Source organism: Paenibacillus cellulosilyticus (assembly GCF_003182255.1).
GTDB lineage: Bacteria > Bacillota > Bacilli > Paenibacillales > Paenibacillaceae > Paenibacillus_T > Paenibacillus_T cellulosilyticus.
Map to the genome: position 1 here is coordinate 180,538 of NZ_QGTQ01000004.1, position 57,671 is coordinate 238,208.

Genomic DNA, 57,671 nt, shown 5'->3' on the forward strand with positions numbered 1-57,671 from the left:
CGTTCGTTCAAACGTTCGTTCGAACGTTCATTCAAGCTTTCGGTCGAGTTTCTCTGCCCCTTGTTCCTCACTCTAACGGACCACAGAAACGTTAATTACCGTTGAATAGCCCGTTTTGAGCTGTAACGGACCCCACTAGCGTTATTTTGTTGGATATGAGCTTCGCACCAGATAATCCAGCATAATAAGCGCAGCTGAGTCTGTTAGAATTCTGAAGTGTTTGATTGCGTGCAAATAGCGTCATTTCGGTCCTTTAGAGCTGGCGCGGGTACCTTCCCTCCCGGAGTCACCTAGCCCCCGGAGGGGGCGATGACGGGACAGTGGCGCTAATGAGTTGGCTGCGTGCTGGGGGTCGCGTACCCCTGTGGGCAGAGCTTTTGCTCCGAGCGTTCGTTCGAACATTCATTCAAGCTTTCGGTCGAGTTTCTCTGCCAGTTCACTTCCTCACTCTAAGACTCTAACGGACCACAGAAACGTTAATTACCGTTGAATAGCTGGTTTTGAGCTGTAACGGACTTCACAGGCGTTATTTAGTTGGATAGGAGCTTCGCACCAAATAATCCAGCATAATAAGCGCAGCTGAATCCGTTAGAATTCTGAAGTGTTTGATTACGTGCAAATAGCGTCATTTCGGTCCGTTAGAGCTGGCGCTGGTACCTTCCCTTCCGGAGTCACCTGGACCCCGGAAGGGGGCGATGGCGGGACAGTGGCGATTGTGAGTTGCTGCGTGCTGGGGGTCGCGTGCCCCTGTGGGCAGAGCTTTTGCTCCGAGCGTTCGTTCAAACGTTCGTTCGAACGTTCATTCAAGCTTTCGGTCGAGTTTCTCTGCCCCTTGTTCCTCACTCTAACGGACCACAGAAACGTTAATTACCGTTGAATAGCTGGTTTTGAGCTGTAATGGACTCCACTGGCATTATTTAGTTGGATAGGAGCTTCGCACCAGATAATCCAGCATAATAAGCGCAGCTGAGTCCGTTAGAATACTGAAGTGTTTGTTTGTGTGCAAATAGCGTCATTTCGGTCCGTTAGAGCTGGCCGCGGGTACCTCCCCTTCCAGAGTCACCTGGTCCCCGGAGGGGGGCGATGACGGGACAGTGGCGCTAATGAGTTGGCTGCGTGCTTGGGGGCGCGTGCCCCTGTGGGACAGGGCTTCCGTTCGAGCGCGATATGAGCATTATTGTCAACGGATATTGAAACAGTTAATGCAAAAAAACCGCATTCTCGGTCAGTATGGAACTGATAAGAATGCAGCTTTTATAAGGCGTATAGTTTGTTGAATTAGCTTAATCTCGTTATGCCATCCGCTGTTACGATTGACAGCAGAAGTGGTCTGGATTGTGGTGGTTCGGTTGAAATGGTGAAGGCGGTAGCGGCTTCTTGCTTGATGGCTTCTAGGCCGTCTTGATCGTTGATATGCAAATCTGCAAGGACATCGCCTGCGGTGACGGCTTCGCCGACCTTTTTGCGCAGGGTGATGCCGACGCTGTAGTCGATGATATCGTCCTTCTTCGCGCGTCCAGCGCCTAGCTTCATGGCTGCAAGCCCAAGCATCTCAGCTTGAATCGATGCGATCCAGCCATCTTGCTCCGCGACAATCGACACCGTCTCTGGTGCTTGTGGCAGCAGTTCTGGTTGATCTGCGATACGAGCATCTCCGCCTTGCGCCTCGACGAAAGCCCGGAACTTCGCCAATGCCGCACCCGAATGCAGCGCGTCACGCAGCAGTGACTCCGCTTCCTCAATCGAATCAGTCCGGCCTGTCAGCACTGCCATATGAGCAGCAAGCGTGATGCACAACTGTTCTAGATCGGCTGGTCCTTGTCCTCGTAACGTAGCGATGGCCTCGGTAACCTCCAGCGCGTTGCCTATAGCGAAGCCAAGCGGCTGGTCCATGTCACTGATGACCGCTGCCGTTTTCCGTCCAACCTCGGTCCCGATGTCGACCATCGCCAACGCAAGCTCCTCGGCCTCTTCGACAGTTTTCATGAATGCGCCACTGCCCGTCTTCACATCTAGTACGATCGCATCAGCTCCAGCAGCAATCTTCTTCGACATAACCGAGCTTGCGATAAGCGGGATCGATTCAACGGTTGCGGTCACATCCCGAAGCGCGTACAGCTTCTTGTCGGCAGGCGTCAAATTACCGCTCTGTCCTACGATCGCGATGCCGATCTCATTCACTTGCTCAAAAAACGCCTCGCGAGGGAGCTCTGTACGCAGACCAGGAATGGACTCAAGCTTGTCGATCGTGCCGCCCGTGTGGCCTAGACCTTTACCAGACATTTTCGCCACCGGAATACCAATGGCTGCGACAAGCGGCGCGACAATTAGCGTTGTTTTATCGCCTACGCCGCCTGTACTATGCTTGTCCGCCTTTAAGCCATGAATCGGACTCAGATCGACGGTATCCCCTGAATGCGCCATCGCCATTGTGAGGTCGGCCGTCTCTTTTTTCGACATGCCTTGAAAAAAAATAGCCATAGCCCAGGCAGACATTTGATAGTCTGGTATAGTGCCTTGGCAATAGCCTTTAATTAAGAAAGCGATTTCGTTAAATGTAAGCGACTGTCCGTTACGCTTTTTCTGTATTAAATCTACAGCCCGCATATGACGTTAGTCCTCCTCGGATGTCGGTTTACTGTGGCACCGCGAACGATGCTGCTCCGTCAAGGCTTGGACGATTAGCGTATCCAGCTGCTGACTTAAATACAGCACGTCGCGGTCCTGCAAGGTGTTCCTTAACAGGGCGGTATCCACCATTCTGCCACGTAGTTCTTCTAGACTCACGTACAGGGAATTATTCATCTCTCGCTCCACTCCACATCTATAATCACGAACATTGTACTGTGATTCGCGTACAATGTATGTCATATTGAGTCGGCGAGACAAATTTTTTAAACGACAAATTACGACGGCTACAGCTTCGTTACGACGTCAGATACGAGCTGAAGGAATCGATTCTTCACTCGTTCCGTCGTCTCAATGACCTCTTCATGTGACAAAGGCTGATCCAATATACCCGAAGCCATATTGCTAATGCACGAAATTCCGAGTACCTCGATCCGACAATGTCGGGCTGCGACGACTTCTGCAATCGTCGACATCCCAACAGCGTCCGCACCAAGTATACGCATCATTCGGATTTCAGCAGGTGTTTCATAGGATGGACCAAGAACACCTACATACACACCCTCTCTTAGCGTGAAGCCTGCAGCCTGTGCTGTCTCTTGAGCAAGCGCACGAAGACGACGGCTGTACGCTTCGGACATGTCAGGGAATCGAACGCCGAATCGATTCTCATTCGGACCAATCAGCGGATTGCGGCCCGTCAGATTAATATGGTCAGAGATAAGCATCAGATCGCCAGGCTCATAACCCGTGTTAATACCGCCTGCCGCATTGGTTACGACGAGTTTCGTGACGCCCAGCTCTTTCATGACGCGGACCGGGAAGCTCGTCAACTCTGGTGCATAACCCTCATACATATGGAAACGACCCTTCATAAGTACGACAGGTCTACCGTTCAGAAGGCCGATTAACAGCTCTCCTGCATGACCTTCAACGGTCGAAACCGGAAAATGAGGAATGTCCTCATAAGCAATGGTTGCTGCATCCGTTATGTAATCAGCCAAGACACCAAGTCCGGAACCAAGAATGAGTCCTACCTCTGGCTGCAGGCTTGTCTGCTGTCGAATATAGTTCGCGGCTTCTTCATAGGCTTGACCTGTCAATCTGCCAGTGTTGTTCTCGCTTGCCATCGTATATCTCTCCTTCTCCCCAATTAACTAAGACGATCTAATAAACTCTCACCGTTTGGCGGCATCGCAACGCCGAAATTATCTGCAATCGTTGCAGCAATATCCGCAAAGGTTGGACGTACACCAATCGAGCCTGGCGTGACGAATGCCGGGCTATAGAGCAGAATCGGTACATATTCACGCGTGTGGTCCGTTCCGGGATGGGTCGGATCGTTGCCATGGTCTGCTGTCACAATTAGCAGATCGCGTGGACCAAGCCTTTTCTCCAACTCAGGAACCGCCCGGTCGAATACTTCGAGCGCCTTCGCATAGCCCCCCGGATCACGCCGATGGCCGTACAAGGAGTCGAAATCGACGAGGTTCGTGAATAGCAGCCCTTCGAAGCTCGTCTCTAATCGATCGAGCGTCTTGCGAATACCGTCCTCATTGCTCTTCGTCGGCAATGACTCGGTTACGCCTTCGCCGTCGAATATATCGTTAATTTTGCCTACTGCAACGACGTCATACCCGCTGTCCTTTAATGAATTAAGAACAGTCGGAGCAGGCGGCTTCAGTGCATAGTCATGTCGATTTGGCGTTCGGACGAACGCACCAGGTGTCCCTGCATAAGGTCTAGCGATGACACGTCCAACCGTATACTTAGGATCCATCGTCAGCTCGCGAGCTATTTCACACGCACGATACAGCTCTTCTAGCGGTATAACCTCTTCATGGGCAGCGATCTGAAAGACGCTGTCAGCCGATGTGTATACGATCCATGCGCCTGTTCGCATCTGCTCTTCGCCAAGCTCCACTAGAATCTCCGTACCACTAGCAGGCTTATTGCCGATAACACGTCGGCCTGTTCGCTCCTCGAAGGTGCGAATCAACTCTTCAGGGAATCCTTCTGGGAACGTCTGAAACGGAATCGTCACCTTCAGACCCGCGATCTCCCAGTGACCCGTCATCGTATCTTTGCCAACCGAAGCTTCTGACATTTTGCCATAAAAGGCGGCAGGCTGTTCCTTGCATGGCGTCCAGCCCGGCAGCTCAGCTATCCGGTCCAGCCCCCAACGGCGCAGTCTGGACATTTGTAAATCTGGTACTTCGCGTAAAATGTGTCCCAGCGTGTGCGAGCCCGTATCTCCGAACCGCGCAGCATCCGGCATCTCTCCGATGCCTACGCTATCAAGCACAATTAACGCAATGCGTTGAAACCTCATACGACTGTCCCTCCTGACATCACGATCTTTGAGTTGAGCTCAAAGTCACTTATCTTCGATAGGCACGAACGTTATCTCGCTCGTGGATGCGAGCGTTCATACACTTCTTTCATTCGTGACTTTGTCAGTTGAACATATTTCTGTGTTGCGGCAAGTCCGGCGTGACCGAGCATCTCTTGAACGGCCCGTATATCGGCTCCGTTCTCAAGCAAATGCGCAGCGAACGAATGCCGCAGCGAATGCGGTGTCAGCTCAGCCTCGATTCCAGCCGCGAGCGCATATTTTTTCACAATTTTCCATAAACCTTGTCTCGTTAACCGCTCACCTCTGCGATTGAGAAACAATGCCTGTTCTTCAGAATCGCTGCGAGCAAGTGTCGCACGAACGGAAGTGAGATAGGTCTCAATTGCAGATTGCGCAGATCGGCCAATAGGTACAATACGTTCTTTGCCGCCTGCTGCGCATCGAATAAACCCGAGGCTGATGTGAACATCTGAGACCTCGAGCGCGATTAATTCAGACACACGAATGCCTGTCGCATACAACGTCTCGAGAATCGCGGTATCGCGAATACCGATCGATTCAGCGCGGTCGGGGGCAGCAAGCAGCTGCTCCACCTGCTCAGCAGTTATAATGAGCGGCGGTGGGCTGTCTGGCTTAGGTGCATCCATATCGGACGTCGGATCGGCATCTACGAGTCGCTTGTCCATCAAATAACGAAAAAACGCGCGAAGCGATACCCGATAACGGGACAAAGACGCATTCTTACGTCCCTCCTGCCTCAGCACAAGCCAATAACGCGCCATATGATGCTTCTTCACATCACGAGCCGTATAAATGCCCGACTCCGCTGCATAGCGGATAAAATGCCTCACGTCTCGTTCATAAGATGCAAGCGTATTGTCAGACAGCGACCGTTCGTAAGACGCATCCTGAATAAACGATTGCAGCTCCGTCTCCATGATTCAGCTATCCTTTCTGCAGTCGAATGACGTGCAATTAAACATTCCACAGCAAGCCTCCAAATTCCTGCATGCGATGGCGATTGACGTCAGATGATCACTTAATTGCACGAAATGGACAGCCCGAAACAGGCTGCAGCGCGATACAGCCTGATCTCTCATTCACGGCACAGGCGGCCTATGATTGGCTACTCGCCATACCAATAAAACCAGCGCAGACGATCACTCATCGTCCCTTCATCCGGCGTCTCTAGCGTGCCGGAAACCTTCACTGCGCGTCCTTGCGGCGCTCGATAAGGATCGACAGGCGCAACCACATCAATCAGCCACCTGTACCCTCCGAAAGCGATAAGGGTCAGCAAGGTGAATAACAAAACGAAAATGAGCCTTCCTAGCCATTGGCGAATGGATACGACCAATTGCAATCGCCTCCTGCATGATCTTATTGTTTCACCATATGCAGGGAAACGCATGTTCATTCGGCCAAGCCTATCAACAATGTTTAGAAAGGCGTGTACGGCAAGCCAACCGCTTGTGCCACTGCTTCATTGGTCACCGCACCATTATGCGTATTTACGCCTTTGCGCAGCGCAGGATCTTTCATCGCAGCTGCCATTCCTTTATCGGCAAGAGCTCGCGCATATGGCAGCGTCGCATTCGTCAGTGCAAGCGTAGAAGTACGTGGAACTGCACCAGGGATATTGGCAACCGCGTAATGAATGACATCATGCTTCACATAAATGGGGTGCTCATGCGTTGTTGGACGGTCAACGGTTGCGATGGAGCCGCCTTGGTCAACGGCGACATCGACGATAACGGATCCTTTCTTCATCGTCTTGACCATCTCTTCCGTCACAAGATGTGGCGCTCGCGCTCCAGGAATAAGAACAGCCCCGATTAACAGATCCGCTTTGCGGACTGCCGATGCAATGTTAGGTGGGTTCGACGCAAGCGTTCGAAGACGTCCGCCAAAAATATCATCCAAGTAACGCATACGCTCCGCACTTTTCTCCAGCACAACGACGCTCGCCCCCATGCCAAGTGCGATTTTGGCCGCGTTCGTTCCCACGATGCCGCCGCCGATAATGACAACATCCGCAGGCGGTACGCCTGGCACGCCACCTAAGAGGACCCCACGGCCGCCGTAGAACGATTCCAGATACTGCGCACCTAGCTGAACTGCCATCCGTCCCGCAACCTCGCTCATCGGCGTTAGAAGCGGCAGGCCACCGTTTGCAAGCTGAATCGTCTCATAAGCAACGGCACTGACCCCTTTGTCTGCAAGTGCTTTAGCCAGCTCCTTAGCAGCAGCAAGATGCAAGTATGTGAACAACAGCAGGCCTTTGCGAAAATAGACGTATTCGTCCGGAAGCGGCTCCTTCACCTTCATAATCATATCGGAATTTCGCCATACCTCTCCTGCCTGTTCGGCAAGCTCAGCACCCGCTTCGGCATATTCATCATCGGTAAAACCGCTGCCCGTGCCCGCTCCTCGCTGCACGAGTACCCGATGACCGCCCGCTCTTAGCTGCATCGCACCAGCCGGCGTCAAAGCGACACGATATTCATTGTTCTTAATTTCTTTTGGCACGCCAATACGCATGCTCTCGTCCCCCTCTGTCACGCTCACAACAGCGGACCTATTGCCCTATACATAAATTGTATTATGACAGCTGTGCCTCTGACAGTCCTACAACATACGATTCTCCTGCTGCTGCAAAAATATGTGTCGTCACGGCCATACGCCGTGACTGAGCGCGTAGGTCTCCATACTATGACTGTAGCCGCAATCGAATGGAGTCCCATCCTGCACGGATTGAAGGAGAGACGATAACTTGGCCCAACTACATCTGGAAAAGCTATTCGGGCAATGTGTCCGAACATCCGCCGCAAAATATACGTCGAGGCACCTGATCGGCTTTCGAGGCAAAAGCTCTTTTAACCAGCTGATTCAATACTTAGAGCGCAAAGGGATCAAACCGATCAAAACACTCCGGTCAAGCCGTGTCATTTGCTGTTATATGAATACACGAAGCTTGAATAACAAAGCACGTATTACTTCACTTCCCTCGGGAATCAAATTCATCGAGAAAGACGCACGCGTCCGCACACATGCATTGCGCGGCAGCCAGCGCAGCAGCGTCAAAAGACGCGATAATAACGCAGCCGGCAACTGTCCTGACCACGCAACGTGGAATATTTGCCGCGTGCAGGCGCCTGATGCATGGGCGAAAACCGAAGGGGATGAGGTGCGTGTCGCCGTCATTGATACAGGTATTGCTAAACACGCTAACATCGACATTGCCGGAGGCGTCAACACGACGAATAGCAAATCGTCCTATTACGACGATAATGGACACGGTACACACGTAGCCGGCATTATAGCCGCAGCCGGTAAAAACGGCCTGCAGCCAGGTGTCGCTCCAAAGGTAAGCTTATATGCGATCAAAGCACTTGACCATGAGGGTCTTGGGTACATTTCTGACATTATAGAAGGTATCAATTGGTGCATCCGCAACAAGATTCAAGTCATAAATATGAGCTTCGGATTACTGCCTGGCGAACAAAGCGCAGCCCTGCAAGAAGCAATCCAGAAAGCTTATAACAACGGAATTGTTTGCGTTGCCTCAGCAGGCAACAGCGGTACGAGTAATGGACGAATAGATGAGCCGGCAAGCTTCTCGGAGACCATCTCTGTTGCAGCCTCCAATCGGAACGATCAGATTGCATCCTACAGCAGCAGAGGCGATGGTATTGACATCACTGCACCGGGCACCAATATTCGTTCGCTCATGCCGGGCAGCGGATACGTTGAGATGAGCGGGACCTCCATGTCCTGTCCCCACGTAGCAGGCGGCGCCGCTCTTCTACTCGCGACTGACAACTCACTTACACCTGATCAAGTTTCCGAGAAGCTCAAATCATGGGCGAAGAGTCTGAGCGGCTACAATGTGCAGGCACAAGGTTCCGGCTTGATGCAGCTTGCATCACTTGCAGCAGAATCAGCAGTTCAACCCTCTGAACCACTCGTCAATCGGCGCAAGAAACGAATCTACAACCCTCGTCATAACACTCGGAAGCCAAGAAGCAAAACAGCTCCTCTTGTGAAAACTTCACGCGTCACACATACACCACGATCTCGGGCATCGCAGTCGAGAAAAACATCTATTAATAAGACGCTATTGAAAAAAGCGTGATCGTCCATGAAACGAAAAACTTCCGCACATCTCTGTGCGGAAGTCGTTGTTCATCGTCGATTGTTTAGTTATATCAAGCAGCCTTACAGCGTACGCGTCGTCGGCACTGCCTCGATACCCGCCGCTTCGTTCTTCTCTTGGCATCGACGACATACCCCTTGAAAGTCGAGGCGATGGTCGACAACGAAAAATCCGAACTCCTGCTCCAGCCGCTCTTCCAGCGGACCAAGCCAGTCGTCCATAATTTCATCCATCGTTCCGCACTGAACGCAGATCAGATGATGATGGTGATGTTGATTACTATCCGTACGCAGATCATATCGTGCCACGCCGTCTCCGAAATTCATTTTCTCAACGACGTGCATTTCACTCAGCAGTTCAAGCGTCCGATAGACCGTAGCTAGGCCGATCTCCGGCGCTTTCTCTTTGACGAGCATGAATACATCTTCCGCACTTAAGTGATCTTCTTCGTTCTCCAGCAGCACGCGAACGGTCGCCTCGCGCTGCGGGGTTAACTTGTAGCCCTGCGACTGCAGCTGCTGTTTAATTTTCTCGATCCGGGCTTCCATGGTTTTCCCCCTCGCACACGTATTGCGCCCATTTCCGGAACATTTGCTTTCATTATATGAGCTTTGCGCGAATAAAGTCAAACGATTTAAACACCGAATCGACAAGACTAGCCTAGCATCGGGGCTGCCCACCGCATAAGAGCGGGTGAAACATATGCTTCAACAAGCGCCGCTGCCGTTACGGCAAGCAGCATGAAGCCAAGCATCGTACATAATGAAACAAATGCCGGGAGCAGTCTCCCCTTGCTCTGAAGCAGCCGATAACGAATGACATGAAGGGCAAACGATATGGCTGCCGCACTAGCAATTACGATAGCAGGCACTACGATCATATTCGGCGGTACAACCGAGGCAAGCGAGAACACGATCCCCTTCCAGCCATGCTCGCTGACGACCGTCCCGATCGCGAAGCCTACGAGCGATCCTTTCAAGAAATCGAGCGCCAAGACGAGAGGCAAGCCAACGACTGTCATGCCGAGAACCCCAATTAGCCCTATCCATTTGCCATAGAAAAAAAATCGATCCCAGAACGTTTCCGCCTCGTCGGGAAACATTCCCGCTTCCATCATACGAATAAATCGATCCAGATCGCCCGACAAATTTTGCTGCTGCTCCAGCGTCAATGCATGTACAGCCAATGCCCCAAACACGACACCGACGGCGAACAACACCCCGATGAAGACATATAGCGTCAGTGAGTCAGCTGCACGGCGCTTGAATATGGTCGAATTCACGTGGGCCACCCCTTGTCCAAATGCGTTTCATAGCTACTCTATGATTGGACAAGCAAGGTTATGACCCTACTTGAATAGAGGGAGAAACGAATGCAGCTGTTACACTTCCCCTGTCAGCTTGTATAGACGCCATGCGTAGACGGCCAGAATCGTCTTCGCATCACTAATACGTCCTTCTTCCATATAGGTAAGCGCCTGCTCCAGCGTAATCGCGTCTACGCGCAAGTATTCGTCCTCATCTGGATTCATAGCGCCCCGCTCCAGCCCTTCAGCAAGATAGAGGTACAATTTCTCATCTGCAAAGCCTGGTGACGTATAGAAAGCACTGATCGGCTTAAGCGTCGTTGCACGGAAGCCAGTCTCCTCTTCTAACTCGCGACCCGCGCACACCATTGGATCTTCGCCCGGATCCAGCTTGCCTGCCGGAATTTCAATTTGGAACTTCTCCATCGGTTTGCGATATTGCTCAACGACGAGCATGCGATCCTCATGTAAGGCCAGGACAGCCGCAGCACCTGGATGGCGAACGATTTCGCGTGTTGCCGTTTTGCCGTCAGGCAGTTCGATCGTGTCCACCTGCAGCGATATTATTTTTCCTTGGAAAATAGGCTCCGTGTGCAGCGTCTTTTCCTGCCAATTGTCCAGCTTCTCATTCGTCATCGATTGTTTCTCCCTTCATGATGAGGGCTTGTCATACGACTCGCCCGTTCTGCATATGCTTCATTATACCAAATCGGCCCAGCCGAAAGCAGAGTGACTTTGAACTCCGTTCAAAGATCCTGATGTAAGGAGCGGTATTTATGAAAGCATATTATGCACAGGAAACACTCAGATTGGTCGGCAAGGGTTGGGAGATTCGCCGTCAACTGAAGGAAATGTCCGTACGCAGCCGTGAATCCGCAAATGCGCCTTCGATGCTGGTCGATTATTTGCATCGCCGCAGTCCGAAACGATAATGTTTCGAATCATAAAAAGGGCAGCAGGAACGGAATTATCCGTCCTTGCTGCCCTTCGTTTGTATGAAGCGATAAGTTTATGCGCGAGCATTAGACTGACGGATGATCTCTACGACCAGCTCTGCTACCTTCGCCAGATCGTCTGCTTTGATCTGTTCCTTCGTCGTATGGATATGCTCGTAGCCGACTGCCAGGTTAACCGTTGGAACACCCAGTCCGTTGAAAATATTCGCGTCACTGCCACCGCCGGAATGGAACGTGCGCGGCGTCAAGCCAAGCGATTGAATGGCCGCTTTCGCAAGCTCAACCACTTCATCGCCGTCGCCATACATAAACGCCGGATAAATGATGTCGCTCTCGAACTCCGCTCGAGCACCAAAATCTGCTGCTGCCGATTCTACTGCTTCGCGCATCGCCGCAACCTGCTTATCCAGCTTGTGCTGTACAATACTGCGCGCTTCCGCATCAAGCTTTACGTAGTCGCACACAATGTTGGTTGCACCGCCGCCTTCGAAACGTCCGATGTTCGCTGTCGTTTCCTCGTCGATGCGGCCGAGCGGCATGCGAGCAACGGCCTTAGATGCCACTTGAATCGCGCTGATGCCGTCCTCCGGATTAACGCCTGCATGCGCCGACTTGCCATGCAGCTTGATCGTTACTTTCGCCTGCGTTGGTGCAGCGACTGCAATGTCACCAATCTCGCCGTTGGAATCAAGCGCGAAGCCGAGCTTCGCACGCAGCTTAGAACCGTCCATCGCACGGGCGCCAAGCAAGCCGGACTCCTCTCCGACCGTAATGACGAATTGGATTTCGCCATGAGGGATCTGCTGTTCCTTGAGTACGCGAATGGCTTCGAACATCGCCGCAAGCCCTGCTTTATCGTCAGCGCCAAGAATCGTCGTGCCATCGGAGCGAATATAGCCGTCATCATCAAGGCGCGGCTTAATGCCGTTGCCAGGCGTTACCGTATCCATATGGGAGGTGAACAGTATTACAGGCGCATTCGAATCGCCAGATGCAGCCAATGTTGCGAACAAATTGTTCGCGCCATGACCGGTCTTCGCTGCCGCATCATCCTCTTCGAGCGATAGACCAAGCGCCGAGAACTTCTCTTTCAATACGATACTAATTTGCCCTTCGTTTCTCGTCTCGCTGTCCACTTGGACAAGCTCCATAAACTCCTGAATGATCCGCTCGCGTTCAATCATCCCAATCCCTCCGCTTCTTCTGAATCCATATTTGTTGATGAATCGTACATTCTCTTGCTGTGAAGGCGTGAATTTGTCCTACTATCTATGATAGGATATAGAGACAAGAGGTTCAACCTTGAGCCATGTCATGGGAAGGAGAGTGCCCGGATGTTCAGCAGCCGCGTAGTCAAAATCGTAGTCTGGATCATGCTCGCCGCGATGCTCCTATCGGTCATCGTCTCTGGCATTAGCTTCTTGCTCATCTAACGCTAGAGAATCGCTCCCTCCGGGAGCTTGAAGCCGAATTGGCGGCAGAAATGCGGAAGAAGCTCCGCCGCCGCCCGTTCAGGCGTCATCTCTTGTCCGGTCAAATCCTCGAACGACGTGACCCCATACTGCGAAATGCCACAAGGAATTATGCCTTGGAAGCCTTCAGCACCGATTCCAGCCTTCAGATTCAACGCAAAGCCATGACTCGTTACGAATCCACGCCGTGAACGCGCACGGTTGAATTTGACCCCGATTGCCGCGATCTTCAAATCCCCAACCCATACGCCTGTGTATTCTGATTTGCGACCGCCAACGATCCCGTACTCAGCCAACCATTCTATAATCGCCTGCTCTAAGCTGCGCAAATAGCCATGCAGATCCAAATTCTCCGCCTCTAAATAGATGAGTGGATAACCAACCAGCTGTCCGGGTCCATGATACGTAATGTCCCCGCCACGGTCGATTTCAAACACCGAAATTCCGCGTTCTTTCAATTCCGCTTCATCAAGCAGCAGATGCTCACGGTGTAGATCCGTGCCCAGCGTATACGTAGGCGGATGCTGAAGAAGGAGCAGCGTCTCGCGCCGCTCCTCCTTGTCGATCTCTTTCACGTACGCTTTCTGCAGCTCCCATGCTTCCGCATAGCCGATGAGCGGGATGTAACGAGCCTCAAGCTCGCGCTCGTGCTGTTCATTCATTCCCATCGTGGTAGCCTCATTTCATATTGCCGGATAACCGGCTGCAATTTAATATAGCTTCGTATCGATCGAGAAGCTCTCCAGATTCTCTTTGACCCGCTGCAGGAATCGTCCGCAGATGACGCCGTCGAGAATACGATGATCAAGGGACAAGCACATATTAGCCATCGAACGAACGCCAATCATATCGTTGATAACGACTGGCCGCTTGACGATCGATTCGAACGTCAGGTTAACCGCTTGTGGATAGACGATCGTCGGATATGACAGAATCGATCCGAACGAACCCGTATTGTTGACGGTCAGCGTACCGCCGCTCATATCAGAGAGCGTCAGCTTGCCTTCGCGGCCACGGCGTGCCAAATCGTCGATCTCGTGGGCGATACCGGCGATATTTTTCTGATCGGCATTCTTAATAACCGGAGTTGCGACCGAATCTTCTGTACCAACAGCCAGCGAAATGTTGATGTCACGCTTGACGATAATTTTATCCGTTGCCCACGTCGAGTTGATGATTGGGTAGTCCTTCACCGCATTGACGACCGCTTTGAGCACGAATGCCAGATACGTCAAATTCACGCCCTCACGCTTCTTGAACTCGTCCTTCAGCTTGTTACGAAGCTGTACAAGGTTCGTCACATCGACCTCGATCATCATCCAAGCGTGCGGAATTTCCGTTACACTCTGCTTCACGTTGCGAGCAATCGCATTGCGAATAGGCGTAATGTCGATAAAGTACTCCCCGCGTCCAGGAATCTCGGATTCCACCTCGATCTGAGGGATGCGAGGCGTCTCAGACAAGTGCAGACCTGTTGTGCGCAGAGGCGCTTTTTCCGTCTTCACCGTAGCATCCTTGACCGCTTCTGCCGCAACCGTCGCTTTCGGCTGGCCTGAAGCTGCATAAGCAAGTACGTCCTTGCGCGTTACGCGTCCACCAAGTCCCGTACCGCGAACCAACTGCAGGTCTACGCCATGCTCCGCTGCAATCCGTTGTACCGCTGGTGAGTAACGTCCGCGCATATCGCCCTCTACAGGGATATCCGATTCTTCCCCAGCAGCTGGCTGCGTGCTTGCAGCTGAAGTTACAGGTGCAGTCGAGCCTGCGCCAGCCGATTCATCAATCGCCTCAATGACGCAGATCGGAGCCCCTACAGGAACATCTTCGCCATCCTTCGCCAAGATGGATACAAGTCTGCCTTCAACCGTAGAAGGAATTTCTGCATTTACTTTATTCGTAATGACTTCACAGATCGGTTCATACATGCTGATCGTATCGCCGGGCTGCTTAAGCCACCGATCAATAGTCGCCGATACTAGCGATTCCGCCAGCTTCGGCATGACGATCTCCGTCAACGTCTTCATGCCTATTCGTCTCCCATCGGGCCCGCTGCCCATTTCTTAACAGTGAACAACCTCTAATACAAGGCTAGCTGGCGCATGGCGTCCTTCACTTTGCCCTTGTTCAGCATAAAAAATTTCTCGCCCGGCGGGTTGATCGGCATTGCCGGCACATCCGGACCACAGACACGCATGATCGGCGCGTCAAGATCGTAGAGCAGCTCTTCTGCAATAATGGCCGCAACTTCAGCACCGATGCCGCCAGTCTTATTGTCTTCGTGTACAATCATGACTTTACCCGTACGGCGGACAGCTTCAACGATGGATTCTTTGTCCAGCGGCTGCAGCGTGCGCAGGTCAAGAATGTGAGCGCTGATGCCTTCTTCCTCTTGAAGCTCGGCAGCAGCCTCTAGTGCGAAGTGCAACGGCAGGCTGTAAGAGATGACGGTGATATCATCGCCTTCGCGCAGCACATTCGCCTTGCCGATCTCGACCGTATAGTCCGTCTCCGGCACGTCGCCTGTGATGAGCGTATAGCATTTTTTATTTTCAAAGAAAAGGACAGGATCTGGATCGCGAACAGCCGCCTTGAGCAAGCCCTTCGCATCATAAGGTGTGAACGGTGCAACAATCTTCAAACCTGGCGTTCCGAAGAAGACCGATTCCGGACATTGCGAGTGATATAAGCCGCCGAAAATGCCCCCGCCAATTGGTGCACGAATGACGACCGGACAACTCCAGTCGTTGTTGGAACGGTAACGGATCTTAGCCGCTTCGCTAATGATCTGGTTCGCAGCCGGGAACATGAAGTCCGAATATTGCATCTCTGCAATTGGCTTCATTCCGTACATAGCCGCACCGATCGCAACACCAGCGATAGCAGATTCAGACAGCGGCGTATCAAGAACGCGATGCTCGCCGAATTGCTGTTGAAGTCCTTTCGTCGTCGTAAATACGCCGCCCTTCAGGCCCACGTCTTCACCGAGGACGAATACATTCTCATCCCGCTCCATCTCTTCTCGCATGGCGAGACGCAGCGCTTCGATATACTCCATAACTGGCATCTATGCGCGCCCCCCTTCCGAATCTCCGTCGTATACGTGCAATAAAGTGCTCTCTGGTGTAGGGAATGGCGCCTTGTCGCCGTAATTCGTCGCATCATCAATGATGGCACGAAGCTCGGCGTTCAATTGCATGTCCTGCTCCTCCGACCAAATGCCTGCATCGATCAAGTACTGCTTATATTTTGGAATACCGTCCTTCGCACGGTTCTCTTCCACTTCTTCCTTCGTCCGATAGGCAAGGTCATTGTCTGAAGTGGAATGCGGCGACAGACGATACATCATCGCTTCAATTAGCGTCGGGCCTTCACCCTTAAGCGCACGTTCACGCGCATCCTTCACAACCTGGTATACTTCAAGCGGATCATTGCCATCCACTCGAACACCTGGGAATCCGTAGCCGGCAGCACGATCAACAATTCTGCCGCCAATCTGCTTATGGATCGGAACCGAGATCGCGTATTGGTTATTCTCGCACATAATAATAACCGGCAATTTATGTACCCCTGCAAAGTTACAACCTTCGTGGAAATCACCTTGGTTGCTCGAACCTTCACCAAACGTAACGAAGCTAACGAGCTTCTCGCCCTTCATCTTTGCGGCCAGTGCGATACCAACTGCATGTGGCACTTGTGTTGTTACCGGACTGGAGCCCGTCACGATCCGAAGGCGCTTATGGCCGAAGTGACCAGGCATTTGTCGACCGCCGCTGTTCGGGTCTTCTGCTTTCGCGAATACCGACAGCATCAACTCGCGTACCGTCATTCCGACACTAAGTACAAGTCCGTAATCACGGTAATATGGCAGATAGTAATCGACGTCACGGTCAAGCGCAAAGCCAGCCGCTACTTGCGCTGCTTCTTGGCCAATGCCCGAAACGTGGAAGTTGATCTTACCAGCGCGCTGCAGGAGCAGTACGCGTTCGTCGAATCTGCGTGCAAGCAGCATCGTGCGATACATATCAATCGCTTGGTCATCTGTCAGGCCTACTTCATGATGGCGCGACATACGAGGTTTGGATTCCATCTCGTTCATGCAGCTACCCCTCCTTAGCGCTCTTACCGAACGCATTGCTTATCAAATAAATAACCATAGTTAGAAGTATTAAAACCAGGTACTAATACTAGATCATATATATTATAACCGTTCTTCTGCAAAAAGGGAAACGGCTTGCACGATATGCTAGCCGATTCCCTTCATCTCAATTAAAATATGGATTTAGAACGCTGTCGATAAGCCATCCAGCGCCAGCATGGCTTCGCCAAGCGCCTCCGACAGCGTCGGATGCGGATGAATCGATTGGCCGATTTCCCATGGCGTAGCGTCCAGCAGCTGGGCAAGCGTTGCTTCTGCAATAAGATCTGTTGCATGAAGACCAATAATATGGACGCCTACGATATCGTTCGTATCAGCATCTGCGATCACTTTCACGAAGCCTTCCGTCTCGCCTGCGACAATCGCTTTGCCAATGGCTCCGAACGGCAGCTTTGCCGTCTTCGTTTGAATGCCTTTCTCCTTCGCTTGACGCTCCGTATAGCCAACAGAAGCAATTTCTGGCCGAGAATAAACACAGCGAGGAATGCGATGAGCTGCGACCGTTTCCGGCTTGCCGCCATTCAGATGGTCAACCGCGGCAAGACCTTCATGGGCAGCCGCATGCGCGAGCTGAACGCCGCCGATAACGTCACCAATCGCATAAATATGGCGTTCGTTCGTCTGGTAGCTCGCATTCGTCGAGATAAAGCCGTTTTCTGTGCGGATATCCGTGTTTTCCAAACCAAGGCCTTCCGTATTCGGAACACGTCCAACACTAACGAGCATGCAAGCCGCAGTAAGCTGAATATCACCCTCAGCGCTGCCTGCTGTGATGCTGACGCCTTCGCTGCTTCCTGTATATGTATCGGGACGTACGGAAGCGCCTGTCACAATTTGCACGCCGCGCTTGCGGAACAAACGCGTCATCTCACGCGAAATGTCTTCATCTTCCGTTGGCAGAATCCGATCCGCTGCTTCTACGATCGTCACTTCAACGCCGAAGTCATTGAGCAATGATGCCCATTCTACGCCAATTACGCCGCCGCCTACGATTAGAATCGAGGCTGGGAGCTTCTCCATCACAAGCGCATCATCGCTCGTAAGGATGAGCTTGCCATCTGCTTCAAGACCTGAAATTTGACGAGGACGCGAGCCTGTTGCAATGATCAGATGCTTCGAAACAACCGATTCCATCTCACCATCTGCAAGCTCGACAGCAACCGTACCCGCACGCGGCGAGAAGATGGAAGGCCCGATGATACGTCCTTTTCCCTTCACAATCGTAATGCCATGCTTAGCCATCAGCGACTGTAACCCGCCGTGCAGCTGCTCGACAGTCTGTTCTTTTCGATTTTGAACACGATCGAAGTTAACGGTGACTGCATTCTCTTCTACGTCAATGCCATATGTACTTGCTTTCAGCAGCGTCGCATAAACCTCTGCGCTGCGAAGCAGTGATTTGCTAGGTATGCAGCCCTTATGGAGACATGTGCCCCCGAGCTTGTCCATTTCGATAATGGCCGTCCGCTTGCCAAGCTGAGCAGCACGAATCGCTGCTGTATATCCGCCTGGTCCGCCACCGAGTACGGCTACATCTACTTCAATTGCCATCTACCCAAACACCCTCTCCTGATCTGCCGACCTGCTTGGTCTATGCATTCTATTGTACAATTTTTCTGCAAAGATTACATGCCTCAATCCCAAAATAGACAGTAGAAACATGTTCATGTATGATTAATAGTGATCATGGCATTATCTTCATAATGAGAGGAAAAATAACGACATGAAAGCACAACCCAGTGTTATCGCAGCCCGCTTCATCGCGATTTTGCTGCTTGTCATCCCCGGCCTATTGGCAACCTACGGCTTCCTGCGTATGAAGGATGCCTTGTACGACTATTTCGTATCTTATGGTGATGAAGTAAACGCGCCGTCCTTTGCATGGCTTACGTTCATTATTGGCTTCATACTCTTTGCGATCGGGGTCGGCTTTATCGGCGGCTGGATCTTCTTCCGAGACCGCAAACATAACTATGTTGCACCTCGATTCCGTCAAAAACGCTCACGCCCGCCAAAACCAACGACGCGTCCGGGCTCCTAAGTGAATAGCATGAAGAGACAAGCCCAACCCGTTAATGCTGGTTGGGCTTATTTTAATTATACGATCGGTGAACTAGCACTCATCTGCAACTACCGGAATGATCGGAGACAGGAATGGATCGTCTCGTTCCTTCACACATCCTCGGGCAAGAACAAACACTCGAAATACATTAGAGAGCTGCTCGTTCACATCATTATAAACATAGAGCAAACCGTATGAACCAGGTGCCATTACGCCAATGGTCTGCATAATTTCGACCGGATCATACTTGGATGTTGGTTCATGATTGTTCAGCCCCGACAGCCACAGATGATATTGCCTATTTATAGCTTTCAATTCAAGTACATCAGTATTTGGTTTTAAAAGCTCAACATACTGGGTCACGCGATCATAAATCGAAGATGCGCCGCTTCCTTCTTCACCCGGACTATCTAAGATGACTGCCCAGCCGTGAAATTCGAACATCAATATTCCCACCTTCCACCCTTCCATGATAGGCAAATCAAAAAGACTATATTCCATCATAAAGTGAAGATGAAATACAAAAACCACTTGAGTCATGAACTCAAGTGGTCTGTTCAATTGTGATTCCTTGATAAAAAAATTAGCTCACTTTATGCTCAATGCGCAGCTTGTCAGCAACCATCGCAATGAATTCGGAGTTCGTTGGTTTCGATTTACTGATGTTGATTGTGTATCCAAACAAATGGCTGATGCTATCGATATTGCCGCGCGTCCAAGCAACTTCGATCGCATGGCGAATGGCGCGTTCTACACGGGAAGGCGTCGTTTTGAATTTCTCGGCAATTGCAGGATAGAGCGTTTTCGTAATTGCACCCAAAATTTCAATATTGTTATAAACCATTGTAATCGCTTCACGCAAATATTGATAACCTTTAATATGTGCTGGAACGCCGATTTCGTGAATAATGCTCGTAATGTTTGCATCCAGGTTTTTGCCTTTGGCAATTGGAACAACATTCGATTTCGTCGAAATGGAAGAGGAACTTGTATAAGATGTCGGTGTAACGACGTTACTATTAACAACAAGCTGACGAATACGATTCGCAAGGATCTCCATATCGAATGGTTTGAGAATATAATAAGAAGCGCCTAATTGTACGGCTTTTTGTGTAATGTTTTCTTGACCAAATGCAGTTAACATAATGATTTTTGGCATTGGCGTAGGATTGATTTCTCTTAAACGTTCTAATACACCCAAACCATCAAGATGTGGCATAATAATATCAAGGATGAGTACATCAGGCATTCTTCTTGTATCTTCAAGTAATTGAATAACTTCTTCTCCGTTATAAGCGATACCTGTTACAACCATATCATTTTGTTCAGCAATGTATTCAGACAATAAATTAGTAAATTCCCGATTGTCATCGGCTAACAATACTTCAATCTTACTCACAATATAGCCTCCCTTGATATTAAATCCATTTTTTCGATATTGGTTTCTGTATGATAGGTTCGGCTGTCCTTTTGGTGTAACTATAGTTTTCGACAAAGCCGTTTGAATTCCTTCTGTCGAAAATTATTTTTCTTTATTTTTTGATTGAGTTCATTTATAATGAATAATTTAATACAAAAAGATCAATGATTCGTTTTCTTTCGACAAAAGTTAGCACCATTCCATTGCGGAAATATTAACAAACTACATCTAAACGACAAAAAAATCTCGAGGCCATTAAACGGCTTCGAGATTTTGTTTTGCTGATTTGAGCAATACACCTGCATCTTGCAGCATCCATTCAATAAAACAGCCATAGCCACTCGTTGGATCGTTTACGAAAACGTGAGTCACAGCGCCAACAAGCTTACCATTTTGCAAAATCGGACTACCAGACATCCCTTGAACAATACCGCCGGTGCGCTCCAACAATCGTTTATCCGTAATTCGAATGACCATTCCTTTTGTAGCAGGAACCGATTGTTTCGTTACATGGACGATTTCGATATGGAAACGCTCCACCTTTTGCCCGTCGATGACAGTCCAAATCTCTGCTGGCCCTTCCTTTACTTCCTCTGCAAAAGCAACCGGAACGCGACGATTATCATAACCATGATCAGGTTGGTCCGTCATGCCGCCGAAAATCCCGAAAGGTGTGTTTCGCTTGATATTCCCTAATATTTTGCTCTGCTTCACAAACTCCGCACGTTTCTCACCAGGCTCACCATTCTGACTCTTATTAATGGAACGTACGTTGGACTGCAAAATCTGTCCTTCACCGACTTCAATAGGCTGTTGCGTATCCATATCCGTAATGACATGTCCTAAAGCACCGTATACGCCTTGATCAGGTGCATAGAACGTCAACGTACCAACACCAGCCGCGGAGTCTCGAATATAAAGACCCAAACGCCAGGACTTATCCTCTGCATCAAAGGCGGGCATGAGCTGCCGCCCAATCATTTTACCTGAACGCTTAATGCTTAATTGAAGGGGGCGTTTCGACTCACCAGACTGCTCAATTACAGAAGCCAGCTTATGAACATCATTCATTGCCACACCATCAACCTTCGTAATGAGGTCGCCAAGATGGATATCCGCATTCTCACCAGGGGACACCTTCTTGCCATCCTCACCCTTCACGAGATGATGACCGACGACCATAATTCCTGCAGCTTTCACTTTGACCCCGATTGTCTGTCCACCAGGTATAACGTGCAGATCAGGGACGACGTTCACTTTCACGGTTTTAAACGGAATTTTACCGAATAATTTCAGGGACATTTCCGTCATACCGGCTTTACTTGACTGAAGCGACAACGGCTGGTTGAGATTGACGGAGGTGGAACGAGTAGTCGATCCATTCACTTGCAGCATCGCCGGGTCGACTGTAATCTTTGCATGAACCGGTACACCATAATCCAGACGTTTGGGCTGACCAGAGAATAATCGCAATTCATCAGGGAAAGCGGCCAAATGCTGAATAGGGGTAGATGTCCCGATTATGCAAACGAAGAAAACGAGGACAAGACCAAACCATCGCTTCCGTTGGATGGAGTTCAATGATTTCACGCTCCCTGTTGTTCCATCGCTTGTCGTGATGAAGGCTTATCGCCAATGGCGTACCTATAAGGTAACCTTGCCCCGTTTCTTTTATGTCCCGCAAATCCTTCCCTGTCTGGTTTGATTACGCGCCCTTGCGTTGTACCGCCAAGTCAAGCATTTCCTGCGCATGGTGACGTGTTTTCTCGGTTACTTCAACACCGCCAAGCATCCGAGCAAGCTCTTCGATGCGGCCAGTCAGAGACAACTCCGTAACGGACGTACGCGTACGGCTCTCGATAACGGATTTATGAATTTCGTAATGATGATCCGCCATGCAAGCAACCTGCGGCAAGTGAGTAATGGAGAATACCTGACAGCCGTTCGACAGGAGGGACATCTTCTCAGCGATGGACTGAGCTGCACGACCGCTTACGCCTGTGTCAACCTCATCGAAGATAAGAACAGGAATTTGATCGATCGCAGCAAAGATGCTCTTCAAGGCAAGCATGATACGCGACATCTCACCGCCCGAAGCGATCTTCGCCAGCGGCTTCAATGGCTCGCCCGGGTTCGGTGCAAGCAGGAATACCGCTTCATCCATTCCGTTAATACTGAGCTTCGGCTCAACATCTTCTTGCTCGAGCTGCTCACCGCCAATAGGGCCAATGACGACACGGAACATCGTCCCACCCATTTGAAGCTGCTGCAATTCGGCCTCAACAGCGGAAGACAGTCGGCTGGATGCATGTTTGCGTAGAGCCGTTAATTCGTAAGCCAGCACCAACGCTTCCTTATACAGTCGCTGCTCCTCTTCACGAAGCTGTTGCAGCCGCTCATCGCGATTCTCCAGCCATTCGCATTCGGTCTTAATTTTATTGTAATAAACAAGTATTTCCTCGATGGACTCTCCATATTTGCGCTTCAGGTGATGGATCGTATTCAAACGATCATCAATCCATGCCAGACGCTCTGGATCAGACTCAATGTTATCGCGATAATCCCGCAGCGAGAACACAGCATCTTCCGCTTGGTAGAAGGCAGATTGCAGCTGTTCCAGCATCGGAGCAATGGCAGCTTTATCGAAGGAGCAAATGTCCTCCAGCTTCGATACTGCCTTGCCGATTGCATCAAGCCCCTGTGGTCCATACAGTAATTCATACGCCTCGGCCGCATTACCTCGCAGACGCTCTGCATAGGTTAGCTTTCGTTTCTCTTCTGCTAACGATTCATCCTCGCCGCGCTGCAGCTGTGCAGTTGCAATCTCCTCCAACTGAAAGCGATACAGATCCAGCATCTGCAGCTGCCGCTTTGATGTCTCCTCCAGCTCACGAAGCGCAGACTTAGCTGATTCGTATTGCTTATATAATGAAGCGTAAGCCTTCTTCCGTTCACCTAGCGGCTCTCCTGCATAAGCATCCAACCAATCAAGATGCTTGTCCGAACGGAGAAGCGATTGATGTTCATGTTGTCCATGAATGTTAACGAGGCATTCTCCTGCTTCACGGAGCATCGATAAATTAACGGTCTGACCGTTAATACGGCTCACGCTCTTACCCTGCGCATTCAACTCACGGCGAATAACGAGCAGCTCTTCCGACGAAGCCGTTAAGCCGTTACGAGCGAGCACTTCCCATACCGGGTGATTGAATGGCATATCGAATACTGCCTCAATCTCACTTCGATCACAGCCGTGGCGAACGAGCTCTGCTTGACCACGTCCACCAACGACGAGGCTGAGCGCATCGATTAGAATCGATTTACCCGCACCTGTCTCACCCGTTAACACATGAAATCCATCATGGAAAGAAACCGTTACGTCTTCAATTACCGCCAGATTACGAATTGACAATTCGCGAAGCACGAGAATTCCTCCTTAGCATTCACTCTAGTTACATCTATATCCTCAACTTTGTGTACCTTCTAACAAGCTGAGCAGCCGTTCTGTCACTTCACCGCTCTGCTCCTTCGTGCGACAGATGATTAGAATCGTATCATCACCGCAGATCGTTCCCATAACTTCTGTCCACTCCATATTATCGATAAGCGCACCAAGTGTATTGGCTGTACCAGGTGAACATTTCATTACGACAAGGTTGTCGGTGTAATCGATATGAGTGAAGTGATCAATGAGCGATCGCTTCAGCTTATGGATCGGGTTACTTAGACGATTGTCCCCTGGCAGTGAGTATTGATATCGCCCATCACCAGTTGGCACCTTGATCAATTGCAATTCCTTCATATCTCTGGACACCGTTGCCTGTGTCACCTGCAGTCCTGCGGCTCGCAACGCCTCAACCAGCTCGTCCTGCGTCTCAATCACTTGCTTCCCAATAATATCTCTAATTCTGAAATGTCGAAGTCCCTTCATTATCCCTGTTCCTCCTGCTATCACTCTCTGTCGTATACGCCGATATTGAACGTAATCTGATGAACCGTTCCATCGGTCGTATCTACATACAATACGCCACTGCTCTCAGGCAGTAATAAAGCATAAACCATTAGCCGATCCCGTATGCCGCTGCCCGTCCATTCCATCGGTTGACGTTCTCGGGAGCACTTCACTACATACATCTTTCCATCCCGTTCTGCGATGTAGTCAATGTACAGCCGAGAATGAAGCTTGTTCCCATTCCAGCCTATCTGAATTGGAACGCGATGCTTCCCAGAGGAGACGATATAGCCATTCGCTTCAAGAACCTGCACACCAGATTCATCCGCCGACCATTCGCCGCCTTTGCCTAGTCTCAACCGCTTCATGCCTGGAGGCGCATGCAGCCAATTGTATAAAGCGCGATATATCCATAAGAGCAACAACGACCCTGTCAGCAGCATTACAAACCAGTCGATAAATTGTTCCAATGGCGATTCCCCGCTTTCGTCTCGGTTCAAAGCCTCAGATAGGATTGTATCCAACAATCTCCATACCTGCTCGACTAACACATTCGAGGCGAACAACGTTGAATCCTGCTCTCAAAAACACGAACGCTTGTTTGGTAAACCTAGTGTATCAAATGAAGTATGCCCTGTAAAGCGAACAGTGTGAAATTTTTCTATCGCGGTCTACACTTCTTATGTGATCACAGAAAAAGGCATTTTTCGTAAAAGGCCCCCCGGCCGTTTCGAAAAATGCCTTTTTCTCCTGTCTACGCTTTACCAGCACGGAATGTCTGGCTTGCTTCCGCAACAAGCGCAGCTATACGGCTTTCGTCCGGCAATGCAGCCGCAGCAGCGGCTGATCCCTGCTCCCCGGTCCACAGCCAGTGAACGAGAAATTCAATATTGCCTTCTCCGCCTGTAATCGGCGAGAACGTAATGTCTTTGGCTTCAAATCCGAGATCCGCCGCAAATCCGAGTACCATGCGCAGCACTTCCTCATGAACGCTTGAGTCACGGACGACACCAGATTTGCCAACCTTCTCACGGCCCGCTTCGAACTGCGGCTTGATGAGTGCAGCTACTTCGCCGCCCTTCGCCAGCAAACCAGTGAGGGCAGGCAGGATCAGCTTCAATGAAATAAATGAAACGTCGATGGACGCAAACGTCGGCACCGGACCATCCAGATCACCTGGCTGCATATGCCTAAAATTCGTACGTTCCATAACGCGTACACGTTCATCGGATCGGAGCGAATAATCAAGCTGATTATAGCCCACATCAACCGCGTAAACGAGTGACGCACCATTCTGCAAAGCACAGTCCGTGAAACCACCTGTGGAAGCGCCAATGTCAAGCATGACACGACCTTCCATCTGGATGCCGAACTGACGCAGTGCTTTCTCCAGCTTCAAGCCACCGCGGCTGACATAAGGATGCGGCGCGCCCTTCACAGTGATCGTTACCGTTCGCGGTACTTTCATACCGCTCTTCTCCATCCGATCACCATCGACAAGGACGAGGCCAGCCATTACAGCGGCCTTCGCCTTCTCCCGGCTTTCATAAAATCCCTGCTCTACGAGCAGAACATCGATTCGTTCCTTCGTATTCGTCATGATTCTCCTTCGAATCCCATCCTACCGTTCATTATTGCCCTGTTGCCATCCGTGTCCGGCGCGGCATCATTGCTTTCGCATCAGCAGCTACACGCTCCGCTGTTAGTCCTGTCTCTGCACGCTGCTCTTTTACCGAGCCATGCTCAACGAACACGTCAGGAACACCGATAATACGGACGTTCACGCCGAAAATCTGCTCCTGCGAGTAAAATTCCATCACTGCGCTGCCGAGACCGCCAAGCTCAGAGCCTTCCTCCAGCACGATGATCTGCATCCCATCGTCAGCAAGGGAGCGAAGCATAGCCTCATCAAGCGGCTTGATAAAACGAGCGTTGATGATGCGCGGATTAATGCCTTCACGTTTCAACAGATCCGCTGCTTCTTCCGCGACACTGATCATCGGACCTATCGCAATAATGGCAACCTGCTCACCGCTGCGCAGCACTTCCCACGAACCGATCGGAATCGGCGTCATCTCCGCATCCATTGGAACACCAAGTCCATTCGTACGCGGATAACGAACAGCAATTGGACCATCATTGTAGTCGATTGCTGTCTTCATCATGTTGCGAAGTTCGTTCTCGTCCTTCGGCATCATCAGTACCAGATTAGGAACATGGCGCAGGAACGGAATGTCATATACGCCATGATGCGTCTCGCCATCCGCACCAACGAAACCAGCCCGGTCGATTGCGAACACGACATTCAGATTTTGACGGCAAATATCGTGAACGACTTGGTCGTATGCACGCTGCAAGAAGGTCGAATAAACGGCATAAACCGGCTTCATGCCTTCCATCGCAAGCGCAGCGGACATCGTTGCAGCATGCTGCTCCGCAATACCTACGTCAATCATCCTTTTCGGGAATCGGCCTGCGAATTTCATCAGACCAGAACCGCCCGGCATTGCAGGGGTTATCGCAATAATGCGTTCATCCTTCTCGGCCAATTCCATAAGCGCATCGGCAAACACATCTGTGTACATTGGCGGTCCAACAGCCTTCACCACTTGACCCGACTCGATCTTGTAAGGCGTAATGCCGTGCCACTTGAACGAGTCTGCTTCTGCTGGCGAGTAACCTTTGCCTTTGATCGTTACGACGTGAACGAGCACTGGTCCTTCCACCTGCGAAGCCTGTTTAATCACTTCCATGAGCGCTGGAATATCATGTCCATCGACAGGACCGAAATACGTCAGTCCAAACTGCTCGAACAAAATGCCGCTGACGAGTAAATATTTCAAGCTGTCTTTGAATCGCTCAGCCGTCTTGGCAATCTTACCGCCAATCGCTGGGATTTTGTTCAGCAGGCTGTTCAACTCTTCCTTCGCCTTCTGATAATGACGATCTGTACGGATTTTGCCGAGATAGTGATGCAATGCACCAACGTTAGGTGCGATCGACATTTCGTTGTCGTTAAGAATAACCATCAGGTTCTTCTTCTCGTGTCCGATATGGTTAAGCGCTTCGAGCGCCATACCGCCCGTCAGCGCACCGTCTCCGATAATTGCGACGACTTTGTTTGTTTCACCCTTCAGATCGCGCGCAAGCGCCATCCCCATCGCCGCAGACAACGAAGTGCTGCTATGGCCGGCTTCCCAAACATCATGCTCGCTCTCGGAACGCTTGACGAAACCGCAAAGTCCTTTGTACTTGCGGAGCGTATCGAACCGATCGCGTCTTCCTGTCAATATTTTGTGCACATAGGATTGATGACCCACGTCAAAAATAAACTTGTCAGTCGGACTATCAAATAAATAATGAAGCACCAAGGTCAACTCAACTACACCCAAATTCGGCGCGAGATGCCCCCCCGTCGATGATAGCTTCTCAATCAGAAACTGCCGAATTTCAGCAGCTAAAGTATCGAGCTCTGTCACGGATAGCTTCTTCAAGTCCTTAGGATCGTTAATATTGTCGAGCAGCACGGCGCTTTCCTCACTTTCGCTAAACAACCACTAGTTTTGTCGAACCATCGACTTTTACCCGTTTTTAACCCATTATAAATCAATGGTCGCGCTTCATCAAATAATCGGCGATACCGAATAGTCGTGCAGGCGCTTCGAGTTCAGCCTGGTTTAGCGCTTGTTTCGCAACATCAGTCAGTCGTTCGACCTCCATCTGGCTCTCTTCGAGACCAATCAAGAATGGATAGGTCACCTTGTGCTGCTCCACGTCACTATTCGTTTTCTTACCAAGCTTCGCTTCATCACCAATCAAATCCAGGATGTCATCTTGAATTTGGAAGGCGAGACCAAGCGCTGTGCCGAATTCCGTCACACGCTCTAATTGCTCTGCTGTTGCTCCGCCAATCCATGCACCCGCCCGCAGTGAGAAAACGATCAAATCGCTCGTTTTATGCTGATGGATGTATTTCAACTGCTCGATCGACGTAACCCCTTGTTCCCCAAGCATATCCGCAGCCTGACCACCTACCATGCCAGAAGCACCAGCAAGAACGGACAACTCTTCAACGATTTGCAATGCAATCTCAGCCGGAACCCCATTCACTCGTGCAGACTGCACAATGCTGTAAAAGGCGTGCGTAAGCAATGCATCTCCCGCCAATATCGCCATCGCTTCACCAAATACTTTATGATTCGTCAGCTTGCCGCGGCGATAATCATCATCATCCATCGCGGGAAGATCATCGTGGATCAATGAATACGTATGAATCATTTCGATCGCGCATGCCACCGGCATCGCTGCTTTAGCGGCAGCCGGATTTCGTTGAATCGCTTCGGCAGCTGCCAGCACGAGCACTGGACGCAAACGTTTACCACCTGCATCTACCGAATACCCCATCGATTCTCGAAGCTGTGCTGGAACATCCCAATTTGCAGGCAAGACCGACTTCAAAGCCGCTTCGACTTCGGCCGCAGTCTGACTGATATATTGTTGTGTTGTTAATGCCTCACTCAAAGCTCTATTCCCCTCGCTCCTCATTAGGATTAGCAAACGGCTTGCGCTGCACGCCTTGCTCCGTTTCTACGAGAAGCTCGATCTTACGTTCGACCAATTCCAGCTTGCTTCCGCACAGCTGCGACAGTCGCATCCCTTCTTGAAACAGCTCAATTGCCGTCTCCAGCGGAACATCGCCATTCTCCAGCTTCATGACGATCGTCTCCAGCTTCTCCATTGCTTCCTCGAACGACAGCTGATCATTCGCTTCCATCGTTCTGATCACCTCGCATCGACCAAATATGGCAATCTAATAATCCGTCCGTTAGCTTCACTCGTATCATATCACCTGGTTGAACCTCTTCTACTGAACGAATCAGCTTCTTCTCACTCTCGTCGTAGACAAGACTATAACCACGCGCCATTACTTTCAAAGGGCTAAGCGCATCAAGCTGGCGAATGGAAGCCGTTAACCCTAATTTGCGTTCCTTCAGCTGCGCTGCCATTGCCGCCTCAAGTCGTCTGCGCATCATCATACGCTTCTCTGAAGCTGATTGTACCGCATGGCCCGGGTGTTGTGCTGCCAGCACCGTGCGAAGCCGCTCTAGTCGTTCGCGTCCGCGCTCTGCTCTACGAACGGTTAGATGAGCAAGACGTTCCTGCAGTCGATCCAAACGCTCTGCTTGATCAAGCAGGTAACGCCGTGGATGGACGAAAAATGGTGATCGTCTCACGCGCTCCAGCCGATCACGAGACACTTTGACATACTGCCTGCCCGCTTGCACCAATCGTTGGTTGAGTCGTTCTACTTGACGATGAAGCTCACCCATATGCGGAACTGCCAGCTCTGCAGCAGCTGTCGGTGTAGCCGCTCGCAGGTCAGCAACGAAATCAGCAATCGTAAAATCTGTCTCATGGCCAACAGCAGAAATAACAGGGATAGCTGATGCTGCGATTGCTCTCGCTACTGCTTCTTCATTAAATGCCCACAGTTCTTCAAGCGATCCGCCGCCCCGCCCAACAATTAATACGTCCGTCTCTGCCATTCGGTTCATAAATTCAATCGCTCGAACAATCGAAGGCGCTGCACCTGCGCCTTGAACAAGCACAGGACAGACGATGATCGGAATAGACGGATGGCGCCGCTGCAGCGTAATTATTACGTCGCGTACAGCCGCGCCAGTCGGAGATGTAATGACACCAATCGCCCGCGGGAGGGACGGAATAGGACGTTTGCGCGATGTGTCAAACAGCCCTTCATTCTCCAGCTTCCGCTTCAGCTGTTCATAGGCCAAGTACAAACTGCCAATTCCGTCGGGCTGCATGGCCGTTACATAGAATTGATAGTTACCGTCGCGTTCATATACGGAAATGTTGCCCTGCGCAATCACTTTCGCGCCTTCCTTCGGAATGAATGGAAGGCCGCGATTGTGCGAGGCGAACATAATACATTTGATTCGGCTGTCGCTATCCTTCAGCGTAAAATACATATGACCGCTCGAATGATGGGTGAAATTCGAAATTTCACCACGAAGCCAGACATCGCCGAGCAGATTGTCTGCCTCCAGCTTCAGCTTAATGTATCGATTCAGTTCCTTGATCGAATAGATGCGAGGCTCTTTCGCCATTCACATCACCCGATTCCGTGTGCTTTCTTAGCTGCCTTCAGTGTATTGCTCATAAGCATAGTAATCGTCATCGGACCAACGCCGCCTGGTACAGGCGTGATCGCACCCGAAACCTCCAAGCAATCTTCATAGTCAACGTCGCCAGCAAGTTTGCCATCAGGGAGACGGTTGATACCTACGTCAATAACGACTGCTCCTGGTTTCACATACGAAGAATCGATAGCTTTCGCACGGCCGATTGCTGCCACGAGAATATCAGCTTGGGATGCGATTTCTTTCAGATTTGCCGTACGTGAGTGGCAGATCGTAACCGTTGCATTCTCGCGGAGGAGAAGCATTGCAACTGGTTTACCTACGATGTTGCTGCGGCCAATGACAACGGCATGTTTGCCCGCGATGTCCGTGCCTGCACGTTTGATCAGCTCAATAACACCCGCTGGCGTACATGGAAGCAAGCTGTCGTCGCCGATTACCAGGTTGCCGACGCTCTCTGGGTGGAAGCCGTCTACGTCTTTATCAACGCTGATGGCATCAATAACGGCCTTCTCGTTAATATGTTTAGGCAGTGGAAGCTGCACAAGGATACCATTAATCGTCGATTGCTCATTCAGCTTATGAATAAGCGCAAGCAGTTCTTCTTCACTCGTATCTGCACTCAGACGATGAACCTCCGAATAGAAACCGAGTTGAATGCACGCTTTCTCTTTGCTGCCAACGTACACTTTGGATGCCGGATCTTCACCAACGAGTACAACTGCGAGGCCCGGTACGACGCCTTGCTGACGAAGCTTGTCCGTCTCTGCTTTAACCTCTTCGCGAATCATATCCGAAATTGCTTTACCATTAATGATTTGTGCCGTCATGACTAACCGTCCTCCACCTTGTTTTGTTTATTTATATTTATTGATCTTGCTTGGAACTGTTAATTGCGCCAATAAGCTTACCAAGTACGCCGTTAACGAACTTGCCTGATTCATCGGTACCAAAATGCTTCGCAAGCTCAATCGCTTCATTGATCGCTGCTTTAGGCGGAACATCATCGCGGAATACCATCTCGTAGCATGCGAGACGCAGCACTTGACGGTCTACCCGGGAGAGACGATCTACCTGCCAGCCGGTCAAATGCTGCTGCAGCATCTCGTCAATCGCTTTCTTGCGCTCAACCACGCCCATTACAAGCTCACGTGTATATTCATTCACCTTAGCCGCTTCTGCCGGCTCTGCACCGAGCTCATTGTCGTGCTGGCGCGCTTCCTCCATCAGCATGTCAACTGCTTCTGCAGCTGTTACTTCATTCATTTCCATCTGGTACAAACTTTGTACCGCAATTTCCCGAGCCAATCTTCGCTTCATGGGGCCTCCTTCAAACTTCCGTCGTAAATCGGTCCATCGCCCGTTTACCTGTAACGTTAACTATCATGTGCATATATGAACATGAGAAAACCTCTGTCGAGGCCATTCGATTCGAACAAGGCCGCGTACAGAGGCAAATTATGAAAAAAACCTCTATCGAAGCCTAAACAAGATGAGCGACCGCGCCTAGAGGTAGATTTTATCGCCAATAAGAATTTGCACATTCGAGAAACTCGAAAGCCGCTGCATTCTCATATGGAGAAAATCTTGACGGCTTATGAATCAAGCCAGAGTCAAAGAGCATGTCGCTAGCGCGACCAAAACCTATGATCTCCTCCCTGCTCCGAACAGCGGCTTCAACGCCTGCTTCCGGAGTACGGAGGAGACCACAGAATTATCGGAATGGACGTTGTCGACTGAGCAGACGATCCACCCAATCTACCACCTTGCTCCATGGGAGCAGCGGGCCTTCGCCCTTATCCACCCGTTTGCCTAGCACAAAACCAACTGTTATTAGAAAAGCAAACACGAGCATGTCCCAAAAACCGACGATCAAATAAACGACGCCCAATAGAAATCCGGCGGCCGCTCCGGCTATTCTCCCTGGATACTCGTTCAGCCATTGCTTCCACATCGGGCTATCCCACCTCTATTCTACGCGGCTTTTGAATGCAGGAGCTTGTACTACATTCGCAACATATACCGAAACCCCAGCAACCGGGATGCCCGTAACCTCTTCAACATGTCCTTTAACGGAACGTTGAATCTCTTCCGTAAGAGCTGGGATAGACGAATCGCCGTCCACAACCGTACGAATGACGATATCTAGGCCAGCTTCCGAGATGCGGATACGTGCACGCAAATCCTTCAGGCCGCGATGCTTTGAAGCCGCTTTGAGTGCAAGGTTCTCAACCGTCTCCATCGAAATCCGAATGTCACCAAATTCATTGCGTTGATCGATAGACTGCGAGGTGTTTCCGCTGCGCTTCACCGATATGTAGAACAAGCGCAGGCTAATCAAGAACAGGACAACGCCTATAACCGCTCCAACGACTTGGATCCATTGCACATCATCGTAGAATTGCGATACAGCATCAATTGCTGTCTGCTCTGGAATCCAACGAAGGCTAATGCAGAACAGGCCGATCGAAGCTGCACCAATGACAATGCTGTACACGAAAAGCAATAGCTTGTCTATCATTCTGACCAACGTAAAGCCTCCTCTGGCATAACGGAATGAAAACCCCCTTGCGCGAGCGGACGCCCAATCACGAGGGGGTTTTTACAAATCCAAGAAGTATAAATTCTCACTTTATACTAGGCTTGAATTTCTCCGGAGTAAAACGCACTTCGCCGTTTGAAAGCGGCAGCAGACGTTTCACCTTGGTTCTTGCCAAACCGCGCAACTCACGCGATTCGTGCAACTATTTCACCCGCTGGTATATGTCTTCGTCATCCGTCTTCTCTACCGTTTTGAAATGTACGTCATGAATATGAACGTTCACTTCAACAACATGCAGCCCTGTCATCGACTCGATCGAGCGCTTGACGCTGCGCTGAATGTCCGACGCGACATCGGGTATGCGGTTGCCGAATTCGACAATGATCGAAACGTCCACAGCTGCTTCGCGCTGGCCGACTTCGACCTTCACACCTTTGGACAAGTTTTTCCGTCCTAGCAACTCAGCGATCCCGCCGACGAAGCCGCCGCTCATGCCGGCAACGCCTTCTACTTCTACAGTCGCCAATCCGGCGATGACCTCGATTACTTCAGGCGCGATTTGAATAGTCCCAATATCCGTCCGTTCGTAATCTGCAGCAATCGTACTCATGATCATCTGCACCTCCCTAAGATTCGAGCGCATCTCCGAGCCTCGTAAGCCGGAGGCTTATCCGCTTCTAATCTCTATACTATAACATCAGGCCAGATTTATGACAAACCTTGACCGAATGCTAGCAAGCTTTATACTTCTTCAGGTTCCGCCTCTGGATTGTTCACATCATATTCTTCTAGGAACTTGATATCAAACGTTCCTTTGATGAATTTCGGATGATTGAGCAGCTTCAGATGGAACGGAATCGTCGTCTTAATACCTTCAATCTCAAACTCATACAGCGCACGCTTCATACGAGCGATCGCTTCATCGCGTGTTGCGCCCCATACGATAAGTTTCGCGATCATCGAATCATAGTGCGGCGAAATCGTATACCCTGGATATGCACCAGAGTCCACACGGACGCCCAAACCGCCTGGAGGCAGATAGAATTGGATCTGACCCGGGGATGGCATGAAATTACGCTCCGAATCCTCTGCGTTGATACGGCACTCAATCGCCCAGCCGTTCGGCTTAATGTCCTCCTGGGTGAACGAGAGTGGATTGCCCTCTGCAACGGAGATCATCTCTGCGATCAGGTCAACATTCGTAATAAGCTCCGTTACCGGATGCTCTACCTGAATACGCGTGTTCATCTCCATGAAGTAGAACTTGCCATCTGGACCGAGCAAGAACTCGAGTGTACCCGCACCGGAATATTCAACGGCAAGCGCTGCACGTACAGCTGCTTGACCCATCTGTTCACGGAGCGCTGGCGACAGCACAGGGCATGGCGCCTCTTCTACGAGCTTCTGACGGCGGCGCTGCACGGAGCAGTCACGCTCGAACAAATGCACAGCGTTGCCGTGCTTGTCCGCCATGATTTGAATCTCAACGTGCTTCATGCCTGTCAAATATTTCTCCAGATAAACGCCTGCGTTGCCAAAAGCCTTCTGAGCTTCTTGCTGCGCCGTCGTAATCTGGCTAATAAGTGAATCTTCGTCATCCGCAATACGAATGCCTTTGCCGCCGCCGCCTGCAGTTGCTTTAATGATGACTGGGTAGCCGATTTCACGTGCAACGCGTACCGCTTCATCCAAGTCTTCGACGAGGCCGTCAGAGCCTGGGATAACAGGTACGTTGGCATCCTTCATCGTCTGCTTCGCAACCGCTTTGTCGCCCATCTTGGAGATGGCATTAGGGGAAGGACCGATAAACGTGACGTTGCACGATTCGCAAATCTCTGCAAAGTCAGCGTTCTCAGACAAGAAACCGTAGCCTGGGTGAATCGCATCGCAGCCCGTAAGCGTTGCGACGCTCATAATGTTAGTCAAGTTCAAGTAGCTGTCCTTCGACAGCGTAGGTCCGATGCAATACGCTTCGTCAGCCAATCGCACGTGCAGGGACTCGCGATCAGCTTCCGAATAAACAGCAACCGTCGAAATACCTTTTTCACGGCAAGCGCGAATGATGCGAACAGCAATCTCGCCGCGGTTAGCGATCAAAATTTTCTCGAATTTCAATTGGAAACCCCTTTCAGAAGAAGACTGGACAGCAGGTCGTCGATGACGACGCGATCCCTTATTCCGGTTTAACGAGGAAGAGCGGTTGGCCGAATTCGACCAATTGACCGTTCTCGACGAGCACTTCCACGATCTCGCCGCGCACTTCCGCTTCGATCTCGTTCATCAGCTTCATCGCTTCCAAAATACATACAACCGACTTGTCCGAAACGCGTGAGCCCTTTTGTACAAATGGGCCAGCTTCTGGCGATGGTGCTGCATAGAACGTACCAACCATTGGGGACACGATCTTGTGCAGGTTATCTGCAGGCGCTGCAGCAGGTGCAGCTGCCGCTGGAGCAGCCGCTTGGCTAACAGCAGCCACTGGAGCTGGTGCGATAGCTTGTACAGCCGGAGCAGCCGCTTGAACCGTTACAACTTCTGTTTTGCCAGGTTTACGGATAAGCAGACGAGTACCTTCGTTCTCAATCTCAACTTCTTGAACCGTCGACTGGTCGATCAGCTTGATTAGTTCTTTTATTTCGTTCAGTTTAAACATTCGTAAGTTTCACTCCTTCATTAGATGAGCGACCTATAGCTTTGCGGAGCAAAGCAGCTTCGTAAGCTTGTGGTAGGTTTTATCGCCAATAAGAAATTAATCTTTCCTGATGCCCAGGAAACAAATAAATTCTTATGTGGTAACAAAGCATGACCGTCTTGAACCGTGGTCTATGTACCTCACATGGTAGAATGGCAATTGTTACCCATAACGAATGTATTATAACATAAACACTAACGAACAAACATAGTTTTTATGCCAGCGCATCAGGCTAACGACTTGAATTAACATTTTATAGGGAAATATTTAAAAGCTCCGCCGGCGGCATGATCCGCTGCGGAGCTTCTGATTTTACCAGTGTTTATTCATTAAGGCACATACTGTACAACAACTTGGGATGGAGAAACTTCCAGCGTTTTCGTCACAAGGTCGATAATATCAGCAGCTTGGCCGCGCTCGAGCTTCTCGCTTTGTACGACGATTTTGTATCGGCTGTCTTGATCATCGACAACTGCGATCGGATACAGCTTGTTGAGCTCTTCCTCCAGCGCGTTGATGCGATCCATTTTGTCAGAGAGTGCATCGAGCTTGGTTACCGCTTGGCCCGCTTCTTCTGTGCTTGCGCCCGTCGTATTCGCAATTACGGCCCACAGTTGGTCAGATTCCTTCTGGAACTGCTCATTCCGCTTGTATTGCAGATCATTAAATACGTTGTTCGTCGTTGCTGTAGCCTTATCTTGGGATTCAAGCTGATCAAGTGTCTTCTGGTCGGCTGCGCTAATGTCTTCCGTATCTGCCGTCGCGTTGTCATCCGTCTGGGTTTGCGTAGAACCGTTCACTTCATTCACAACGATTGCATCGTCCTTGCTGCCTGTCGATGCTTCCGTTGCGCCTTGCACGCCCGTCGTCTGCTCGGTTGTTGTCCCGTTGTTCGCCACCTTACTCGAGCTTGGATCGAGATCTTCTGTAAACAGATAGTATGCAGAAAGAATTACCATTAAGCTGAGCATCGATACGAGCCAAATCGTTTGTCTTTTCGTGTTCATGGATGAACACCCTCCCATTCATTTCGTTTGATATGTTAATGCAGGCCGATATGGCCGTTTCATTGCTGCTTTCTCGGGACAATCGAGATACGGTTCACTGGGACGTTGATGCCCTTTTCTACCGCATCGAGGATCAGCCGCTTCACCGTCGGGTTCTCGGCCCCTTTGGCCACGATCAGAACACCGCTGATGCGGGGCTTGATTTTTTTCGTTATGATCGGCGTTTGGTCACCTGACTGTTCGTACATCACGATCGTTCCATTGTCCGTCACACTTGTCATATGCCGTCTGCCGCCATTCTTATCGGTCTCCTCCGTCGTCTGCTGCGACTTCTGCTCGTTGCTGACGAAGACGGTTTCCTCTGTGGATTCAACACTGACAAGCACGTCAACGGGACCAACACCTACGATTTTCTCCAAAATCTCTTTCAGCCGATTCTCGAGCGGCTGCTCGATCGATGCGAATGGCGAGTCACTGCTGTGGGCGGACATGGCCGGCACATCGGATACGGGCGGCTCGGATTGATTCGTCGTCGGGGCAACCCGATCGAACGACATGTACGCATTAACGATCATGATCGCTACTCCAATGCCTCCGATCAGCAGCAGCCATCGCATCGCCCGTATCCGTGTCGGTCCGCCGGATCCTCCGCCGATGGCTTTCTCCAAGCCGTCGAGCCATTTTGCCACCAATATCACTCCTTACATCAGGACCTTTGAACGGAGTTCAAAGTCACACCGCTTTACATCAGGACCTTTGAACAGAGTTCAAAGTCACACCGCTTAGCAACTTCGCTGCCTGCCGCCTTCGCTTCGTTATTTCGTTCGGATTTGAATCTGTTTCGGAGCAATTCCCCAGCCTTGACGCAGCGCTTGCTCAATTACGCTTTGCTGCTCGGCTGTCACCACCGTCGGCTCTTCATCCTTCTCTTCTCCACGATCGCCGCTTGATGCAGATGTCACTTCATCGACCGTTACGCTAACCGCGATATCAATCGGTTGAACCGAGTTGTCGGCTGCTTCATCTGTTTGATCATCTGCTTGCTGCTCTTCGGGAGGGGGAATGGTGATGAGCACCGATGCAATCGACTTGCCGTCTTCGCTCAGCTTCACCATAACAGCCGTCCCCGTGGAGCCAAGCCTGCTGTCGACCTCCTGCGCCATTGCAATCCCGAGCTCGCGCTCAGCAAGTGATGCTGCTTGACGCTGCCTCTCGCTGCTCAGACGCTGCGCTTCCTTCGAGATTTGCTGAAGGGTCGGCATCTGGACGGAGTTGATAGATCCAGCCTGCTCCCAGGCGGTCATGCTGTCCTCCACCCGTTCATTAAAGTTTCCTGCGAACAATCGAATCAGCGGGGACAGTATCGTTAGCAGGACGATCAAACCTACGACAAGCCGGGCATATCGCTGCATTGCTTTGTTCGGAAGAAGCAGGTCGACGATAGCTGCGAGAAGGATGACCGTTATAATGTCGCGAAGCCAGCCGCTTAGCCAGTCCATCATCGTTCGTCACCTCGCTGCATCGTTATGGCGCTCGTCATCGCATCATCATGGCGGCATTGCCGGCGGTAAGGATGACGGTCACGGCTAAGAAGAACATGAGTGCGACAGCGGCCAATGCAGCGAACACGTAGATCATCGTTTTACCGATCGTGTGCAGGCATGCAGCAATCGGACTGTCGCCGAGCGGCTGCATGACGGCAGCTGTCACGTTGTAGATGAGTGCCAGCGTTAAAATTTTGATCGCTGGGAATGCACATAAGAAGAGCAGGATGACAACGCCCGCAATACCGACCGCATTCTTAACGAGTAGGGATGCAGAGATGACCGTGTCGGATGCATCCGAGAACATTTTGCCTACGACTGGGACGAAATTGCCGGCTACGAACTTCGCGGTTCGCAGCGTGACACCGTCGGATATTGCACCTGTCGCCCCTTGGATCGAGATGACACCAAGAAATAGGCTGACGAGTACGCCAAGTGTTCCGATCCCTATGTTGCGCAGCAGATTGGCAAGCTGGGTTACCTTGAACTTGTCGGTCAGCGCACTTGCGATATGAAGCACAGCCGAGAAGAACAGCAGAGGGAACACAATCGTGTAGATGAGTGTTCCGACCGTATGAATCATGAAGATGATGAGCGGATGCAAAATAGTCACGGTAGAGATGTTGCCAACAGAAGCTAGCAACGTCAGCAAGAGCGGCACCATCGCCATCATAAACTGAATCATGCTGCTGATTGCATCCTTCGCATAACCGATTGCGACGTTGAAGCTATTAGCTGCGATAACGATGAGCACCATGTATGAAATGGAGTATGCGACTTTACTGACAGCATTCCGTTCGAACGCATTCTGCAAGGTCTCAAGTATCGAGCTGAATACCGAGAGCAGAACGATGGTGACGAGAAGCTTGCCGTTGTACAGCACCTCATGCATGAGAAACTTGAGCAACCCGCTGATGACTGTCGTCAGCTTCAACCCTTCGCCGCCCGGCATAATCATTTCCGACAGACTTGGCAGATCCTGATCTGGAAAGTATGCACCGTAGTTGGTCGTCAAGTTCGTCCAATACTTCTCGATGGGGTCCATATCAAGTGTGCCTGCTTGGTCCTTCGCAAGCTGCTCAGACAGTTCACTGTCGACAGAAGCTGGAAGTGAATCGTCTCCTGACGTGGGTGGCGGAACGCCCGTCTGTACATTCGTGCTAGCCGAATCACTAGGCAATGCTGCGGCTTGTATGATCTGTCCCGTCGATAAGGTGAGAACGATGAGCATAAACAGGAGTCGAAGAATACGTACCATCGTCTGTTTTTTCATCTTCCTCACCCTCCCGGAGGCATTAATCCGAGCACCGTTTCAACAATAACGTTGATGATCGGAACCGCCATAACGAGAATGAGCACCTTGCCGGCAAACTCGATTTTGGAAGCGACACCTTCTTGTCCCGCATCCCGAACGATCTGTGCCCCGAATTCAGCGATGTAGGCGATACCGATGATTTTCAATATCGTCTTCAAGTAGATCGATGGGATGCCTGTCTGCTCTGCGAGCTGCTCGAGCATCGAGATGACGGTGTCGATCCGGCCGATGATGTACAAGAAGATGAATAAGCCTGTGAAGGCTGCCAGCAGAAAAGCGAACATCGGCTTCTGTTCGCGAACGACGAGAATGAGCACGGTAGCAATTAATCCAAGTCCGACAATTTGAATGATTTCCATTACAATTCACTCACCTCGCGTCCGAGCACTTTCCGCCTGCCTCCACTCGAATATTGATGCTGTTGTTATTGGAACAAGAATATCGTCTTAATTTCCTGGAACAGGTCGTTCAGCAGACGAACCACCATGAACAGGACGACGACAAAGCCAATTAAGGTCACCCAATGCGCCATGTCTTCCTTGCCCATCTGCTTCAGTACGGTGTGAATCATCGCGATGATGATACCGATGCCGGCGATTTGGAATATGGCGCTTACGTCGATATTCATGTAAGCGGCACCCCACTAAATCATCAGTATGACGACGAGTGCGGCAAGCAAGAGGCCGAGGCTTCTGCTCATCTTCTCGTACTTTGCTTGGTCATCTCTGGCTGCGTCTTCTTCTGCTTTCAACTGGACAGCCGCTAAGCGCAAATGCTTCAGTTGATCATCTTTGTCACTCATGCCGAGGATAGAACCGAGTCGAAGCGTAACGGTGAGCTCAGGCGTCCGCATCGATGTCGTCGGCCATGTTCGCTTCATCGCCGTATCCCAGCATTCGCGAAATGATCGGCCGTCCGTGGCTGACAGCTCGTCTGCAACTGCTTGAAACAATCGTCCTACCGGTTGTCCTGCATTGGCTGCCGTGTGAGCCAGTGCATCTGGAAGCGGTGTCCGGCCGAACACGATCTCTGTCTCCAGCCGCTGCAATGCACCTGCTAATTGACGGATCTGCTTCGGCCGATCAGCGAATCGCGCCGCCTGGAGAAAGCCGATTAACGTACCGGCGAACAGGACTAGCGAGGCACCGATAAGTTTAAGGAGCATGCGCATCACCTGCTCTTGCCGTAGGTTCACGAGGAGAGGCTGTCGAATGGCCCGCTGCCCTTGCCGCGCTGCCTACTGTTCCGCCTGCGAATCCAACAGATGTCTCAGCGGCAGTAAGATCAACAACTTTGACTGTGAGACCCGTTATTGTCCTTCGCAGCACAACCCCTCGAGCGAACGAACCTTCCTGCAACAGCCGCTTTATCGCTGGTCGAGAGGCTGCTTCCTCCCAATCACCTGCGTGAGCGGTAGCGACAACGGAGACGCCTGCTCTCACCGCTTCCCGGATCGCTTCTACATCCTCATCTCTACCTATTTCGTCGACGATCAACACCTCAGGCGACATGGATCGAATCATCATCATCATTCCTTCCGCCTTCGGACATGCGTCCATCACATCGGTTCGAGGTCCTACATCGAATGTTGGAATCCCTCTTACACAAGCTGCAATCTCCGAACGCTCGTCGACGATTCCAACCTTCCGACCTGACCAGCCGAGCGCTTGTGGCGACTGCCATCTTCCATAGCTAATTGCTCTTGCCAAATCTCGGATATAGGTTGTCTTGCCTTGTCTTGGTGCACCAACAATGAGCGTTGATGCGATTGTTCGGTTGCTGCGATCAATGAGCTGTGGAAGCGTCTGTCCAGATACCCCTGTAACATCTCTAGCGATCCTTACGTTGAATCCGCCAATATCTCGTATCCCTCTCACACGACCCTCTTCCAGCACCGTCCTGCCTGCTAGTCCAATCCGATGGCCGCCTTCGACCGTAATATAGCCTCGGCGAAGCTCTTCTTCCATTGCATACACCGAATGGTTCGTCATTCTCTCGAGCAGCTTTCGACATACTTCATACGATGGCTTGTACGCACCATCTGGGTTGTCGCTCAGCGAACCGCTGCTTGAGACGAAGGTAGACACGCCAAGCGTCCACACTTCCAGCGGCCGATTGTCTCGGATTCGTATTTCTTCCAGCCCTTCCTGTGCCTTAACGGGCATTCGGGAGAGCACGACAGACAGCTCAGATGGCAGCAAATGCGCAACGCGTTCCAGCATACGGCTACACCTCTTACGAATGTTTGTCCTCTTCTCTGTTGTTTCAAGTGTATGTGCTAGCTCGAATAATAGAACGCGATTATCGCGTTCTATGCACGTTTTTATATAGAAGGGGACCTGGCATTAGTAGAATGCTATTTTTTAAGAATGCCGATCATCAGGCAGCCTACACCTGCTGTAATCCATAGCATTTTGCTATACGATAATTTATCTGCCAGTCCTACTAATCCAATGGCAGTCGTCGAAATCAACACGAGCGGACCAACGAGCGCTAGCGATGAGTTAATCAACATCGCCTTGTTCAGCTCGTTGAAGCGCAGCATGAGCAGCGCTGCGCAGATCTCCAGCGAGCCCGATATCATTCGAAGCGTCGCCATGCTGAGTACGATTTTGTTCAGCATCATCCTCTCCTCCTTCCCTATTGGTGCATGTTCAAAAAGGTCGGTTTTCAGCACCTGATGCCGAATACACTTCTTGTGATGCTTCGTGATCAAAAGCGGACTTTTTGAACGACCTCTGTTGGTACAGCCTATGCGCGCCTGTCCGAATTTAGGCCGGGTCACCAGCCTAGGGCATGCTGCATATATTACCTCCATGACCTTGGAAAGGCGGATTCATAGCATGCAAGTAGGGGTTATCGCAAGCGTCAATGAAGCGCGGGCGGATCAATTCTCACATCGTACAGCTATCGTAATCGATGTCCTTCGTGCAACAAGCACGATGGTCGCCGCTATGAAGGCAGGCGCTTCCAGTATCGTGCCCGCCGAAACTGTAATGGAGGCGCGTGCCCTTTTTCGGCCCGGGGACGTGCTTGGCGGCGAACGATTTAATCGTAAAATCGCTGGTTTCGAGCTCGGCAACTCGCCGCTCGATTATCGCAAGGAAATCGTTGACGGCAAGCGCCTTGTGCTTACGACGACGAATGGTACGCGTGCCGTTATAAAAGCTATGCGAGCAGAGAATGTATTAGCTGGCGCTATCGTCAATGCAAGCGCCTGCGCCAAAGCAGCGCTGGAGCTTCGTAGAGATATTGTCCTGTTATGCGCGGGAAGCAACGACGAGTTCGCAATTGAGGATGGATTGTGCGCGGGATTTCTGCTGGATCGGCTGGACAATCAATGCCAGCAAGGGATAGAGACCGATGATTTCGGCACCGCTATGCTCGCCTTGTACCGCAATCGTTCGGAACATCTGCTGGAGACGATCAGCCAGGGAACAGCAGGCCGCAGGCTGATTAAGCTAGGACTTGGCCGTGATGTGGAATGGTGTGCTGTTCGCGATTCGGACGACATTGTCCCGAGGCTGACGGGAGATGCTTTGACGAAGTGCTGATGGTTGTAACAAATATAAGAGGCCTTCAACATCTCACCGGTTGGCGAGTGTCGAAGGCCTTTTGCTTATTAGGGGAATATTGTTCTTGTCAGTGCCAATCATCGTATATCTATATCCTGGCTTATCTATCGATGCCAGCGATAAGCACAACACATCCGAATGGTACAGCTGTGGGAACGGCTCCATCCGCTGATTCCCATTGACCGCAAGCGGTTAGCGTATAACGGTCTCCGGTAAGTCCGTCAATCATCGCGCACGCATGCAAACGATCCTTGAGCGGTGGAGCAGGAACAGCATAAGGATGTGTTCCGTTATTAATAATGACATACGCAACCTCGCTATCCGTCTGCCGAAGGAAACCAAATGCATTAGTCGCCTCATCGGCGAATACGAACCGCATCGTTCCGCGGGTCAATGAAACATATTTTTTCCGTAGAGCGATCATCGATTGGAACAGTTCATAGGTTGCGGCATCACGCTTCTCCTCATCCCAAATCATCGGACGTCTGCAATCCGGATCGTTACGTCCTTCCATCCCCACTTCATCGCCATAGTAGACGACGGGCATACCGGGCATTGTCATCTGCAAGCAAACCGCAAGTCGCATACGCGCCAGCGCCGTTTCCTGGCTGTTCCAGCCTCTTCCTCCGTTGAGACAAGCCGTTAGAAACCGTTCTGTGTCGTGGCTTCCAAGCAGCTGCATCATCGCACTATACGCTTGATCGGTGTAGCGCATTTGCAGGCTCGTTAGCAGTTCGGTGAACGTCTCTGCTCCAATGTTCTGCCGTGCGAAAAAATCGAGTGCAGCCTCGCGGAACAAGTAGTTCATTACACCATCGAATTGGTCGCCATGCAGCCATGGAGATGCGTCGTGCATGAACTCACCGACCAGCAGTTGCTGGTCATCTATTCCTTTGACTCGCTCACGCAGCAGCTGCCAGAATCGCCGATCGACCTCATTCGCAACGTCTAACCGCCATCCATCGATACCCGCTTCCCGAATCCAGTACTCGGCAACGTCTAGCAAATATTGCGTCACTTCACGATTCGACGTATTCAGCTTCGGCATCGTTGCGATGCCATTCCCGAACGTCTCATAATTCGGTACCGGCTCCTGCACTACAGGGTAAGCGTCAATATAATACCAATCCCGATATGAAGACTGCTCCCCCTTCTCCATCACGTCTTGGAAAGCGAACAGCTGGTCACCGCTGTGATTGAACACCGCATCAAGCACGACGCGAATGCCGCGTTCATGCGCCTGCTTCACCAGCTGTTTAAACGTATCAAGATCCCCAAATGCAGCATCTATCGTGTAGTAATCCGTCGTATCATACTTATGGTTCGAGGGCGATACGAATATCGGATTCAAGTAAACGGCGTTCACGCCAAGCTCTACCAAATAATCGAGCCGATCGATTACACCTTGCAAATCCCCGCCATATCGGGATAGCGGTGTTGGCTTCTCAACAGCATCCCATGGCTGCACATCACCGGGGTTGATATTAGAATCTCCGTTGTGGAAACGATCCGGGAAAATTTGATAGAACACGGCCTCATGCGCCCAATCGGGCACACGCGGAATTTCCTCGCGGCATACGTAAGGAAATTGGAAGCTTCCCGCCAACTCTCGTTGTGCGAACGTTCCGCGTTCCCCTACCCAATAGCTGTCACCATCGTTCATCTGTACGAGAAATAAGTAGCGAACCTTCCGCTTCAGCGCAGGTAGAATCGCCTCATAATAATCACTGTGCCGATCAGAGCCGACCCTCTCCATTAAGATCGGAAGTTCCGTACCGGGCGAATCATAACGATCCGCATAAAGAGCCTGACAGGTTGCTGCACCTCTTCTTCTTACCTTCAATCGAACGTTGAGTCGATACTCATCGAGCGCGTATGCATAGGGCGGCTCACACACATGATGAATGGAACTTGGCATATCGTTTCGAACTCCTTCACTTTGTAGTAAAATGGAAGAATGAATGGTACATAATCCTATTATCATCACTAGGAAACCGGTTTCCTAAGTCTAGAATAACACACTCCCTCCGTTTGTTCAAAATAAATCAGGAAAGGATTCTTATTAATCATGAGTAAAATTACGATTAACGATATCGCGAAGGCGGCCGGTGTCGCCAAATCGACGGTATCGAAAGTATTAAACGATGCCGCTTCGATCTCGGACGAGACGAAGCGTAAAGTTCGTGACATTATGAAAGAAATGAACTATACCCCAAGCAGCATCGCTACTCAGCTTGCGAGACAGAGCAGCTTCAACGTCGGCCTCTTGATCGACTTGAGCCGAAAGGACGACTTTCTTAACCACTTCTTCTATGCCATCATCGGAGGTATCGAAAGCGTCATCGGCAAGCACCAATATGAGCTAACCATTTGCAATGCGAGCTCCGAGTCTAGCAGTCAGCAGGATTCACCTGCTTTTATGAACAGACTTGTTCGCAACGGAAAGGTCGACGGTCTCATTATGGACAGCTCCATCTGGACAGCGGAGACGGAACGTCTGCTCGCCGAGCTGCAATTCCCATATGTACTCATTGGAGATGCACCAGCAGAGGTTACATACAGCGCCGTCGATATCGATAACGAAAATGGCGGACGGCTGCTTGCTGCACACCTTATCGAGCGAGGCTACAGACGACTTGCCTTCATCGGTGGTGAAGGCGCAGGCGAGCCATTGTTCGACAGAAGGGTCGGCGGCTGTGCGAATGCGCTGCGTGAGCATGGCTTGACGTTCGACCCGCGCTTGGTAATGGCTGGAACAGCGAATGAAGCCACCGGAAGGCTGTTCATGGAACAGCTGCTAGCGCTTCCTGCAGAAGAACAGCCGGATGCCGTCATCTGCATGAACAACTATACGGCGTTCGGCGCCCTTGCGGCAGCACATGCCGCAGGGGTATCGATCCCTACCCAGCTTGGTATAGCCACATTCGACGACTATCCCCTTGCTCCCTATACGAACCCGCCGCTCACTTGTTTGAAAATGGATACGTTTGAGCTTGGCGTCCAAGCTGCTCAAATGCTAATGACACGAATCAGCGAGCCTGCCTTATCTGCTGAGCAGCGACTCATTCCGGCTGCGCTAATTACACGCGCGTCGACGGATCGTTAATCGTTCGGTAGCTATGCGGTGGCTCCAACCATTTAGCTGCCGAAACAGCACACAAATAGCCGTTCCAGAAGTCAGCACATACCGACTTCTGGAACGGCTTTTACAATTCAAATCTTTATCTTACAGGTCCTTCCACTTCGCGACCGTGAGGTTAAGCGTCTGCTGCCCGCCGGACGTTGTGAACGAACGATTAGAGATATCACTGCCGCTGCTGCTCACCTCAACCGTCTCCCAGGTTCCTCTCGTGAATTTGTACTGGAATGTTGTACCGGACGCAATCAGGAACGTGATCGAGTACGTACCGTTCGCATTACGCGTCAGCTTGTAATCAGTCGAACCAGCGTTCCACGAATTGATCGTGCCCGACAAGTATACATCCGCTGTCGTCGGTGTATTCGAAGGAACTGACAGAACGATCGTCAAGCTATCCGCTTGCGGAACACCTGCTGTAATGACACCGTTCACCAACGTATAGACACCTGTACCAAACGAGTAGTTTTGCGAGTTGTTGTTATCCCATGTTCCGCTGCCGTTGTTGAACGCAGCTTTCAGCCCGTTGGCCGATCCGAGATCAATCGTTGCGACGCTGTATCCCGTATAGGAGGATGCCGTCATTGCCAAGCCAGGCGCTGTCGTCCACGTCGTCGTGCCGTTCAGACTGTAATGGATGTAGCGATTCGTAAAGCTCGTATTTTTGTAGTAGATCGTTACAGAATTACTGCTTGCCTCTGGGGTTGTTACCGACAGGGCCGTGCTTGCTTCGGACTTGTTGCCTGCTGCGTCATAAGCTTTCACCGTGTACGAGTAGGTCGTACTCGCAGCTGCCGTTTGGTCCGTATAGCTCGTTGTTGTCGTCGTTCCTTTCAATGCGCCGTCACGATATACTTCATAGCCCGTTACACCAACATTATCCGTAGATGCCGTCCATGTCAGTGGAACCGAAGTCGCTGTAACCGTGCCTGCTGCGAGTGCAGTCGGAGCCGTCGGGGCTTGCGTATCTCCGCCACTTGGTGCGCCTGCCGTAATCGTACCTGCACTGTACGTCCACGTACCAACATTGAACTTATAGTTCAGGCCGCCGTTGTTATCCCACGTGCCGCTGCCATTATTGAATACCGCCTCAAGCTGCGTAGCGTCACCAATATTGACCGTGTACTTGTTATATCCTGCGACTTCAGCTGCAGGCATTGCAACACCAGGCGCAGTCGTCCAAGTGCCGTTAGCTGGACGATAGTGAATATACGGCGTCGTATAGCCCTGTTTGTAATAAACAGTGACGCTGTTGTTCGCTGCTTCAGGCGTAGTCAGCAATAACGCTGCGCTAAGTGCCGATTTGTTGCCTGCTGCATCGTATGCCTTAACCGTGTAGGAGTACGACGTCAAAGGCGAAACCGTTGTATCCGTATACGAAGTCGTTGTAGACGTACCTTTCAGTACGCCATCACGATAAATCTCGTAGCCCGTCACACCGATGTCGTCTGTGGACGCTGTCCACGAAATGGTCGCGGAAGAGCCTGTTACCGTTCCAGCCGTTACGTTCGTTGGTGCAGATGGTGCTGTCGTATCCGGTTGTGAGATTTGTGGGGCGTAGATTTTAGACGCGTTTGCATTAATCGATACCGTAATTTGTTTGCCAGTCGAACCGCCGGATTGCACCGTTACAATGTCAGACGTATTCAATTGGTTCGTCAGCACAGTGCCAACCGCGAGCGTGCTCTCCGTACGAAGCGGGATCGTAACCGTTTGCGTACCCGATGATGCATTACTGAATACGCTGATTACTTCTTGGCCGAGGTTCGTGCCCGAATCGATCCGGCGCGAGAATGCGTACAGATTTTGCGCGGACCACATTTCACGCTGCTTACCTGTGCGGAGAGCTGCGTAGTTCTGGCGAATCTTATTCAGCTTCGCAACGAATTGGTACGTATTCGTGTTCTCGTTAAAATAGTTCTCAAGCACGTTACCGTTGCTGTCTCGCTTCACCATCGACCAACGGTTCCATGTATCGGCAATGCCGCCGCTCATAATTTGACCGTTGCCATTGCCTTTGTTTTGTTCCGTGCCTTGGAATACAACTGGCAGCCCGCGGACAGTGAAAATGAATGCAAGAGCGTTCTGCAGCTTATCGACGCTGCCGCCTGCTTCCGTCAAGAAGCGGTTGCGGTCGTGGTTATCGATGAACGTAACCATGTGGTTCTCAGAACCGTTATAAAGATAATCCTGTGCAAGCGTGCTCTTGATATTCGAATCAAACGATTGACCATAGGCAAAAGAGTTAAGAATCGAGAAGAACATAGGGAAGTCGAGCATGCCCCATTCTGCGTTGCTGCCTACCCAACGGGATACGAACTCTGCGTTACCGTCGAAGTTCTCGCCGAACGTATTAACGCCGATGTAACTTTGCAGTTCATGCAGCACGGAAGGATTGACGAGCTTAGCAGCGTCGACACGAGCGCCGTCCGCTCCCGTGTAATCAAACCATCCTTTGATGGAATCGAATACCGCTTGCTTCGCTGATGCATTATCGAAGTCGATATCGTCGAGTCCGCCAAGGTCGTGATTCTCGAGATAATCCTGTGCCCATTGCGTGTAGTTGCCATCGGTTAGCGACCAATCGATATCACCATTGTGATGGTACCACGATGGATTATTGAATGGTGCCGCAGGCTGAAGTCCTGCAACATCATAGTAAGCGTTCGTTCCCAGCATGTAGTCGCCAACGTGGTTAGGCACGACGTCGATGACCACTTTGATGCCTAGGTTGTGTGCGGAATCAACAAGCTCCTTCAGCTTTTCTTTTGTTCCGAAGTAGTGATTCGCACTATTCGGGTCCTTCATGTTGTAGCCGTGATAAGCCGTATTTTTGCCACTGCCGTTATTCTCGCGGTTCGTCATTTGCGGCTCGGCTACTGGTGAGATCCAGATCGCCGTATAGCCCATGTTCTTGATGTATGAAAGCTTATCAATAATACCCTGCCAGTCTCCGCCCTTCATATAACGGAAATCTTCCTCGGATGTTTCACCGTAACGGATCGCATCGCCGGTCGCATTGTTGGATGAGTCACCGTCATTGAAACGGTCAACCATAATTTGATAGATCGTATCGTTCTCATCGAGTCCATTGCCCAGCTTTGCCGCTTCAGCCTTAAGTGCGGAGAGCGTCATCAGTCCAGAATGGTCACCGGGTACAGCTACTGGTTGGATAACACCTGTCAACAGCATGGCAGCGAACAAAAAGAAGAAGGCAAGCTTTCTCGTCAATCGACGATGAATGGATAACGGTCTGTGCATCTTTTCTTAATCCTCCCATATTGAAATGATAGATTGGCATACTTGCACGATGATCAAATGTCCTTCCATTTCTGAACCGTTAACGCGACATTCGTACTTCCTGATGGTACGGTGTAGGACCGATTCGCAATGTCTGAACCGTTCGAGGCCGATTCAACACTCGTCCATGCGCCTCGTGTGAATTTGTAGCTCATAACCGTTCCTGCTGCAAGAGGCAGCGTAATGGTGTATTTGCCATCCGTACCGCGCGTCAGCTTGTAAGCCGAATCCGCTGCGTTCCAGTTATTGAGATCGCTAGCGAGATATACATCTGCAGTCGTTGGCGTATTCGATGGGACGGTCACTGTGAACGTAACCTGCTGCGCGACTGGTGTTGGCACACCTGATGTGATCGTTCCACCACTAAACGTCCAAGTGCCGATACCGAAATTGTAGTTATTGCCGTTGTTGTTATCCCATGTGCCTGAGCCGTTATTGAAATCCGCCTCCAGACCAGTAGCCGTGCCGACATCAACTGTAATCTTGAAGTAACCCGACACCTCAGCGGCTGACATCAACACACCAGGCGCTGTCGTCCAAGTACCACCAGCAGGACGATAATGAATGTAAGGCGCGCTGAAGCCTGGTTTGTAGTAGACGGTAACCTTGTTCGTCGCTGGAACCGGCATCGTAACGCTGACTGATGTACTTAACACGGACTTGTTGCCTGCTGCGTCGTAAGCACGAACGGAATAGGCATAGGTCGCACCTGGTGTTCGCCCGCTGTCCGTATAAGCAAGCGTTGTTGTCGTACCAATTGCGGCACCATCCCGGAACACTTCATAGCCCGTTACGCCGACATTGTCCGTGGACGCAGTCCAACTTAAGGCAACAGACGTTCCAGCCGCACTAGGGACAGCTGTTAGCCCCGAAGGTACAGTCGGTGGCTCTGTCTCCGGCGTCGGAGGCGGCGTTGGGGCACCAGACGTAATCGTTCCGCCATCGAAGGTCCATACACCAAGCCCGAAGGTATAGTTCTTACCGCCATTGTTATCCCAAGTACCCGAACCGTTATTGAATACCGCTTCAAGTCCGCTCGTCGTACCAACATCGACCGTTTTCTTGAAGTATCCGGTCACTTCGGCAGCGGCCATCGCTTCGCCCGGTGCTGTCGTCCAAGTCCCACCAGCAGGACGATAGTGAATATAAGGGGCTGTGTAACCCGGCTTATAATAAACCGTTACTTCATTGCTTAGATTGTTCGTGGCGAATGTGACTGCATCGCTCTTCTCCGAGCTATTGCCCGCCGCATCTACTGCTTTGATCTGATAGCCATAAGAGGTAAGTGCCGTCAGACCACTATCCGTGAACGACGTCGTTGTGCTCGTTCCTACCGAAACGCCATCCCGGAAGATTTCATAGTTCTTGACGGCCTTGTTATCCGTCGATGGCGACCAATTGAGTGTAATTGTCGTACGCGTCTGCGATGGCGAAGTCACGTTCGACGGGACGGTTGGCGCTTCCGTGTCAGGTACGATCGGCTTATCCGTCAGGAACGGATAAGTTCCTTGAATCGTTCCGTTAACATCTTCAACTATCTTGCCGCCATCATTTTTGTACGTGCCTGCACCAACGTAAACCGATTGAATATCGCTCTTCGTCACGTTACCTTTCGCATCAACTGCTTCGATATAGTAATCAACCAGCTGATTGCGATACTCGCCCAGGTACGTGTAGAACAAATCGCCCGTCTCCTGTGCCTTCAGCTTCTGCATTGTCGCCGTTGATGAAGCTTGCCAAGCGACACCGTTCATATCGGGCTTCAGATCACGACGTTTCATGTCATAGCTGACCCAATCGCTTACTTTGGCAGGATCGATATTCGGCACGCCTGCTGCGGCGAGCTGTGTCGGATTGTAAACGCGGAACGTATTGTCCGACGAATCTGCCGAAGCGTCACGATGCGTACGCACCTTGACCTTGATGTCCGAGATGCCGCTAACGTCATAGGCGTACGTATAAATCGCGAAATTGTTGTCAAAATATTGCGCAGTCCAGCCTTCCGACTTATCCTTGTTCACACTGCCCGGATTGTACGGCCAGCGCTGCGGCCACCAGACCGATGGCCCCGTCGCATCCTTCGCAAGCTGCTGTGCAACATACGGCTTCGAGAAGTACAACGATTGATTAAACGAGAGCGTAGGCTTAACCGAATCATCGATATTCTCGTCGTAGTAGCCGAAGCCTGAATCCATCGCAGGGATTAGGAAATACCAAGCGAGCTCGGCTGGATTCGCGCCTCCCTTATAGTCGTTAGACGCATCGCCTTTGACTGGGAAAGACATCATCCAAGGGTTCAACTGGTTGCCTGCTGGCGCCACCTGTTTATCCAGTGTCGTCGTCGGCTGCCAATAACTCGGATGATCGCCCAGCCAGATTTGTTCTGCCGTCTGAGCGTAGTTGAGCGCCGCTTGCAGCAGGGCGAAGTTGCGTTCCAGATAGTGATAGCCGTATTCAAAGCTGACGGTCATCCCTTCTGCCTCGCCATTGATGTTCTTCTTCGGCTCGTAATTCGTACCATTCGCTGCATTGAAATCCGCGAATTGCCCTTTCCAAATGCCGAACGGAAGCTTCCAGTGATGCCACTGCGGATCGGACGAAGAGTCGCGCGTATCGATCCATGATCCGTCCTGTACGTGAACGACATCACTCGCAGCTGGCGTATTATTGACCAGATACTCATCGATGCCCATTGCCGTTACACCGGAATCGCGGTACGTAACGTTACCTGCGTTCCGCCATGTCTCCTCGGAGCCTGCACGGCCGCTGGAATTGTCACCGTCGTGCGCAACGACGAAGAACTGTTTCTGAGAAGTGAGTCCTTCGAACGACTTCAGGTCTTTGGCAGTTACAGAACCTTGATACCCTTCTTCCCACGATTCCGCCTGTGCAACCGGCACACCAACGATTTTGGATTCATTACCAGTCGTTGGATTCACATATTTCACCCAGTGAGGCGTCGATGCGAACGGGAACTTGTTGCGCACGACCTGCTGCTCGTTGAACATCGGCTGCGAGATCCACGAGCCAACATTGCTCGTATTCTGCAGGTCCGCACGGTTGGGCGGCGAGACCATTGTGTCCACGCCTGGATCGTTCAAGTAAGGATAATCCTTCAGCGTACGCGAGAAGTGGTTGTTGCCAATGACGGACCACTGAATCCCCATCTTCTCAAGCACAGGGATGATTCGTTCCGAGAAGCCCAGCTCTGTTGGGAAGAAGCCCTTAGAAGACTGGAACGAGCTGCCCAAGAAGTATGGCTGTGCTAATGTCACGTTCTGATAGATCAGATCCTTCAGCAAGTAATCATTGCCGACGAGCGGACCCATCGAGTGATGACCGGAAAAATGAATCAAGTCCATCGTCCGCTTCCCGTTAATCGAACGAAGCGTATCATAAGCGGATTTCCACGGCGTTCCCCATGACGGATTCGAGTAGGCTGCAATGCCGCCATGCGTGACAAGATCGTTGACGTTGTTTACAAGGGCGCCCGACATTGTTACCTGCATTTGCCCTTGCGAGAAGTTCTGCTGAAGCGATTGCGCCACGCTCCAAGGCCACGTTAAGTATGCGCCTGTCTTTGCATTATGTGTGTAGTAGCTTACGAGGTCATCATGCGGCATAATATTGCCGTTCGGGAGATAGTACGGATAGTTGGCCGGCGGGCTCTGCTTCAGCTCAATAACCTGGCCATCGTACATATACCGAATCGGCGACCCAACGGATGCGGACGAATAGCTAGTCGTATCGTAGTAAGGCCAGAAGTTCGGCATATGGTTGTGATACACATGCGTTGCTGCGATTTCTGCGTTTGCTGTTGGTGAAAAGCCTTGTGCAAACGATTGCACAAGGAGCAATAAAAAAAGCCCGATCGTAATGTTCGTTCTTCTTGGAACCAACCTGCTCGACATGGACTTCACGCGCGAAATGATTATACTCACCCCACATTCATTAGTTAAACGCTTACATTCCTTTGAATTGCGATAAACTGAACAATGAGCAACTCCCCTCCCTCTAGATTCGAGTCATGCTGCCTTCACTTGGGAAACCGGTTTCACAAGAAGAGATTAGCACGAGCTCCATTCTTCCGTCAATAGTTCAAAAGACGATAATCCAAAAAAAAGGAACAGTCCCGCAATACTGCGGGACTGTTCCAATTGAGAAATTCGGATTAACGACGCTCTGAAGGGCCGCCTACGAATACTTGCTCAGCCGTATCCAAGCCATATGCCGTGTGCAGTGCACGCACAACGTCATTAAGCGGCTCTGCTGCGATTACGCAGGAGCATTTGATCTCGGATGTGCTGACCATCTTGATGCTGACACCCAGCTTCGAGATGGCGTCGAACATCGTAGCAGCTACTCCAGGGTTGCTGACCATACCTGCGCCAACGATCGATACTTTCACAAGATTCGTCTCGGAAGTCGTCTCGCGGAAAGGCACCTCGTTGCGGATTCCTTCGATCACTTCGATTGCACGATCAGCATCGCTGCTCGACAGTGTGAACGAGAAGTCTGCTTTGCCTTCTAGTACACCACTTTGTACAATAATGTCGACATCGATACCGTTGTTGGCCAGTGCTCCGAACACTTTCGCCAATACGCCCGGTACGTCTTCCACGCCCAAAATGCTAATTCTCGCTACGTTCTTATCAAAGGCAATGCCGCTTACGACTACGCCTTGCTCCATGACTGCTTCCTCCTTCACCGTCGTTCCTTCATTCTCATTAAAGCTGGAACGTACAACCAGCTTCACGTTGTTATGCTTCGCATACTCAACCGCGCGCGGGTGAAGAACCGCAGCACCGAGGTGAGCCAGCTCGAGCATCTCATCATACGAAATTGAATTCAGCTTGCGTGCGCACTTCACGACACGTGGATCGGTCGAGTAAACGCCGTCAACGTCTGTGAAAATTTCGCATACATCCGCGTTGATCGCAGCCGCCAGTGCCACAGCAGTCGTATCCGAACCGCCGCGTCCAAGCGTTGTGATCTCGCCTTCCTCTGTCATCCCTTGGAAACCGGCAACGATAACGACATTGCCTTCATCCAGCGCGTTGAAAATACGGGTAGGCTTAATGTCAGAAATACGTGCCTTCGCGTGCACTGCTTCCGTCACAATGCCCGCTTGCCAGCCCGTGTACGAGACTGCTTGAGACCCCAGCTGATGTATCGTCATCGACAAGAGTGCGACTGAGATCTGCTCCCCCGTCGTCAAAAGCATATCCATTTCACGTGCAGGCGGATTCGGGTTCAGCTGTTTGGATTGATCGATCAGATCATCCGTCGTGTCACCCATTGCAGAGACGACAACAACAACACGGTTACCCGCTTCCTTCGTTTTAATAATCCGCTTAGCTACTCTTTGCATTCGTTCCGTTGATCCGACGGAGCTACCGCCGAACTTCATAACAATCAACGACAAAGCTGTTCACTCCCAACCTTGGCATTAGCATACAAGTCAATATTATAACACAAACTTTGTCGATTCGGGTACTGGTACCTACAAAAAAAGCGGCCCGGCTTGTCCGGACCGCCTCTGCTTGTCAACCTTACGCGCGGGAAATGTATTTGCCATCGCGCGTGTCGATCAGCAGTACATCGCCTTCGTTGATGAACATTGGAACTTGAACGCTGTGGCCCGTTTCAACTTTCGCAGCTTTCGTTGCGTTCGTTGCCGTGTTGCCTTTAACGCCTGGCTCCGTTTCGATAACTTTAAGCTCAACGCTCGTAGGCATCGTAATACCGATGATTTCGCTTTGGTAGCTAGCGATGTTTACGTTCATGTTTTCTTTGAGGAAGTTGAGTTCCCACTCGAGTTGTTTCTTCTCGAGATTGAATTGGTCATACGTCTCATTGTCCATGAACGTATATTCCGTACCGGAGTTGTACAGGTATTGTACTTCGCGGTTCTCGATGATTGCACGACCGATCGTCTCGCCAGCACGGAACGTTCTTTCAACCGTGTTGCCGTTACGAAGGTTTTTCAGTTTGGAGCGTACGAATGCCGCACCTTTACCTGGTTTTACGTGTTGGAATTCGAGAACCGTGAAAATATCGCCTTCTACTTCAACAGTAAGGCCTGTTTTGAAATCGTTAACTGAGATCACAGCTTATGTCCCTCCTAATAATGTACAACGCATGAAGCCTATAACGGCAACCGCTTGCATCGTATAAAGCCCTCTATCTTCGTCAGAATCGAGTCCGCCGCGCTATGCGCGAAGCTCGATCAGTTCCTTCGTCGACGAGGTTAATATTTTAATCCCGGTGTCCGTGATGACGATGTCGTCCTCTATCCGAACACCCCCGAAGCCGGGGATGTAGATACCGGGCTCGACCGTAACGATCATGCCGGGGGTTAAAATCGAATCGCTCAGCTTCGATAGTCGCGGCATTTCGTGAATCTCCAGGCCAATCCCGTGACCGAGACTGTGACCGAAGTTATCGCCGTACCCATATCTAGCTATAATGTCACGCGAGAGCGCATCCGCTTCGCGTCCGCTCATGCCTGGTCGAATGTTCGCCAGCGCATGAAGCTGTGCTTCAAGCACAATGTTATAAATTTCGCGGTGACGCTCAGAAGCTGTGCCAACGACAACCGTACGGGTAATGTCGGAGCAGTAGCCCTTGTAATAAGCGCCAAAATCAAGCTTCACGAATTCATCCGTGCCAACCATTCGTTCGCTTGCGACGCCGTGCGGCAATGCCGAACGTTCGCCCGATGCGACAATCGTCTCGAAGGATGGTCCAGAAGCACCGCCCTTGCGCATGAATGTCTCCATCTCCAGCGCAATTTCAAGCTCTGAGATGCCCGGTCGAATGATACCCAGCGCGAATTGGAACGTTTTGTCCGCTAGTTCAGCAGCTTCTTGTACAATCGCGATCTCCGCCTCATCCTTGATCAGGCGCAAGCCTTCAACAATACCGGAGACAGGCTGCAGCTCAATGGAACCTAACTGTTCGGTCCATGCAGCGAACTCGGCGTATGTAACATGATCCTGCTCGAAAGCCAGCTTGTGAATGCTCTTCGATTCAAGCAAATCGCGTACCGTCACAATCGGCTTCGCTGCGTGCTCGATCAAATCAAATGCCGGCGCTTGCTCCGCCGCTTGCGTCATGTACCGAAAGTCGGTCAGCAGCCAGCTGTCCTGCTCTGTAACGAGCAGCATGCCGGACGATCCTGTAAAGCCGCTTACATACTTACGATTGTGCGAATAGGTGATCAATAGAGCCTCTAGGCCATCCTGCGACAGCTTGTCACGTAATCGATCTAATCTTGCACTTGTCATCGATTATTCCTCCCCGCACCTTGCTAACTTACGGTTTTAACCGCGCTCCAAATGCGATACAAGCGCCCGCAGACCAAGCAAATAGCTGTCTGCACCAAATCCTGCGATTTGACCAACGGCGATCGGTGCGATAACCGAAACATGCCGGAACGCTTCCCGCTTATGAATGTTCGACAGATGCACTTCGACAACCGGCAAAGCAACCGTGCTGAGCGCATCGCGCAGCGCGTAGCTGTAATGCGTCCATGCTCCTGGATTAATGAGAATGCCGTCGGCACGGCCGAAAGCCTCATGAATACGATCGATCACTGCACCTTCATGGTTGGATTGAAAAAATTCAATCGCAACGCCAAGCTCTTCGCCCAGCTGGCGAACGCGTTCTTCGATTGCGGCGAGCGTGTCCGAGCCGTAAATGCCTGGTTCCCGAACACCCAGCATGTTCAGGTTAGGGCCATTCAGTACGATAATTGTGCGCATGCTGATCCTCCTTGCGGCGACTGCCGCTCTATACCGAGCAAAAGTCCAATAGCCATTTTACCACAAGCCTCAGCCGTTTGAGAAGAGTTTCCTACATGCGCCGGTTGATCAGGACGGTTTAGGCATTTTGAAAGCGAAAGGTTCACGGGAAGCCTCATCCGTAAATTCG

At 51.0% G+C, this 57,671-nt stretch carries 57 protein-coding genes (1 of these 57 running past the window's edge); 6 read left to right on the forward strand and 51 right to left on the reverse strand.

From position 1 onward, the window contains the following. Positions 1 to 1,278 precede the first annotated feature (1,278 nt). From DFQ01_RS08410 to ald, 7 genes are all read right to left on the reverse strand, one after another. Positions 1,279 to 2,607: a pyrimidine-nucleoside phosphorylase gene (locus tag DFQ01_RS08410; RefSeq protein ID WP_110043454.1), complete on the reverse strand. Its 1,329-nt coding sequence runs from the start codon at positions 2,605 to 2,607 to the stop codon at positions 1,279 to 1,281. A gap of 6 nt (positions 2,608 to 2,613) precedes the next feature. Then, positions 2,614 to 2,805, reverse strand: coding sequence for an aspartyl-phosphate phosphatase Spo0E family protein (locus tag DFQ01_RS08415; RefSeq protein WP_110043455.1), 192 nt, complete (start codon positions 2,803 to 2,805; stop codon positions 2,614 to 2,616). 110 nt (positions 2,806 to 2,915) lie between these two features. After that, on the reverse strand, positions 2,916 to 3,758 hold the full coding sequence (locus DFQ01_RS08420; RefSeq protein WP_110043456.1) for a purine-nucleoside phosphorylase: 843 nt from the start codon (positions 3,756 to 3,758) through the stop codon (positions 2,916 to 2,918). Positions 3,759 to 3,781: 23 nt separating this feature from the next. Next, positions 3,782 to 4,960, reverse strand: a complete 1,179-nt coding sequence (gene deoB / locus DFQ01_RS08425) for a phosphopentomutase (protein WP_110043457.1) — start codon at positions 4,958 to 4,960, stop codon at positions 3,782 to 3,784. A 71-nt stretch (positions 4,961 to 5,031) separates the two neighbouring features. Continuing rightward, positions 5,032 to 5,922 (reverse strand): site-specific tyrosine recombinase XerD, encoded by an 891-nt coding sequence (gene xerD / locus DFQ01_RS08430; RefSeq protein ID WP_110043458.1) that lies wholly within the window; start codon positions 5,920 to 5,922, stop codon positions 5,032 to 5,034. Between the two features lie 188 nt (positions 5,923 to 6,110). Further along, positions 6,111 to 6,341, reverse strand: coding sequence for a DUF4227 family protein (locus tag DFQ01_RS08435; RefSeq protein ID WP_110043459.1), 231 nt, complete (start codon positions 6,339 to 6,341; stop codon positions 6,111 to 6,113). Between the two features lie 83 nt (positions 6,342 to 6,424). Next, positions 6,425 to 7,525 carry an alanine dehydrogenase gene (ald, locus tag DFQ01_RS08440; protein WP_110043460.1) on the reverse strand — a complete coding sequence of 367 codons (1,101 nt, stop codon included), beginning with the start codon at positions 7,523 to 7,525 and terminating at the stop codon, positions 6,425 to 6,427. 232 nt (positions 7,526 to 7,757) lie between these two features. Here ald and DFQ01_RS08445 point away from each other — a divergent pair, with 232 nt between their 5' ends. Beyond that, positions 7,758 to 9,119 carry a S8 family peptidase gene (locus tag DFQ01_RS08445; RefSeq protein WP_110043461.1) on the forward strand — a complete coding sequence of 454 codons (1,362 nt, stop codon included), beginning with the start codon at positions 7,758 to 7,760 and terminating at the stop codon, positions 9,117 to 9,119. 83 nt (positions 9,120 to 9,202) lie between these two features. Here the strand turns inward: DFQ01_RS08445 and fur are convergent, their stop codons facing one another. The 3 genes from fur to DFQ01_RS08460 form a co-directional block, all read right to left on the reverse strand. Then, positions 9,203 to 9,688, reverse strand: a complete 486-nt coding sequence (gene fur, locus DFQ01_RS08450) for a ferric iron uptake transcriptional regulator (RefSeq protein ID WP_110043462.1) — start codon at positions 9,686 to 9,688, stop codon at positions 9,203 to 9,205. 107 nt (positions 9,689 to 9,795) lie between these two features. Further along, positions 9,796 to 10,422 carry a stage II sporulation protein M gene (spoIIM, locus tag DFQ01_RS08455; RefSeq protein ID WP_110043463.1) on the reverse strand — a complete coding sequence of 209 codons (627 nt, stop codon included), beginning with the start codon at positions 10,420 to 10,422 and terminating at the stop codon, positions 9,796 to 9,798. A 99-nt stretch (positions 10,423 to 10,521) separates the two neighbouring features. Next, positions 10,522 to 11,082, reverse strand: coding sequence for an NUDIX hydrolase (locus DFQ01_RS08460; protein ID WP_110043464.1), 561 nt, complete (start codon positions 11,080 to 11,082; stop codon positions 10,522 to 10,524). A gap of 140 nt (positions 11,083 to 11,222) precedes the next feature. On the opposite strand from DFQ01_RS08460, the gene mciZ reads away from it, so the two are divergent. After that, complete coding sequence (gene mciZ, locus DFQ01_RS08465; protein WP_110043465.1) at positions 11,223 to 11,378, forward strand: Z-ring formation inhibitor MciZ; 156 nt, start codon at positions 11,223 to 11,225, stop codon at positions 11,376 to 11,378. Between the two features lie 77 nt (positions 11,379 to 11,455). On the opposite strand, the gene DFQ01_RS08470 is transcribed toward mciZ, so the two are convergent. Further along, positions 11,456 to 12,586: a M20/M25/M40 family metallo-hydrolase gene (locus tag DFQ01_RS08470; RefSeq protein ID WP_110043466.1), complete on the reverse strand. Its 1,131-nt coding sequence runs from the start codon at positions 12,584 to 12,586 to the stop codon at positions 11,456 to 11,458. Between the two features lie 150 nt (positions 12,587 to 12,736). Here DFQ01_RS08470 and prli42 point away from each other — a divergent pair, with 150 nt between their 5' ends. After that, positions 12,737 to 12,835, forward strand: a complete 99-nt coding sequence (prli42, locus tag DFQ01_RS31035; RefSeq protein WP_174812645.1) for a stressosome-associated protein Prli42 — start codon at positions 12,737 to 12,739, stop codon at positions 12,833 to 12,835. A 2-nt stretch (positions 12,836 to 12,837) separates the two neighbouring features. Here prli42 and lipB read toward each other — a convergent pair whose 3' ends face one another. The 5 genes from lipB to lpdA all read right to left on the reverse strand — a co-directional run bounded on the left by lipB (position 12,838) and on the right by lpdA (position 18,581). Further along, positions 12,838 to 13,542, reverse strand: a complete 705-nt coding sequence (lipB, locus tag DFQ01_RS08480) for a lipoyl(octanoyl) transferase LipB (protein WP_110043468.1) — start codon at positions 13,540 to 13,542, stop codon at positions 12,838 to 12,840. Positions 13,543 to 13,584: 42 nt separating this feature from the next. Then, positions 13,585 to 14,898, reverse strand: coding sequence for a dihydrolipoamide acetyltransferase family protein (locus tag DFQ01_RS08485; protein ID WP_110043469.1), 1,314 nt, complete (start codon positions 14,896 to 14,898; stop codon positions 13,585 to 13,587). Between the two features lie 53 nt (positions 14,899 to 14,951). Continuing rightward, positions 14,952 to 15,938 carry an alpha-ketoacid dehydrogenase subunit beta gene (locus DFQ01_RS08490; RefSeq protein WP_110043470.1) on the reverse strand — a complete coding sequence of 329 codons (987 nt, stop codon included), beginning with the start codon at positions 15,936 to 15,938 and terminating at the stop codon, positions 14,952 to 14,954. Next, entirely contained in the window at positions 15,939 to 16,970 is a 1,032-nt protein-coding gene (locus DFQ01_RS08495; RefSeq protein WP_110043471.1) for a thiamine pyrophosphate-dependent dehydrogenase E1 component subunit alpha, read from the reverse strand. It abuts the gene before it with no gap. Between the two features lie 183 nt (positions 16,971 to 17,153). After that, the gene (gene lpdA / locus DFQ01_RS08500; RefSeq protein ID WP_110043472.1) at positions 17,154 to 18,581 is read right to left on the reverse strand and encodes a dihydrolipoyl dehydrogenase; all 1,428 of its coding nucleotides are present in this window, start codon (positions 18,579 to 18,581) and stop codon (positions 17,154 to 17,156) included. 172 nt (positions 18,582 to 18,753) lie between these two features. Here lpdA and DFQ01_RS08505 point away from each other — a divergent pair, with 172 nt between their 5' ends. Further along, a complete protein-coding gene (locus DFQ01_RS08505; protein WP_110043473.1) occupies positions 18,754 to 19,071 on the forward strand; it encodes a DUF2627 domain-containing protein in 318 nt (105 codons plus the stop codon). A 72-nt stretch (positions 19,072 to 19,143) separates the two neighbouring features. Here the strand turns inward: DFQ01_RS08505 and DFQ01_RS08510 are convergent, their stop codons facing one another. The 27 genes from DFQ01_RS08510 to DFQ01_RS08640 form a co-directional block, all read right to left on the reverse strand. Beyond that, positions 19,144 to 19,653: an Imm7 family immunity protein gene (locus tag DFQ01_RS08510; RefSeq protein ID WP_146216846.1), complete on the reverse strand. Its 510-nt coding sequence runs from the start codon at positions 19,651 to 19,653 to the stop codon at positions 19,144 to 19,146. Between the two features lie 22 nt (positions 19,654 to 19,675). Beyond that, positions 19,676 to 20,491 (reverse strand): sporulation transcription factor Spo0A, encoded by an 816-nt coding sequence (gene spo0A / locus DFQ01_RS08515; protein ID WP_110043475.1) that lies wholly within the window; start codon positions 20,489 to 20,491, stop codon positions 19,676 to 19,678. 276 nt (positions 20,492 to 20,767) lie between these two features. After that, positions 20,768 to 22,093 (reverse strand): SpoIVB peptidase, encoded by a 1,326-nt coding sequence (spoIVB, locus tag DFQ01_RS08520; RefSeq protein WP_174812746.1) that lies wholly within the window; start codon positions 22,091 to 22,093, stop codon positions 20,768 to 20,770. A gap of 124 nt (positions 22,094 to 22,217) precedes the next feature. Continuing rightward, on the reverse strand, positions 22,218 to 23,936 hold the full coding sequence (gene recN / locus DFQ01_RS08525) for a DNA repair protein RecN (RefSeq protein WP_110043477.1): 1,719 nt from the start codon (positions 23,934 to 23,936) through the stop codon (positions 22,218 to 22,220). A gap of 42 nt (positions 23,937 to 23,978) precedes the next feature. Further along, positions 23,979 to 24,443 (reverse strand): transcriptional regulator AhrC/ArgR, encoded by a 465-nt coding sequence (ahrC, locus tag DFQ01_RS08530; RefSeq protein ID WP_110043478.1) that lies wholly within the window; start codon positions 24,441 to 24,443, stop codon positions 23,979 to 23,981. A 20-nt stretch (positions 24,444 to 24,463) separates the two neighbouring features. Continuing rightward, positions 24,464 to 24,991: a hypothetical protein gene (locus DFQ01_RS08535; protein WP_245946577.1), complete on the reverse strand. Its 528-nt coding sequence runs from the start codon at positions 24,989 to 24,991 to the stop codon at positions 24,464 to 24,466. 227 nt (positions 24,992 to 25,218) lie between these two features. Further along, positions 25,219 to 26,064, reverse strand: coding sequence for a TlyA family RNA methyltransferase (locus tag DFQ01_RS08540; RefSeq protein ID WP_174812644.1), 846 nt, complete (start codon positions 26,062 to 26,064; stop codon positions 25,219 to 25,221). A gap of 31 nt (positions 26,065 to 26,095) precedes the next feature. Next, positions 26,096 to 27,991 (reverse strand): 1-deoxy-D-xylulose-5-phosphate synthase, encoded by a 1,896-nt coding sequence (dxs, locus tag DFQ01_RS08545; RefSeq protein ID WP_110043480.1) that lies wholly within the window; start codon positions 27,989 to 27,991, stop codon positions 26,096 to 26,098. A gap of 79 nt (positions 27,992 to 28,070) precedes the next feature. Then, positions 28,071 to 28,985 carry a polyprenyl synthetase family protein gene (locus tag DFQ01_RS08550; protein ID WP_245946578.1) on the reverse strand — a complete coding sequence of 305 codons (915 nt, stop codon included), beginning with the start codon at positions 28,983 to 28,985 and terminating at the stop codon, positions 28,071 to 28,073. 4 nt (positions 28,986 to 28,989) lie between these two features. After that, a complete protein-coding gene (gene xseB / locus DFQ01_RS08555) occupies positions 28,990 to 29,238 on the reverse strand; it encodes an exodeoxyribonuclease VII small subunit (RefSeq protein ID WP_110043482.1) in 249 nt (82 codons plus the stop codon). Beyond that, positions 29,225 to 30,592 carry an exodeoxyribonuclease VII large subunit gene (xseA, locus tag DFQ01_RS08560; RefSeq protein ID WP_110043483.1) on the reverse strand — a complete coding sequence of 456 codons (1,368 nt, stop codon included), beginning with the start codon at positions 30,590 to 30,592 and terminating at the stop codon, positions 29,225 to 29,227. Before xseA ends, xseB begins: the two co-directional genes overlap by 14 nt. Positions 30,593 to 30,597: 5 nt before the next feature. Continuing rightward, positions 30,598 to 31,455 carry a bifunctional methylenetetrahydrofolate dehydrogenase/methenyltetrahydrofolate cyclohydrolase FolD gene (folD, locus tag DFQ01_RS08565; RefSeq protein WP_110043484.1) on the reverse strand — a complete coding sequence of 286 codons (858 nt, stop codon included), beginning with the start codon at positions 31,453 to 31,455 and terminating at the stop codon, positions 30,598 to 30,600. A gap of 37 nt (positions 31,456 to 31,492) precedes the next feature. Next, a complete protein-coding gene (nusB, locus tag DFQ01_RS08570; RefSeq protein WP_110043485.1) occupies positions 31,493 to 31,945 on the reverse strand; it encodes a transcription antitermination factor NusB in 453 nt (150 codons plus the stop codon). A gap of 394 nt (positions 31,946 to 32,339) precedes the next feature. Next, positions 32,340 to 32,579: a DUF2273 domain-containing protein gene (locus DFQ01_RS08575; RefSeq protein ID WP_110043486.1), complete on the reverse strand. Its 240-nt coding sequence runs from the start codon at positions 32,577 to 32,579 to the stop codon at positions 32,340 to 32,342. 15 nt (positions 32,580 to 32,594) lie between these two features. Beyond that, a complete protein-coding gene (gene amaP / locus DFQ01_RS08580; RefSeq protein ID WP_110043487.1) occupies positions 32,595 to 33,155 on the reverse strand; it encodes an alkaline shock response membrane anchor protein AmaP in 561 nt (186 codons plus the stop codon). 214 nt (positions 33,156 to 33,369) lie between these two features. After that, positions 33,370 to 33,777 carry an Asp23/Gls24 family envelope stress response protein gene (locus DFQ01_RS08585; RefSeq protein ID WP_110043578.1) on the reverse strand — a complete coding sequence of 136 codons (408 nt, stop codon included), beginning with the start codon at positions 33,775 to 33,777 and terminating at the stop codon, positions 33,370 to 33,372. Between the two features lie 131 nt (positions 33,778 to 33,908). After that, positions 33,909 to 35,282, reverse strand: a complete 1,374-nt coding sequence (gene accC / locus DFQ01_RS08590) for an acetyl-CoA carboxylase biotin carboxylase subunit (RefSeq protein ID WP_110043488.1) — start codon at positions 35,280 to 35,282, stop codon at positions 33,909 to 33,911. Positions 35,283 to 35,340: 58 nt separating this feature from the next. Further along, positions 35,341 to 35,820: an acetyl-CoA carboxylase biotin carboxyl carrier protein gene (gene accB, locus DFQ01_RS08595; RefSeq protein WP_110043489.1), complete on the reverse strand. Its 480-nt coding sequence runs from the start codon at positions 35,818 to 35,820 to the stop codon at positions 35,341 to 35,343. Between the two features lie 368 nt (positions 35,821 to 36,188). Beyond that, positions 36,189 to 36,866, reverse strand: a complete 678-nt coding sequence (locus DFQ01_RS08600; protein WP_110043490.1) for a SpoIIIAH-like family protein — start codon at positions 36,864 to 36,866, stop codon at positions 36,189 to 36,191. Between the two features lie 59 nt (positions 36,867 to 36,925). Further along, the gene (gene spoIIIAG / locus DFQ01_RS08605; RefSeq protein WP_110043491.1) at positions 36,926 to 37,555 is read right to left on the reverse strand and encodes a stage III sporulation protein AG; all 630 of its coding nucleotides are present in this window, start codon (positions 37,553 to 37,555) and stop codon (positions 36,926 to 36,928) included. Between the two features lie 126 nt (positions 37,556 to 37,681). Continuing rightward, positions 37,682 to 38,368 (reverse strand): stage III sporulation protein AF, encoded by a 687-nt coding sequence (gene spoIIIAF / locus DFQ01_RS08610; RefSeq protein ID WP_110043492.1) that lies wholly within the window; start codon positions 38,366 to 38,368, stop codon positions 37,682 to 37,684. 34 nt (positions 38,369 to 38,402) lie between these two features. Beyond that, positions 38,403 to 39,683 carry a stage III sporulation protein AE gene (spoIIIAE, locus tag DFQ01_RS08615; protein WP_245946579.1) on the reverse strand — a complete coding sequence of 427 codons (1,281 nt, stop codon included), beginning with the start codon at positions 39,681 to 39,683 and terminating at the stop codon, positions 38,403 to 38,405. Between the two features lie 5 nt (positions 39,684 to 39,688). Next, complete coding sequence (spoIIIAD, locus tag DFQ01_RS08620; protein ID WP_110043493.1) at positions 39,689 to 40,084, reverse strand: stage III sporulation protein AD; 396 nt, start codon at positions 40,082 to 40,084, stop codon at positions 39,689 to 39,691. 65 nt (positions 40,085 to 40,149) lie between these two features. Continuing rightward, positions 40,150 to 40,353, reverse strand: a complete 204-nt coding sequence (spoIIIAC, locus tag DFQ01_RS08625; RefSeq protein ID WP_110043494.1) for a stage III sporulation protein AC — start codon at positions 40,351 to 40,353, stop codon at positions 40,150 to 40,152. 15 nt (positions 40,354 to 40,368) lie between these two features. After that, positions 40,369 to 40,890 (reverse strand): stage III sporulation protein SpoIIIAB, encoded by a 522-nt coding sequence (gene spoIIIAB / locus DFQ01_RS08630; protein ID WP_110043495.1) that lies wholly within the window; start codon positions 40,888 to 40,890, stop codon positions 40,369 to 40,371. Beyond that, positions 40,880 to 41,947 carry a stage III sporulation protein AA gene (gene spoIIIAA, locus DFQ01_RS08635; protein ID WP_110043496.1) on the reverse strand — a complete coding sequence of 356 codons (1,068 nt, stop codon included), beginning with the start codon at positions 41,945 to 41,947 and terminating at the stop codon, positions 40,880 to 40,882. Before spoIIIAA ends, spoIIIAB begins: the two co-directional genes overlap by 11 nt. Positions 41,948 to 42,081: 134 nt before the next feature. Then, positions 42,082 to 42,348, reverse strand: coding sequence for a YqhV family protein (locus DFQ01_RS08640; protein ID WP_110043497.1), 267 nt, complete (start codon positions 42,346 to 42,348; stop codon positions 42,082 to 42,084). A 220-nt stretch (positions 42,349 to 42,568) separates the two neighbouring features. Here DFQ01_RS08640 and DFQ01_RS08645 point away from each other — a divergent pair, with 220 nt between their 5' ends. Then, the gene (locus DFQ01_RS08645) at positions 42,569 to 43,279 is read left to right on the forward strand and encodes a 2-phosphosulfolactate phosphatase (RefSeq protein WP_110043498.1); all 711 of its coding nucleotides are present in this window, start codon (positions 42,569 to 42,571) and stop codon (positions 43,277 to 43,279) included. A 121-nt stretch (positions 43,280 to 43,400) separates the two neighbouring features. Here the strand turns inward: DFQ01_RS08645 and DFQ01_RS08650 are convergent, their stop codons facing one another. Beyond that, positions 43,401 to 45,218 carry a glycoside hydrolase family 13 protein gene (locus DFQ01_RS08650; RefSeq protein ID WP_110043499.1) on the reverse strand — a complete coding sequence of 606 codons (1,818 nt, stop codon included), beginning with the start codon at positions 45,216 to 45,218 and terminating at the stop codon, positions 43,401 to 43,403. A gap of 150 nt (positions 45,219 to 45,368) precedes the next feature. Here DFQ01_RS08650 and DFQ01_RS08655 point away from each other — a divergent pair, with 150 nt between their 5' ends. Next, positions 45,369 to 46,406 carry a LacI family DNA-binding transcriptional regulator gene (locus tag DFQ01_RS08655; RefSeq protein WP_110043500.1) on the forward strand — a complete coding sequence of 346 codons (1,038 nt, stop codon included), beginning with the start codon at positions 45,369 to 45,371 and terminating at the stop codon, positions 46,404 to 46,406. Between the two features lie 120 nt (positions 46,407 to 46,526). On the opposite strand, the gene DFQ01_RS08660 is transcribed toward DFQ01_RS08655, so the two are convergent. The 7 genes from DFQ01_RS08660 to DFQ01_RS08690 all read right to left on the reverse strand — a co-directional run. After that, a complete protein-coding gene (locus tag DFQ01_RS08660; protein WP_110043501.1) occupies positions 46,527 to 49,697 on the reverse strand; it encodes an alpha-amylase family glycosyl hydrolase in 3,171 nt (1,056 codons plus the stop codon). Between the two features lie 53 nt (positions 49,698 to 49,750). After that, complete coding sequence (locus DFQ01_RS08665) at positions 49,751 to 53,635, reverse strand: carbohydrate binding domain-containing protein (RefSeq protein WP_246862837.1); 3,885 nt, start codon at positions 53,633 to 53,635, stop codon at positions 49,751 to 49,753. A 272-nt stretch (positions 53,636 to 53,907) separates the two neighbouring features. Beyond that, entirely contained in the window at positions 53,908 to 55,161 is a 1,254-nt protein-coding gene (locus tag DFQ01_RS08670; RefSeq protein ID WP_110043503.1) for an aspartate kinase, read from the reverse strand. A gap of 127 nt (positions 55,162 to 55,288) precedes the next feature. Further along, the gene (efp, locus tag DFQ01_RS08675) at positions 55,289 to 55,846 is read right to left on the reverse strand and encodes an elongation factor P (RefSeq protein WP_110043504.1); all 558 of its coding nucleotides are present in this window, start codon (positions 55,844 to 55,846) and stop codon (positions 55,289 to 55,291) included. A gap of 102 nt (positions 55,847 to 55,948) precedes the next feature. Beyond that, positions 55,949 to 57,025: a M24 family metallopeptidase gene (locus DFQ01_RS08680; RefSeq protein WP_110043505.1), complete on the reverse strand. Its 1,077-nt coding sequence runs from the start codon at positions 57,023 to 57,025 to the stop codon at positions 55,949 to 55,951. A gap of 36 nt (positions 57,026 to 57,061) precedes the next feature. Continuing rightward, positions 57,062 to 57,502 carry a type II 3-dehydroquinate dehydratase gene (gene aroQ, locus DFQ01_RS08685; RefSeq protein WP_110043506.1) on the reverse strand — a complete coding sequence of 147 codons (441 nt, stop codon included), beginning with the start codon at positions 57,500 to 57,502 and terminating at the stop codon, positions 57,062 to 57,064. A gap of 108 nt (positions 57,503 to 57,610) precedes the next feature. Then, positions 57,611 to 57,671: the end of a YqhR family membrane protein gene (locus DFQ01_RS08690; RefSeq protein WP_110043507.1), read on the reverse strand. 521 nt of this gene lie beyond the right edge of the window; 61 of the gene's 582 nt are visible here — the last part of the coding sequence; the start codon falls outside the window, past its right edge; the stop codon is at positions 57,611 to 57,613.

What these genes read in the sequence shown, in the direction of transcription:
- DFQ01_RS08410 (WP_110043454.1), bottom strand. Translation starts at nt 2,607, where the DNA reads ATGCGGGCTGTAGATTTAATACAGAAAAAGCGTAACGGACAGTCGCTT.
- DFQ01_RS08415 (WP_110043455.1), bottom strand. Translation starts at nt 2,805, where the DNA reads ATGAATAATTCCCTGTACGTGAGTCTAGAAGAACTACGTGGCAGAATG.
- DFQ01_RS08420 (WP_110043456.1), bottom strand. Translation starts at nt 3,758, where the DNA reads ATGGCAAGCGAGAACAACACTGGCAGATTGACAGGTCAAGCCTATGAA.
- deoB (WP_110043457.1), bottom strand. Translation starts at nt 4,960, where the DNA reads ATGAGGTTTCAACGCATTGCGTTAATTGTGCTTGATAGCGTAGGCATC.
- xerD (WP_110043458.1), bottom strand. Translation starts at nt 5,922, where the DNA reads ATGGAGACGGAGCTGCAATCGTTTATTCAGGATGCGTCTTACGAACGG.
- ald (WP_110043460.1), bottom strand. Translation starts at nt 7,525, where the DNA reads ATGCGTATTGGCGTGCCAAAAGAAATTAAGAACAATGAATATCGTGTC.
- fur (WP_110043462.1), bottom strand. Translation starts at nt 9,688, where the DNA reads ATGGAAGCCCGGATCGAGAAAATTAAACAGCAGCTGCAGTCGCAGGGC.
- DFQ01_RS08460 (WP_110043464.1), bottom strand. Translation starts at nt 11,082, where the DNA reads ATGACGAATGAGAAGCTGGACAATTGGCAGGAAAAGACGCTGCACACG.
- mciZ (WP_110043465.1), top strand. Translation starts at nt 11,223, where the DNA reads ATGAAAGCATATTATGCACAGGAAACACTCAGATTGGTCGGCAAGGGT.
- DFQ01_RS08470 (WP_110043466.1), bottom strand. Translation starts at nt 12,586, where the DNA reads ATGATTGAACGCGAGCGGATCATTCAGGAGTTTATGGAGCTTGTCCAA.
- prli42 (WP_174812645.1), top strand. Translation starts at nt 12,737, where the DNA reads ATGTTCAGCAGCCGCGTAGTCAAAATCGTAGTCTGGATCATGCTCGCC.
- lipB (WP_110043468.1), bottom strand. Translation starts at nt 13,542, where the DNA reads ATGGGAATGAATGAACAGCACGAGCGCGAGCTTGAGGCTCGTTACATC.
- DFQ01_RS08485 (WP_110043469.1), bottom strand. Translation starts at nt 14,898, where the DNA reads ATGAAGACGTTGACGGAGATCGTCATGCCGAAGCTGGCGGAATCGCTA.
- DFQ01_RS08490 (WP_110043470.1), bottom strand. Translation starts at nt 15,938, where the DNA reads ATGCCAGTTATGGAGTATATCGAAGCGCTGCGTCTCGCCATGCGAGAA.
- DFQ01_RS08495 (WP_110043471.1), bottom strand. Translation starts at nt 16,970, where the DNA reads ATGAACGAGATGGAATCCAAACCTCGTATGTCGCGCCATCATGAAGTA.
- lpdA (WP_110043472.1), bottom strand. Translation starts at nt 18,581, where the DNA reads ATGGCAATTGAAGTAGATGTAGCCGTACTCGGTGGCGGACCAGGCGGA.
- DFQ01_RS08505 (WP_110043473.1), top strand. Translation starts at nt 18,754, where the DNA reads ATGAAAGCACAACCCAGTGTTATCGCAGCCCGCTTCATCGCGATTTTG.
- ahrC (WP_110043478.1), bottom strand. Translation starts at nt 24,443, where the DNA reads ATGAAGGGACTTCGACATTTCAGAATTAGAGATATTATTGGGAAGCAA.
- DFQ01_RS08540 (WP_174812644.1), bottom strand. Translation starts at nt 26,064, where the DNA reads ATGACGAATACGAAGGAACGAATCGATGTTCTGCTCGTAGAGCAGGGA.
- xseB (WP_110043482.1), bottom strand. Translation starts at nt 29,238, where the DNA reads ATGGAAGCGAATGATCAGCTGTCGTTCGAGGAAGCAATGGAGAAGCTG.
- xseA (WP_110043483.1), bottom strand. Translation starts at nt 30,592, where the DNA reads ATGGCGAAAGAGCCTCGCATCTATTCGATCAAGGAACTGAATCGATAC.
- folD (WP_110043484.1), bottom strand. Translation starts at nt 31,455, where the DNA reads ATGACGGCACAAATCATTAATGGTAAAGCAATTTCGGATATGATTCGC.
- nusB (WP_110043485.1), bottom strand. Translation starts at nt 31,945, where the DNA reads ATGAAGCGAAGATTGGCTCGGGAAATTGCGGTACAAAGTTTGTACCAG.
- DFQ01_RS08575 (WP_110043486.1), bottom strand. Translation starts at nt 32,579, where the DNA reads ATGTGGAAGCAATGGCTGAACGAGTATCCAGGGAGAATAGCCGGAGCG.
- DFQ01_RS08585 (WP_110043578.1), bottom strand. Translation starts at nt 33,777, where the DNA reads ATGAGTACGATTGCTGCAGATTACGAACGGACGGATATTGGGACTATT.
- accB (WP_110043489.1), bottom strand. Translation starts at nt 35,820, where the DNA reads ATGTTTAAACTGAACGAAATAAAAGAACTAATCAAGCTGATCGACCAG.
- DFQ01_RS08600 (WP_110043490.1), bottom strand. Translation starts at nt 36,866, where the DNA reads ATGAACACGAAAAGACAAACGATTTGGCTCGTATCGATGCTCAGCTTA.
- spoIIIAF (WP_110043492.1), bottom strand. Translation starts at nt 38,368, where the DNA reads ATGATGGACTGGCTAAGCGGCTGGCTTCGCGACATTATAACGGTCATC.
- spoIIIAE (WP_245946579.1), bottom strand. Translation starts at nt 39,683, where the DNA reads ATGAAAAAACAGACGATGGTACGTATTCTTCGACTCCTGTTTATGCTC.
- spoIIIAD (WP_110043493.1), bottom strand. Translation starts at nt 40,084, where the DNA reads ATGGAAATCATTCAAATTGTCGGACTTGGATTAATTGCTACCGTGCTC.
- spoIIIAC (WP_110043494.1), bottom strand. Translation starts at nt 40,353, where the DNA reads ATGAATATCGACGTAAGCGCCATATTCCAAATCGCCGGCATCGGTATC.
- spoIIIAB (WP_110043495.1), bottom strand. Translation starts at nt 40,890, where the DNA reads ATGCTCCTTAAACTTATCGGTGCCTCGCTAGTCCTGTTCGCCGGTACG.
- spoIIIAA (WP_110043496.1), bottom strand. Translation starts at nt 41,947, where the DNA reads ATGCTGGAACGCGTTGCGCATTTGCTGCCATCTGAGCTGTCTGTCGTG.
- DFQ01_RS08640 (WP_110043497.1), bottom strand. Translation starts at nt 42,348, where the DNA reads ATGCTGAACAAAATCGTACTCAGCATGGCGACGCTTCGAATGATATCG.
- DFQ01_RS08645 (WP_110043498.1), top strand. Translation starts at nt 42,569, where the DNA reads ATGCAAGTAGGGGTTATCGCAAGCGTCAATGAAGCGCGGGCGGATCAA.
- DFQ01_RS08650 (WP_110043499.1), bottom strand. Translation starts at nt 45,218, where the DNA reads ATGCCAAGTTCCATTCATCATGTGTGTGAGCCGCCCTATGCATACGCG.
- DFQ01_RS08655 (WP_110043500.1), top strand. Translation starts at nt 45,369, where the DNA reads ATGAGTAAAATTACGATTAACGATATCGCGAAGGCGGCCGGTGTCGCC.
- DFQ01_RS08660 (WP_110043501.1), bottom strand. Translation starts at nt 49,697, where the DNA reads ATGCACAGACCGTTATCCATTCATCGTCGATTGACGAGAAAGCTTGCC.
- DFQ01_RS08680 (WP_110043505.1), bottom strand. Translation starts at nt 57,025, where the DNA reads ATGACAAGTGCAAGATTAGATCGATTACGTGACAAGCTGTCGCAGGAT.
- aroQ (WP_110043506.1), bottom strand. Translation starts at nt 57,502, where the DNA reads ATGCGCACAATTATCGTACTGAATGGCCCTAACCTGAACATGCTGGGT.